The organism is Variovorax sp. NFACC27, assembly GCF_048301545.1.
Taxonomy (GTDB): Bacteria; Pseudomonadota; Gammaproteobacteria; order Burkholderiales; family Burkholderiaceae_C; genus Variovorax; species Variovorax gossypii.
Genome location: NZ_CP157613.1, coordinates 1685007 through 1741673, shown reverse-complemented (window position 1 = coordinate 1741673; position 56667 = coordinate 1685007). Strand labels below are relative to the sequence as shown.

At 66.8% G+C, this 56667-nt stretch carries 53 protein-coding genes (2 of these 53 running past the window's edge); 8 read left to right on the top strand and 45 right to left on the bottom strand.

Going from position 1 to position 56667, the window contains the following annotated elements:
- Positions 1-1278, top strand: the 3' portion of a protein-coding gene (locus ABL840_RS08120; protein WP_093196350.1) for a dicarboxylate/amino acid:cation symporter. It extends 27 nt beyond the left edge of the window; the window shows 1278 of its 1305 coding nt (coding positions 28-1305); its start codon lies beyond the left edge, outside the window; it ends in the stop codon at positions 1276-1278.
- A gap of 17 nt (positions 1279-1295) precedes the next feature.
- Positions 1296-2213 (top strand): amino acid ABC transporter substrate-binding protein, encoded by a 918-nt coding sequence (locus ABL840_RS08115; RefSeq protein ID WP_093299823.1) that lies wholly within the window; start codon positions 1296-1298, stop codon positions 2211-2213.
- Positions 2214-2235: 22 nt separating this feature from the next.
- Here ABL840_RS08115 and ABL840_RS08110 read toward each other — a convergent pair whose 3' ends face one another.
- The 33 genes from ABL840_RS08110 to ABL840_RS07950 form a co-directional block, all read right to left on the bottom strand.
- Entirely contained in the window at positions 2236-3408 is a 1173-nt protein-coding gene (locus ABL840_RS08110; protein ID WP_093299820.1) for an AAA family ATPase, read from the bottom strand.
- Between the two features lie 19 nt (positions 3409-3427).
- Positions 3428-4168 (bottom strand): 1-(5-phosphoribosyl)-5-[(5-phosphoribosylamino)methylideneamino]imidazole-4-carboxamide isomerase, encoded by a 741-nt coding sequence (gene hisA / locus ABL840_RS08105; protein ID WP_093299818.1) that lies wholly within the window; start codon positions 4166-4168, stop codon positions 3428-3430.
- Positions 4169-4232: 64 nt separating this feature from the next.
- Entirely contained in the window at positions 4233-4892 is a 660-nt protein-coding gene (gene hisH / locus ABL840_RS08100; protein ID WP_093196355.1) for an imidazole glycerol phosphate synthase subunit HisH, read from the bottom strand.
- A gap of 19 nt (positions 4893-4911) precedes the next feature.
- Positions 4912-5529, bottom strand: coding sequence for an imidazoleglycerol-phosphate dehydratase HisB (hisB, locus tag ABL840_RS08095; RefSeq protein ID WP_093196357.1), 618 nt, complete (start codon positions 5527-5529; stop codon positions 4912-4914).
- On the bottom strand, positions 5526-6623 hold the full coding sequence (hisC, locus tag ABL840_RS08090; RefSeq protein WP_093299815.1) for a histidinol-phosphate transaminase: 1098 nt from the start codon (positions 6621-6623) through the stop codon (positions 5526-5528). The genes hisB and hisC overlap by 4 nt, the downstream gene beginning before the upstream one ends.
- The gene (locus ABL840_RS08085; RefSeq protein WP_240652113.1) at positions 6620-6970 is read right to left on the bottom strand and encodes a hypothetical protein; all 351 of its coding nucleotides are present in this window, start codon (positions 6968-6970) and stop codon (positions 6620-6622) included. The genes hisC and ABL840_RS08085 overlap by 4 nt, the downstream gene beginning before the upstream one ends.
- Before the next feature lie 5 nt (positions 6971-6975).
- Entirely contained in the window at positions 6976-7821 is an 846-nt protein-coding gene (locus ABL840_RS08080) for a hypothetical protein (RefSeq protein WP_093299813.1), read from the bottom strand.
- 38 nt (positions 7822-7859) lie between these two features.
- Positions 7860-9182, bottom strand: a complete 1323-nt coding sequence (gene hisD / locus ABL840_RS08075; RefSeq protein ID WP_093196364.1) for a histidinol dehydrogenase — start codon at positions 9180-9182, stop codon at positions 7860-7862.
- Positions 9183-9200: 18 nt separating this feature from the next.
- On the bottom strand, positions 9201-9842 hold the full coding sequence (gene hisG, locus ABL840_RS08070; RefSeq protein ID WP_093196366.1) for an ATP phosphoribosyltransferase: 642 nt from the start codon (positions 9840-9842) through the stop codon (positions 9201-9203).
- Between the two features lie 28 nt (positions 9843-9870).
- Positions 9871-11163 (bottom strand): UDP-N-acetylglucosamine 1-carboxyvinyltransferase, encoded by a 1293-nt coding sequence (gene murA, locus ABL840_RS08065; RefSeq protein WP_093196368.1) that lies wholly within the window; start codon positions 11161-11163, stop codon positions 9871-9873.
- 42 nt (positions 11164-11205) lie between these two features.
- The gene (locus ABL840_RS08060; RefSeq protein WP_019654412.1) at positions 11206-11448 is read right to left on the bottom strand and encodes a BolA family protein; all 243 of its coding nucleotides are present in this window, start codon (positions 11446-11448) and stop codon (positions 11206-11208) included.
- Between the two features lie 119 nt (positions 11449-11567).
- Positions 11568-12332, bottom strand: a complete 765-nt coding sequence (locus ABL840_RS08055) for an ABC transporter permease (RefSeq protein ID WP_093196370.1) — start codon at positions 12330-12332, stop codon at positions 11568-11570.
- Positions 12329-13276, bottom strand: coding sequence for an ABC transporter ATP-binding protein (locus tag ABL840_RS08050; protein ID WP_093196372.1), 948 nt, complete (start codon positions 13274-13276; stop codon positions 12329-12331). The genes ABL840_RS08055 and ABL840_RS08050 overlap by 4 nt, the downstream gene beginning before the upstream one ends.
- A 33-nt stretch (positions 13277-13309) precedes the next feature.
- Positions 13310-13585 (bottom strand): STAS domain-containing protein, encoded by a 276-nt coding sequence (locus ABL840_RS08045; RefSeq protein ID WP_093196373.1) that lies wholly within the window; start codon positions 13583-13585, stop codon positions 13310-13312.
- A 16-nt stretch (positions 13586-13601) separates the two neighbouring features.
- The gene (locus ABL840_RS08040) at positions 13602-14258 is read right to left on the bottom strand and encodes an MlaC/ttg2D family ABC transporter substrate-binding protein (RefSeq protein ID WP_093196375.1); all 657 of its coding nucleotides are present in this window, start codon (positions 14256-14258) and stop codon (positions 13602-13604) included.
- Between the two features lie 161 nt (positions 14259-14419).
- Complete coding sequence (locus tag ABL840_RS08035; protein ID WP_176947390.1) at positions 14420-15154, bottom strand: VacJ family lipoprotein; 735 nt, start codon at positions 15152-15154, stop codon at positions 14420-14422.
- A 26-nt stretch (positions 15155-15180) separates the two neighbouring features.
- Positions 15181-15669 (bottom strand): outer membrane lipid asymmetry maintenance protein MlaD, encoded by a 489-nt coding sequence (mlaD, locus tag ABL840_RS08030; protein WP_093196378.1) that lies wholly within the window; start codon positions 15667-15669, stop codon positions 15181-15183.
- A 44-nt stretch (positions 15670-15713) separates the two neighbouring features.
- Positions 15714-16496 carry a lipid asymmetry maintenance ABC transporter permease subunit MlaE gene (gene mlaE, locus ABL840_RS08025; RefSeq protein WP_093196380.1) on the bottom strand — a complete coding sequence of 261 codons (783 nt, stop codon included), beginning with the start codon at positions 16494-16496 and terminating at the stop codon, positions 15714-15716.
- Entirely contained in the window at positions 16493-17323 is an 831-nt protein-coding gene (locus tag ABL840_RS08020) for an ABC transporter ATP-binding protein (protein ID WP_093196382.1), read from the bottom strand. Before ABL840_RS08020 ends, mlaE begins: the two co-directional genes overlap by 4 nt.
- A 159-nt stretch (positions 17324-17482) precedes the next feature.
- Positions 17483-18961 carry a glutamate synthase subunit beta gene (locus tag ABL840_RS08015; protein WP_093196384.1) on the bottom strand — a complete coding sequence of 493 codons (1479 nt, stop codon included), beginning with the start codon at positions 18959-18961 and terminating at the stop codon, positions 17483-17485.
- Between the two features lie 170 nt (positions 18962-19131).
- Positions 19132-23898: a glutamate synthase-related protein gene (locus ABL840_RS08010; RefSeq protein WP_093196386.1), complete on the bottom strand. Its 4767-nt coding sequence runs from the start codon at positions 23896-23898 to the stop codon at positions 19132-19134.
- 186 nt (positions 23899-24084) lie between these two features.
- Complete coding sequence (locus ABL840_RS08005; protein WP_093196388.1) at positions 24085-24780, bottom strand: transposase; 696 nt, start codon at positions 24778-24780, stop codon at positions 24085-24087.
- Between the two features lie 41 nt (positions 24781-24821).
- Positions 24822-25700, bottom strand: a complete 879-nt coding sequence (locus ABL840_RS08000; protein WP_093196390.1) for a class I SAM-dependent methyltransferase — start codon at positions 25698-25700, stop codon at positions 24822-24824.
- Complete coding sequence (locus ABL840_RS07995) at positions 25697-26272, bottom strand: DUF1415 domain-containing protein (protein WP_093196391.1); 576 nt, start codon at positions 26270-26272, stop codon at positions 25697-25699. The genes ABL840_RS08000 and ABL840_RS07995 overlap by 4 nt, the downstream gene beginning before the upstream one ends.
- The gene (locus tag ABL840_RS07990; RefSeq protein ID WP_093196393.1) at positions 26269-27525 is read right to left on the bottom strand and encodes a CynX/NimT family MFS transporter; all 1257 of its coding nucleotides are present in this window, start codon (positions 27523-27525) and stop codon (positions 26269-26271) included. The genes ABL840_RS07995 and ABL840_RS07990 overlap by 4 nt, the downstream gene beginning before the upstream one ends.
- Complete coding sequence (locus tag ABL840_RS07985) at positions 27522-28652, bottom strand: deoxyguanosinetriphosphate triphosphohydrolase (protein WP_093196395.1); 1131 nt, start codon at positions 28650-28652, stop codon at positions 27522-27524. Before ABL840_RS07985 ends, ABL840_RS07990 begins: the two co-directional genes overlap by 4 nt.
- A complete protein-coding gene (gene aroB, locus ABL840_RS07980) occupies positions 28652-29764 on the bottom strand; it encodes a 3-dehydroquinate synthase (RefSeq protein ID WP_176947388.1) in 1113 nt (370 codons plus the stop codon). The genes ABL840_RS07985 and aroB overlap by 1 nt, the downstream gene beginning before the upstream one ends.
- A 35-nt stretch (positions 29765-29799) precedes the next feature.
- A complete protein-coding gene (locus ABL840_RS07975) occupies positions 29800-30348 on the bottom strand; it encodes a shikimate kinase (RefSeq protein ID WP_093196399.1) in 549 nt (182 codons plus the stop codon).
- Between the two features lie 23 nt (positions 30349-30371).
- Positions 30372-32522 (bottom strand): type IV pilus secretin PilQ, encoded by a 2151-nt coding sequence (pilQ, locus tag ABL840_RS07970; protein WP_093196400.1) that lies wholly within the window; start codon positions 32520-32522, stop codon positions 30372-30374.
- Positions 32519-33058 carry a pilus assembly protein PilP gene (locus ABL840_RS07965; RefSeq protein ID WP_093196402.1) on the bottom strand — a complete coding sequence of 180 codons (540 nt, stop codon included), beginning with the start codon at positions 33056-33058 and terminating at the stop codon, positions 32519-32521. Before ABL840_RS07965 ends, pilQ begins: the two co-directional genes overlap by 4 nt.
- The gene (locus ABL840_RS07960) at positions 33055-33732 is read right to left on the bottom strand and encodes a type 4a pilus biogenesis protein PilO (protein WP_093196404.1); all 678 of its coding nucleotides are present in this window, start codon (positions 33730-33732) and stop codon (positions 33055-33057) included. The genes ABL840_RS07965 and ABL840_RS07960 overlap by 4 nt, the downstream gene beginning before the upstream one ends.
- A gap of 6 nt (positions 33733-33738) precedes the next feature.
- On the bottom strand, positions 33739-34359 hold the full coding sequence (locus ABL840_RS07955) for a PilN domain-containing protein (protein ID WP_093196406.1): 621 nt from the start codon (positions 34357-34359) through the stop codon (positions 33739-33741).
- Positions 34356-35435, bottom strand: coding sequence for a pilus assembly protein PilM (locus ABL840_RS07950; RefSeq protein ID WP_093196407.1), 1080 nt, complete (start codon positions 35433-35435; stop codon positions 34356-34358). The genes ABL840_RS07955 and ABL840_RS07950 overlap by 4 nt, the downstream gene beginning before the upstream one ends.
- Positions 35436-35676: 241 nt before the next feature.
- Between ABL840_RS07950 and ABL840_RS07945 the strand changes: the two genes are divergently transcribed.
- Positions 35677-38085: a penicillin-binding protein 1A gene (locus tag ABL840_RS07945; protein WP_093196409.1), complete on the top strand. Its 2409-nt coding sequence runs from the start codon at positions 35677-35679 to the stop codon at positions 38083-38085.
- Between the two features lie 30 nt (positions 38086-38115).
- Here the strand turns inward: ABL840_RS07945 and cyaY are convergent, their stop codons facing one another.
- Entirely contained in the window at positions 38116-38448 is a 333-nt protein-coding gene (gene cyaY, locus ABL840_RS07940) for an iron donor protein CyaY (RefSeq protein ID WP_093196411.1), read from the bottom strand.
- A gap of 12 nt (positions 38449-38460) precedes the next feature.
- Between cyaY and lptM the strand changes: the two genes are divergently transcribed.
- The gene (lptM, locus tag ABL840_RS07935) at positions 38461-38763 is read left to right on the top strand and encodes an LPS translocon maturation chaperone LptM (protein WP_093196413.1); all 303 of its coding nucleotides are present in this window, start codon (positions 38461-38463) and stop codon (positions 38761-38763) included.
- Positions 38760-40040: a diaminopimelate decarboxylase gene (gene lysA / locus ABL840_RS07930; protein ID WP_093299805.1), complete on the top strand. Its 1281-nt coding sequence runs from the start codon at positions 38760-38762 to the stop codon at positions 40038-40040. The genes lptM and lysA overlap by 4 nt, the downstream gene beginning before the upstream one ends.
- Positions 40041-40050: 10 nt before the next feature.
- Here the strand turns inward: lysA and ABL840_RS07925 are convergent, their stop codons facing one another.
- From ABL840_RS07925 to ABL840_RS07905, 5 genes are all read right to left on the bottom strand, one after another.
- Positions 40051-40710, bottom strand: coding sequence for a sulfite oxidase heme-binding subunit YedZ (locus ABL840_RS07925; RefSeq protein WP_093196416.1), 660 nt, complete (start codon positions 40708-40710; stop codon positions 40051-40053).
- 28 nt (positions 40711-40738) lie between these two features.
- Entirely contained in the window at positions 40739-41764 is a 1026-nt protein-coding gene (gene msrP, locus ABL840_RS07920; protein ID WP_093196418.1) for a protein-methionine-sulfoxide reductase catalytic subunit MsrP, read from the bottom strand.
- 118 nt (positions 41765-41882) lie between these two features.
- Positions 41883-43199, bottom strand: a complete 1317-nt coding sequence (gene ccsB, locus ABL840_RS07915) for a c-type cytochrome biogenesis protein CcsB (RefSeq protein ID WP_093196420.1) — start codon at positions 43197-43199, stop codon at positions 41883-41885.
- Positions 43196-45376, bottom strand: coding sequence for a cytochrome c biogenesis protein ResB (locus tag ABL840_RS07910; protein ID WP_093299803.1), 2181 nt, complete (start codon positions 45374-45376; stop codon positions 43196-43198). The genes ccsB and ABL840_RS07910 overlap by 4 nt, the downstream gene beginning before the upstream one ends.
- Before the next feature lie 123 nt (positions 45377-45499).
- Positions 45500-46180 carry a c-type cytochrome gene (locus tag ABL840_RS07905; protein ID WP_093196424.1) on the bottom strand — a complete coding sequence of 227 codons (681 nt, stop codon included), beginning with the start codon at positions 46178-46180 and terminating at the stop codon, positions 45500-45502.
- 72 nt (positions 46181-46252) lie between these two features.
- On the opposite strand from ABL840_RS07905, the gene yihA reads away from it, so the two are divergent.
- Together yihA and ABL840_RS07895 are read left to right on the top strand one after the other, a co-directional pair.
- On the top strand, positions 46253-46999 hold the full coding sequence (gene yihA, locus ABL840_RS07900; protein ID WP_093196426.1) for a ribosome biogenesis GTP-binding protein YihA/YsxC: 747 nt from the start codon (positions 46253-46255) through the stop codon (positions 46997-46999).
- 88 nt (positions 47000-47087) lie between these two features.
- Positions 47088-48002, top strand: a complete 915-nt coding sequence (locus ABL840_RS07895; protein ID WP_093196428.1) for an alpha/beta fold hydrolase — start codon at positions 47088-47090, stop codon at positions 48000-48002.
- A gap of 21 nt (positions 48003-48023) precedes the next feature.
- Here the strand turns inward: ABL840_RS07895 and ABL840_RS07890 are convergent, their stop codons facing one another.
- Together ABL840_RS07890 and ABL840_RS07885 are read right to left on the bottom strand one after the other, a co-directional pair.
- Entirely contained in the window at positions 48024-48908 is an 885-nt protein-coding gene (locus ABL840_RS07890) for a lipid A biosynthesis acyltransferase (RefSeq protein WP_093196430.1), read from the bottom strand.
- Entirely contained in the window at positions 48905-49795 is an 891-nt protein-coding gene (locus ABL840_RS07885) for a lysophospholipid acyltransferase family protein (protein ID WP_093196432.1), read from the bottom strand. The genes ABL840_RS07890 and ABL840_RS07885 overlap by 4 nt, the downstream gene beginning before the upstream one ends.
- A 220-nt stretch (positions 49796-50015) precedes the next feature.
- On the opposite strand from ABL840_RS07885, the gene metK reads away from it, so the two are divergent.
- On the top strand, positions 50016-51200 hold the full coding sequence (gene metK / locus ABL840_RS07880) for a methionine adenosyltransferase (protein ID WP_093196434.1): 1185 nt from the start codon (positions 50016-50018) through the stop codon (positions 51198-51200).
- A 25-nt stretch (positions 51201-51225) separates the two neighbouring features.
- Here metK and ABL840_RS07875 read toward each other — a convergent pair whose 3' ends face one another.
- From ABL840_RS07875 to ABL840_RS07860, 4 genes are all read right to left on the bottom strand, one after another.
- A complete protein-coding gene (locus ABL840_RS07875) occupies positions 51226-53352 on the bottom strand; it encodes a TonB-dependent receptor (protein ID WP_093196436.1) in 2127 nt (708 codons plus the stop codon).
- Positions 53353-53435: 83 nt separating this feature from the next.
- Entirely contained in the window at positions 53436-53645 is a 210-nt protein-coding gene (locus tag ABL840_RS07870) for a hypothetical protein (RefSeq protein ID WP_093196438.1), read from the bottom strand.
- Positions 53642-54844, bottom strand: coding sequence for a PepSY-associated TM helix domain-containing protein (locus tag ABL840_RS07865; RefSeq protein ID WP_093196440.1), 1203 nt, complete (start codon positions 54842-54844; stop codon positions 53642-53644). Before ABL840_RS07865 ends, ABL840_RS07870 begins: the two co-directional genes overlap by 4 nt.
- Positions 54845-54874: 30 nt before the next feature.
- Positions 54875-56667, bottom strand: the 3' portion of a protein-coding gene (locus tag ABL840_RS07860; protein WP_093196441.1) for a TonB-dependent siderophore receptor. Its footprint extends 307 nt past the window's final position; the window shows 1793 of its 2100 coding nt (coding positions 308-2100); its start codon lies beyond the right edge, outside the window; it ends in the stop codon at positions 54875-54877.

Sequence of the window (56667 nt, the reverse complement as noted above, 5' to 3'; positions counted from 1 at the left end):
ATCCTGATCGCGATGGTGCTGGGCATCATCGTCGGCTACATGATCTTCTCGAGCTTTCCGGACAAGAAAGCCGCCAAGGAAATCGCGGACTACGTCTCCATCGTCTCGGACGTCTTCCTGCGCCTCATCAAGATGCTGATCGGCCCGCTGGTGTTCTCCACGCTGGTGGTGGGCATCGCGCACATGGGCGACGCCAAGTCGGTCGGCCGCGTGTTCGGCAAGGCCATCGGCTGGTTCCTCACCGCCTCGCTGATCTCGCTGGTCATCGGCCTGGTCATGGCCAACCTGCTCAAGCCCGGCGAGAACCTCGGTCTGCCGCTGCCCGACATCGGCGCCTCGGCCAATCTCGCGACCTCGAAATTCACGCTGAAGGACTTCGTGAGCCACACGGTGCCGAAGTCCTTCGTGGAAGCCATGGCCAACAACGAGATCCTGCAGATCGTGGTGTTCTCGATGTTCTTCGGCGTGGCGCTGGCCTCGCTGGGCGACAAGGCCAAGACGCTGGTCGCCGCCATCGAGGAACTCTCGCACGCGATGCTCAAGATCACGGGCTACGTGATGAAGCTCGCACCGCTCGCCGTGCTGGCCGCCATGGCCGCCACGGTGGCCGTCAACGGCCTGGGCATCCTGCTGAAGTTCGCGGTGTTCATGGGCGACTTCTACCTGGGCCTGTTCGTGCTGTGGGGCGTGCTGATCCTGGCTGGCTTCCTGTTCCTCGGCCCGCGCGTGCTCAAGCTGCTGGTGCTCATCAAGGAAGCCTTCCTGCTGTCGTTCGCAACCGCCAGCTCCGAGGCGGCCTATCCGAAGATCCTGCAGGCGCTCGACCGTTTCGGCGTGAAGCGCAAGATCTCCAGCTTCGTGATGCCGATGGGCTACTCGTTCAACCTCGACGGCTCGATGATGTATTGCACCTTCGCCGTGCTCTTCATCGCGCAGGCCTACAACATCCACATGCCGATCAGCACGCAGATCACGATGCTGCTGATCCTGATGCTCACCTCCAAGGGCATGGCCGGCGTGCCGCGCGCCTCGCTGGTGGTGATCGCCGCCACGCTGAACCACTTCGACATTCCCGAGGCCGGCCTGCTGCTGATCCTGGGCGTGGACACCTTCCTCGACATGGGCCGCTCGGCCACCAACGCGGTCGGCAACTCCATCGCCACTGCGGTGGTCGCCAAGTGGGAGGGCGAACTGCTTTCCGAGAGCGACGCCGAGATCAACGCCAAGGCGCTCGACGAGGAGGCCAACGCCACCCTCGCCCACCCGGCGCACGCCTGAGCCGAAGAAGAAACACCATGAAGCGCATCGGCAAGCTGCCATCCGCTTTCTTCGCCGCGCTGCTGGCGGCCGTGGTTCTCGCGGCGCTGCCCTCGGGGCCCGCACGGGCGCAGGAGCAACTCACGGGCACGCTGGCCAAGGCCCGCGAAACCGGCACCATCGCCATCGGCTACCGCGAGTCGTCGGTGCCGTTCTCGTACCTCAATGCGCGCAACGAGCCCATCGGCTATTCCATCGAGCTGTGCCGCGCGCTGGTGACGGCCATCGAGGACGCGGTGAACAAGAGCCTCACGATCAAGTGGGTGCCCGTGACCTCCGACTCGCGCATCGACGCGGTCGTGAGCGGCAAGGTCGACCTGGAGTGCGGCTCCACCACCAACAACCTCGAGCGCCAGAAGCGCGTGAGCTTCTCGCCCACGATGTTCGTCTCGGGCACCAAGGTGCTGGTGAAGAAGGGCTCGCCGATCAAGTCGTTCCGCGACCTCGCGGGCAGGAAGGTGGCCGTCACGGCCGGGACCACCAACGAGAAGACGCTGCGCGACCTGTCGGACAAGTTCAAGCTGAACATCAACCTGCAGGTGACGCGCGACCATGCGGAGTCGTTCGGGTTGGTGAAGAGCGGCCAGGCAGACGCCTTCGCCACCGACGACGTGCTGCTCTACGGCCTGATCGCGAAGGACGCCGCCAAGTCCGACTACGAGGTGGTCGGCGACTTCCTCTCCTACGACCCCTACGGGATCATGTACCGCAAGGGCGACCCGCAGCTCAACAAGGTGGTGATCGACACCTTCCAGGTGCTCGCGGAAGATGGCGAGATCGAGCGCCAGTACAAGCGCTGGTTCCTGCGCAAGCTGCCGTCGGGGGAAAGCATCAACCTGCCGATGAGCGCGCAGCTGGAGACGATCATCCAGACCATGTCGGTCAAGGCGGAATAAGCCCTCGACCGACCGGCCACTGCTACCGGGCCGGCCACTCCCATCGCGGAATCTCGCTCATGTCGAGGTTCGCGATGCGCGTCTCGCCGAAACGCTTCTCCAGCACCACCGGCTGCATGCCGTCGCTGTCGTCCAGCGCGGAAATGAGCCGCGCCGCGTGCGACACCACGATCACCTGCGACTGCCGCGCGGCCTGCGCGATGAGGCGGCCCAGCGCCGGCAGCAGGTCGGGGTGCAGGCTGGTTTCGGGTTCATTGAGCACCAGCAGCGCGGGCGGCCGCGGCGTGAGCAGCGCCGCGATCCACAACAGGTAGCGCAACGTGCCGTCCGAGAGCTCGGCGGCTGTCAGGGGCCTCAGCAGGCCGTGCTGGTGCATCAGCGTCTCGAAGCGGTCGCCGGTCACGCGGATCTCGATGCCGGCGCCCGGGAAGGCGTCGTCCACGGCGCGGTCGAGCGCCTCGTTGTCGCCGATCTCGCGGATGGTCTGCAGCGCGGCCGCCAGGTCGGCGCCGTCGTTGGCGAGCACCGGCGTGTAGGTGCCCAGCTGCGGCTGGCGAGCGGGCGCATCGGCGTCGGAGCGGAAATGGTCGTAGAAGCGCCAGGAGCGCATCTGCTCGCGCAGCGTGAGCATCTCGGGCGCGTCGCGCGGGTCGGCGTGCTCGGTCATCATGCTGGCGAAGGCCGGAATCGGCCGCACGACGGCCTGCCAGCCTTTGCCCTCGCGCAGGCGCAGGGCGGCGCCCTTGCGGTCGACCAGCTGCGTGGAGGGCCGCAGCAGCGGGCCGCACCAGATGGCCTCGTGCTTGATCTGCGGATCGTGCGAGAACGCGGTCGAGGGAATCGGCGGCGGCAGGCCGATGTCGATGGCGTAGCCGAAATCCTCGGCCTCGACGCCGGCAAAGCCCAGTTTCAGCGCCACCGGTTCGCTGCGGCCCGTGCCCTGCACCGGCACGTCGCCGCGCAGCATGGCGGCCGAGAAGCGCTCGGGCCCGGCCCACAGGGTGGATGAAAGCCCACCTTCGCGCACCAGCGAGCGGATCACGCCACCGTTGGCGATGTCGGCCAGCAGGCGCATCGCGCGGTACACGCTCGACTTGCCGCTGCCGTTGGGCCCGGTCACGACCGTGAGCCGGCCCAGCGGCACGGTCAGCTGCCGCAGCGATCGGTAATTGGCGATGGCGAGCGCGGAGAGCACGCGCTGCGCAGCGAGAGCGTCAGGCGGTCAGCTCGTCCGCGCGGGCCTGCGCGGCGGCGAAGTCGAGATCGCCCGAATAGATGGCGCGGCCGCAGATCACGCCCTCGACGCCGTCGGACTCGACCGCGCAGAGCTGGTCGATGTCGGCCATGTTCGACAGGCCGCCCGAGGCGATCACCGGGATGGTCAGCGCCTGCGCGAGCTTGACTGTGGCCTCGATGTTGATGCCCGAGAGCATGCCGTCGCGGCCGATGTCGGTGTAGATGATCGACTCGACGCCGTAGTCCTCGAACTTCTTGCCCAGGTCGGCCACCTCGTGGCCCGTGAGCTTGCTCCAGCCGTCGGTGGCGACCTTGCCGTCCTTGGCGTCCAGGCCCACGATGATGTGGCCGCCGAAGGCGCTGCAGGCGTCCTTCAGGAAGCCGGGGTTCTTGACCGCGGCGGTGCCGATGATCACGTAGCGCAGGCCGTCGTCGATGTAGCGCTCGATGGTGTCGAGGTCGCGGATGCCGCCGCCGAGCTGCACCGGGATGTCGTCGCCCACCTCTTTCAGGATCGCCTTGATCGCCGCGTGGTTCTGCGGCTTGCCGGCGAAGGCGCCGTTCAGGTCGACCAGGTGCAGCCGCCGCGCGCCGGCGTCGACCCACTTGCGGGCCATGGCTGCGGGGTCTTCGCTGAAGATGGTGGACTGATCCATGTCGCCCTGCTTGAGTCGAACGCAGTGGCCGTCTTTGAGATCAATGGCGGGAATGAGGAGCATGGAAGTGACGCGAGTATGCGAAATCCGGGCTGTCGGAGCTTCAGCCCGGCTGGAAAAAACAGGTTCAGGGATTCCAGTGGAGGAAATTGCGATATAGCTGCAGCCCGTGGTCCGCACTCTTCTCCGGGTGGAACTGGGTTGCAAAAATGTTATCGCGTGCGATGGCCGCGGTAAAGCTCGCGCCATATTCCGCTTCACCCACACTGTGTTTGGGGTCGGCCGGGCGGGCATAGAAGCTGTGCACGAAATAGAAGTAGCTGAGGTCGGGAACCCCCGCCCACACCGCGTGCGGCTGGGCCTGCCGCACCTGGTTCCAGCCCATCTGCGGCACCTTGAAGCGGCTGCCGTCGGGCTGCAGGCGGCCGGCCAGGTCGAACTTGACCACCTCGCCCGGAATGAGGCCCAGGCCGTCGGTCGGGCCCTCGTCGCTGCGCGACAGCATCATCTGCATGCCCACGCACACGCCGAAGAGCGGCTTGCTCGCCGCCGCCTCGAGCACCGATTCCTGCAGGCCGGAGTCGCGCAGTTCGCGCATGCAGTCGGGCATTGCGCCCTGCCCCGGCAGAACCACGCGGGTGGCCTTGCGGACCACGTCGGGATCGGAGGTGACGAACACCTCCACGCCGACCTGGTCGGCCGCATGGCGCACGGCCTGCGACACGGAATGCAGGTTGCCCATGCCGTAGTCGACGACCGCGACGGTGTTTGCTGCTACAGATTTCATAGCTTGACGATCGCCGGCCTCAGAGCGAGCCCTTGGTCGACGGGATCACCCCCGCCGAGCGGGGATCGAGCTCCAGCGCGCCGCGCATGGCGCGCGCGAAGGCCTTGAAGACGGTCTCGCACTGGTGGTGCGCATTGACGCCCTTGAGGTTGTCGATGTGCAGCGTGACGAAGGCGTGGTTCACGAAGCCCTGGAAGAACTCGTAGGTGAGCTGGCTGTCGAAGGTGCCGATCATCCCGCTGGTGAAGGGCACGTGCATCACCAGGCCCGGACGGCCCGAGAAGTCGATCACGACGCGGCTCAGGGCCTCGTCGAGCGGCACATAGGCATGGCCGTAGCGGCGAATGCCCTTCTTGTCGCCCACGGCCTTGGCCACGGCCTGGCCCAGCGTGATGCCGACGTCTTCCACCGTGTGGTGGCCGTCGATGTGCAGGTCGCCCTGGCAGTCGATGTCGAGGTCGATCAGCCCGTGGCGGGCGATCTGGTCGAGCATGTGGTCGAAGAAGCCGATGCCGGTGGAGAGCTTGGCTTTTCCGGTGCCGTCGAGGTTGACGCTGACGGTGATCTTCGTCTCGGCGGTGTTGCGGGTGACCGTCGCGATGCGATCGGTGCTGCCCGTGGTGGTGGGGGTGGTCATAGTGAGGCTTCGAGTGCCGCGAGCATCCGCGCATTCTCGTCGGCCGTTCCGACGGTGAGGCGCAGGCAGTTTGCGAGCAGTTCGTGCATTTTAGAAACGTTCTTCACCAGAACCCCGTGCACCTTCATGCCCTCGAAGGTCTTGGCGGCATCGGGCACGCGCAGCAGGATCATGTTGGCGTCGCTCGGCCAGGTCTTCACGCCGGGCAGGCGGCCGAGCCCCATCATCAGGCGCTCGCGCTCCTCGCGGATCTGCCGGGCCTGAGCCTCGAACACGTCGGCGTGCTCCAGCGCGAACAGCGCGCACTCGCAGTTAAGCACGCTCACGTTGTAGGGCGGGCGCACCTTGTCGATCTCGGCGACCAGTGCGGCCGGGCCCATCAGGTAGCCCAGGCGGATGCCGGCCAGGCCGAACTTGCTGAGCGTGCGCATCAGCAGCACGTGGCCGTGCTTCGCGAGCCGGTCGATGTAGCTGCGGGCGGCGAAGGGCTGGTAGGCCTCGTCGATCACCACCAGGCCGCCCTGCACGCCCTGGGCCTCGACGATGCGTTCGATGACCGCGTCGTCCCACAGGTTGGCGGTCGGGTTGTTCGGGTAGGCGAGGTAGACGACGGCGGGCTTCTCCCGCGCGATGGCGGCCAGCATGGCGGCCTCGTCGAGCTCGAAATCGGCCGTGAGCGGCACGCCGACGAACTTCAGGCCCTGCAGCTTCGCGCTCATGGCGTACATGACGAAGCCGGGCACGGGTGCCAGCACCGTGGCGCCGGGCAGGTCGCAGGCGATGGCCAGCAGCGAGATCAGCTCGTCCGAGCCGTTGCCCAGCACCAGCTCGAAGCCCTCGGGCATCCGCGCATGCGCGGCCAGCGCGCGCCGCAGGTCGGCGCCGCGCTCGCCCGGGTAGCGGTTGAGCGCCAGCGCGCCGAGACGCGCGCCGAGCTCGGCCTGCAGCGCGGGCGGCAGGCCGTAGGGGTTCTCCATCGCGTCGAGCTTGACGAAGCCGCGCGCGTCCTGCACCGCGTAGCCATGCATGGATCGCACATCGTCGCGGATGCGTTCGAGCGAAGGGCGGGCGGATTCGGGGGCAGGTGCGGTCATCGGGTGCAGCGGTAGCTGTTGCGGAGGGCGCCGATCATGACCAGTTGCACGGGCATGTCGGCTTCGTAACTGTCGGAATTGCGGCTCAGCTCGGTCTGGTAGAGCGAGCGCGCCATGGAGGGCTCGAGGCGGCGGCCCTCGACGCAGAACACGGGCTTCTGCCCGTTGCGCTGCGAGGCTTCCACGCCTTCGCGCAGGCCTTCGAGCACGCCGACGAGGTAGTAGCTGGCGTAGGCCTTGCCGTCCTTCTCGCCGGCCTCGAGCGTGCGCAGCTCGCGGATGCTCATGGCCCGCGCGCCGCCGGCGGCCGCCGCCAGCACGAGCAGCAGGAAGACGGCACGCTTCATGGGCATCACTTGCGGTAGCGCGGCGGCGGCGCGTAGGCGCCGTCGGCGGGGAATGCGCTGGGCTGCTGCGGCGCGGCGTCGCGGCGCGGGCGGCGGGGCACGTCGCGCTGCTCGAGCTCGAACAGCGCGGCGCCGATCACGCCGATGTTGCGCACGTCGCCGGCCTCGGTGTTCGCCGCGTAGGCGCGGCCGGGCGCGGAAAAGCGGAAGGCGGCCACCTCGTTCTGGCTCTTGCGGAAGCCTTCGATGGTCAGCGACTGCAGCGGCTGCAGCACGTAGCCGCCGTTGCGCAGGCTGCCGGGCTTGCCGCTGAGCACGTCGAGGCCGTCGACCGTGGCGATCACCTCGTAGCTGCGCTCGCTGAGGTTGCGAAAGCGCAGCGTGTAGCGCGAGCCCTCGACACCTGCGAGGCGGAACATGTCGTCGCCGCCGCTGCCACGGCGGGCGCGCTGCAGCGGCAGCGGGCGGCCGTCCTCGTCGAGCACCGACCACTCGACATCGCCGTCGGCCAGCAGCAGGTTCAGGCGTCTTTCGGCGTTGGCGCCCACCGCGCGGCGCACGGCGGAGGCTTCGTTGTAGCCCAGCGAGGCCAGGTCGTCCGGCCGGTCGGAAAGGCGCTTGGTGACGACCGTGCGGGTCTTCGATTCGATGCCCTCGCCCCACTGCGTGCCGAGCTGCGGCGCCGGAGCTGCGGGCGCGGCGCTGGGCGTGGCAGTGGCGGCCACCGATTCGCGCGGCGCCTGCGGCATCTGGCTACAGGCCGCCAGCAGCGCGGCGCCCGCGACGGCCGTGGCGGCGAATCTGAACAGGCGCGAACCGAAGAAACGCAAACCGAAAAGACGATCGATCATCAGGCGTGCTCCTCCCGCATGCGGGTTGTTATTGGAATTCAGATCTTACGCAGCCGCATGCGGGCGGCCTCGGCGTGCGCCTGCAGGCCCTCGCCCTCGGCCAGCGTCACGGCGACCGGACCCAGCACCTGCGCGCCGGCCTCGCTGACCTCGATCAGGCTGGAGCGCTTCTGGAAGTCGTACACGCCCAGCGGGCTCGAAAAGCGCGCCGTGCCGCTGGTGGGCAGCACGTGGTTCGGCCCGGCGCAGTAGTCGCCCAGGCTCTCGCTGGTGAAGGCGCCGAGGAAGATCGCGCCGGCGTGGCGCAGCAGCGGCTCCCAGCGGTTCGGCTCGCTGCTACTTACTTCCAGGTGCTCGGGAGCGATGCGGTTGCTGATCTCGCAGGCCTCTTCCATGCTCTTCGTGTGGATCAGCGCGCCGCGTCCGTTGAGCGAGGCGGCGATGATTTCCGCGCGCGGCATGGCGGGCAGCAGGCGGTCGATCTCGGCCTGCACGCGGTCGATGTAGGCCGCGTCGGGGCACAGCAGGATGCTCTGGGCCAGCTCGTCGTGCTCGGCCTGGCTGAACAGGTCCATCGCCACCCACTCGGGCGGCGTGGTGCCGTCGGCCAGCACCAGGATCTCGCTGGGGCCCGCGATCATGTCGATGCCCACGGTGCCGAACACGCGGCGCTTGGCGGCCGCGACGTAGGCGTTGCCCGGGCCGGTGATCTTGTCGACGGCGGGAACGGTGGCGGTGCCGTAGGCCAGCGCGGCCACGGCCTGGGCGCCGCCGATGGTGAAGCCGCGCGTCACGCCGGCCACGTAGGCCGCTGCCAGCACCAGCTGGTTCTTCTCGCCCTTCGGCGTCGGCACGACCATGATGATCTCGCCCACGCCGGCAACGTGCGCCGGAATGGCGTTCATCAGCACGCTCGACGGATAGGCGGCCTTACCGCCCGGCACGTAGATGCCGACGCGGTCGAGCGGCGTGACCTTCTGGCCGAGCAGCGTGCCGTCGGTGTCGCGGTAGCTCCAGCTCTCGCCGCTGGCCTTCTTCTGGGCCTCGTGATAGCTGCGCACGCGGCGCGCGGCAGCTTCGAGCGCGTCGCGCTGCGCGGCGGGCAGAGCCTCGAAAGCGGCCTTCAGCTCAGCTTGCGTCAACTCCAGCTCGGGCAGCGTCTTCGCGTCGAGCTTGTCGAAACGGTTCGTGTACTCGAGCACCGCCTCGTCGCCTCGCTTCTGCACGTCGGCGAGGATGTCAGCCACGACTTTCTCGATGGCCGCGTCGGCGTCCGCGGACCAATGCAGCCGCGCCTTGAATTCAGCGTCGAAGCTGGCTGAAGTCGTGGACAGGCGGAGGGGGGCTGCTTTCAGGGTCATGGGACTGGACGGAAGGGTTCAGGCGGAAGGAATGGCGGATGCGAACGCGTCGATGATGTGGCGGATCGGCTCGCGCTTGAGCTTGAGCGCGGCCTGGTTCACCACCAGGCGGGCGCTGATGTCCATGATGCGCTCCACCTCGACGAGGTGGTTGGCCTTGAGCGTGTTGCCGGTGGAGACCAGGTCGACGATGGCGTCGGCCAGGCCGGTGAGCGGCGCCAGCTCCATGCTGCCGTAGAGCTTGATCAGGTCGACGTGCACGCCCTTGCTGGCGAAGAAGTCGCGCGCGAGGCCCACGTACTTGGTGGCCACGCGCAGGCGCGAGCCCTGCTTCACGGCCGAGGCGTAGTCGTAGTCGGCGCGCACGGCGACGCTCAGGCGGCAGGCGGCGATGCGCAGGTCCAGCGGCTGGTAGAGGCCCTGGTTGCCGTGCTCCAGCAGCACGTCGAGGCCGGTCACGCCGAGGTCGGCGCCGCCGTACTGCACGTAGGTGGGCACGTCGGAGGCGCGCACCAGCACCACGCGCACGTCGGGGCGGGTGGTGCCGAGGATGAGCTTGCGCGACTTCTCGGGGTCTTCGGTGACCTCGATGCCGGCGGCGGCCAGCAGGGGCATCGTCTCTTCGAAGATGCGGCCTTTGGACAGAGCAAGCGTGATCACGATTGCGACTCCTGTGATGCAAGGGTAATCATGCGGCGGCCGCTCCCGTCAGTCGTTCGATGTCGGCGCCCAGGCCGCGCAGCTTGGCTTCCATGCGGTCGTAGCCCCGATCGAGGTGGTAGATGCGGTCGACCAGCGTCTCGCCCTCGGCCACGAGGCCGGCGATGACGAGGCTGGCCGACGCGCGCAGGTCGGTGGCCATCACGGTGGCGCCAGAGAGCTGCTGCACGCCCTCGACCATCGCCACCTTGCCTTCGACATGGATGTGGGCGCCCAGGCGCACCATCTCGTTCACGTGCATGAAGCGGTTCTCGAAGATGGTCTCGGTGACCATCGAGGCGCCGCGCGCGATCACGTTCAGGGCCATGAACTGGGCCTGCATGTCGGTCGGGAAGCCCGGGTACTCGGTGGTGCTGAAGCTCTGCGCCTTCAGGTGCTCGTAGGCCGGGCCCTTGGAGGCGATGCGCACGCCGTCCTTCTCGGGGGTGACCTTGCAACCGGCGTCGCGCAGCTTGTCGATCACCGCGTCGAGGTGATCGCCGCGCGCATTGCGCAGGAAGGCCTCGCCGCCGGTGGCCGCCACGGCGCACATGAAGGTGCCGGCCTCGATGCGGTCTGCCACCACGGCGTGCTCGCAACCGTGCAGCTTCTCGACGCCCTGGATGCGGATGTGGCTGGTGCCGTGGCCTTCGATCTTCGCGCCCATGCGGATCAGCATTTCGGCCAGGTCGACGATCTCCGGCTCCTGCGCGGCGTTCTCGAGCAGCGTCTCGCCCTCGGCCAGCGCGGCGGCCATGAGGAAGTTCTCGGTGCCGGTGACGGTGACCATGTCGGTCAGGATGCGCGCGCCCTTCAGCCGCGTGCGACCGGCCGGCAGGCGCGCGACCATGTAGCCGTGGTCGACCACGATCTCGGCGCCCATGGCCTGCAGGCCCTTGATGTGCTGGTCGACCGGCCGCGAGCCAATGGCGCAGCCGCCCGGCAGCGACACCTTGGCATGGCCGAAGCGCGCCAGCAGCGGGCCCAGGGCCAGCACGGAGGCGCGCATGGTCTTGACCAGCTCGTAGGGCGCTTCCGGCCTGGTGAGTTCGGCCGCGTTGAGCTGCACGGTGCCGTTGTCGTCGCGCTCGGCCGAAACGCCCATGTTGCGCACCAGCTTGAGCATGGTCGACACGTCCTGCAGGCGCGGCACGTTGTGCAGCGTCACGGGCTGGTCGGTCAGCAGGGCCGCGCACAGTTCGGGCAGCGCTGCGTTCTTGGCGCCGGAAATGAGTACTTCGCCGCGGAGCTCTCGCCCGCCGCGAATCAGAAGTTTGTCCATCGAAGTTCCAGCGAAATCAGGGGGCCACGAGGGGCCGGGGAGTTATTTTTCCACCGCCGCCCATTCGGCCGGCGTGTATGTCTTCATCGAAAGCGCATGCACCTCGTCGGTATGCATTTTCGCACCCAGGGTGGCGTAGACCCGCTGGTGGCGCTGGATCGAGCGCTTGCCCTCGAACTCGGCCGAGACGATGGTCGCGTACCAATGTCGGCCATCGCCCTCCAGCGAGATGTGCTCGCACGGCAGGTGGGCGGTGATGATGGCTTGGAGCTGGTCAGCGGTCATGGGATGAGCATTTATTGGAAAACACCGCGGAACCGGCTTTGCCGGGCCGCAGGTGTTGCCCCCGGAAGGGGGTTGGCGAAGCGACACGAAGTGCGCGAAGACTGGGGGAGAGCCATGTTCTAGCCCCGGATTTTGTAGCCTGTGCGCAGGAGATGGACGGCGATGGCGCTCACCACCAGCCACGCGGTGCCGACGATGCCCAGGCTGAGCCAGGGCGAGGCGTCGCTCACGCCGAAGAAGCCGTAACGGAAGCCGTCGATCATGTAGAAGAACGGGTTCAGGTGGCTGACCTTCTGCCAGAACGGCGGCAGCGAGCCGATCGAATAGAAAACGCCCGACAGGAAGGTCATGGGCATGATCAGGAAGTTCTGGAACACCGCCATCTGGTCGAACTTCTCGGCCCAGAGACCGGCGATGAGGCCCAGCGTGCCCAGCATGGCCGAGCCCAGCAGCGCGAACACCAGGATCCACCCCGGTGCCTCGAAGCCCGGCACCGCGAAGAAGATAGTGACCGCGAACACGCCCACGCCCACGGCCAGCCCGCGGATGATCGACGAGCCCACGTAGGCGAAGAACCAGCCCCAGTGCGACAGCGGCGTGAGCAGCACGAAGACCAGGTTGCCCATGATCTTGCTCTGGATGATCGACGACGAGCTGTTGGCGAAGGCGTTCTGCAGCACGCTCATCATCACCAGGCCGGGAATGAGGAAGGCGGTGTAGCCGACCGTGCCGTAGACCTTCACGTGGTCTTCGAGCACGTGGCCGAACACCATCAGGTACAGCAGCGCGGTGAGCACCGGCGCGCCCACAGTCTGGAAGCCGACCTTCCAGAAGCGCAGCGTTTCCTTGTAGAGCAGCGCGCGCCAGCCCGTGACGGCCATCATCGCGCCACCTCCAGCGGGGTCTGCTCGCCGGCCATCAGGTCGATGAACACGTCTTCCAGGTCGGCCTTGCGCATTTCCACGTCTTCCACCGCGACGCCGGCTTCGCGGATCGCGGCCAGCAGTTGTTCGACTTCATGCGCGTTCTGCGCGGGCAGCTGCACGATGCGCCCGGTGATGCGCGCATGCTGGGCGATGGCCCAGGGCAGCATGGCATCGGTCTTGAAGCGCAGCACGTTGCTCGCGGCCGACTTCAGCAGTTCGCTGGTGCGGTCGAGTGCGATCACCTTGCCCAGCTTGAGCATAGCGATGCGGCTGCACAGCGCCTCGGCTTCTTCGAGGTAATGGGTGGTGAGCAGCACGGTACTGCCCTGCTTGTTGAGCCTGGCGACGAACTGCCACAGCGTCTGGCGCAGTTCGACGTCGACACCGGCGGTGGGTTCGTCGAGCACGATCACCGGCGGCTTGTGCACCAGCGCCTGCGCCACCAGCACGCGGCGCTTCATGCCGCCGGAGAGCTGACGCATGTTGGCCGTGGCCTTGTCGGCGAGACCCAGGCTCTGCAGCAGCTCGTCGATCCAGGCTTCGTTGTTGGTGATGCCGAAGTAGCCCGACTGGATGCGCAGCGACTCGCGCACGTTGAAGAAGGGGTCGAACACCAGCTCCTGCGGCACGATGCCGAGCTGGCGGCGCGCCTGCGCGTAGTCGCGCTGCACGTCGAAGCCATGGACGCTGATGGCGCCCGCCGTGGGCCGGGAAAGGCCCGCGAGCATGCTGATCAGGGTGGTCTTGCCCGCGCCGTTCGGGCCGAGCAGGCCGAAGAACTCGCCCTCTTCGATCTGGAAGCTGACCTCGTCGACCGCCTTCAGCCCCGGCTTGCCCTGGGCTTTCTGCTGTCTGGAGGGGGGATAGGTCTTGGAGACCGACTGGAATGAGATCGCGGGCATGGGAGCCCGCGATTTTAAGGTGCCGTTACTTTTTCAGGGCGCGGCGGGCAAAAGGCCCGCAATGCCGTACAGCGCAGCCAACTCGCGCAGCCGGGGCGACAGGCCCTTGACGGAGAACCCCCGGCCCAGCGCGCTCGATTCACGCCGGCATTCCAGCAGCACGGCCAGTGCCGAGGAATCGAACTGGGTCAGCGCCGTCGCGTCGACCACGGTGGACGACGAGTCGGCCTGGCCCTTCAACCCCTGCTGCAGCATGCGCATGCAGGCGGGAGCCTCGTCATGGGTGAGTCGGGCGGGCAGGACCAGCATCGCGCGCAGCTCCCGCTCAGCTCTTGCCGTTGCCCTTGTTGCGCGCGGCCAGCGCGGCGATCAGTCCGTCGATGCCGCTCTTGTTGATTTCCTGCGCGAACTGGGTGCGGTAGGTATCGACCAGCCAGACGCCCAGCACGTTGAGGTTGTAGACCTTCCAGCCGGCGCCCTGGCCGGGGGTCTTCTCGAGGCGGTAGTCGAGCTGGACCGGGTCGCCGCGGCCCTTGACCTCGGTGCGCACCAGCACGTCCTTGTCGTCGGGCGAGCCGCGGAACGGACGGATGGTCACGGTCTGGTCGGTCACCTGGTCGAGCGCGCCGGCGTAGGTGCGAACCAGCAGGGCCTTGAACTCGTCCTGCAGGCGCTTCTGCTGCTCGGGGGTGGCAGTACGCCAGGCCGGGCCGACGGCCGAGGCGGTCATGCGCTGGAAGTTGACGTTCGGCATGATCTTGCTGTCGACCAGCACCATGATCTTGTTGACGTCGCCCGACTTGATGGACGAGTCGGCCTTGATCGTCTCGAGCACGTCGGTCGACAGGCGCTTGACCAGTGCGTCGGGCGCTTCATCGGCGGCACGGGCGGGCTGGACGAAAGCGACGGCGGCACCGAACAGCAGGGCGCCAGCCAGCACCAGGCGGCCGAGATCGCGACGTTGCAGGGTCTTGTTGTTCATGGAGATTCCCTCATTCAAGTTTGAAAATCCGCAGGCACCCGGAAAAACCGGCTGCTGAGACAGGAACGGATTCGAGCCCACCAGGGTGGACCGGGTTCCTGTCCGGGAGGTGAAGCCTTGCAACCGGATGCAAGCAGCCCCCCTCCACCGCGTCACTTTGTTTATTTGTCGGCGCCCTTGTCCATGCCGCCGCCGTCGTCCGGCGGGTTGCCGTCGTAGACCTGGCTGCGACGGCGCTGCAGGAACGCATCGCGCGTGAACGAATACTTGTCGAGCGCCGCGTCGCCGAGCAGACGGCTCGCGCGCAGGTACTGCGAGCGCGTGTCGACGACGCGCAGCACCGTCAGCGAATTGCGCCAGGGAATGTCCTCCACATGGCCCAGCGGGTCGCCCCACATGTCGAGCGGCTTGGCGGCTGTGTCGCGCAGCGTGGAGGAACCCAGCAGCGGCAGCACCACGTAAGGGCCGGCGCCCACGCCCCAGCGGCCCAGGGTCTGGCCGAAGTCTTCCTCGTGGCGCGGAATGCCCGCCTCGGTCGCCACGTCCAGCACGCCGCCGAGACCGAAGAAGGTGTTGACGTTCAGGCGCATGAAGGTCTCGGCACTGTTCTGCAGCTTCAGCTGGGCCACGTTGTTGGCCAGGTTCCAGACGTCGCCGATGTTGCCGAAGAAGTTGTTCACGCCTGTGCGCACCATCGAGGGCAGCACGTTCTGGTAGGCCGTGGCCGCGGGCACCAGCACGGCGTCGTCGACGGCGTCGTTGAAGCGCGAGACGCCCCGGTTGAACGGCTCGAAGGGATCGGCGGGGTTGGCATTGGGGCCGGTCGCGCAACCGGCGGCCAAGGCGAGTACTGCGCCGGCGCCAATCCAGCGGGCCCGGCTTGCTACGTTATTCATAGCAAAAAACAAAGAAGATCGTGTTTTCATTTCTTATTGGCTGTTCCAGACGTCGAATTTCCCTCCGCCGCCTTGCTGTACAGGAACTGGCTGATCAGGTTCTCCAGCACCACGGCCGACTGGGTCGCGGTGATGGTGTCGCCGGCTTGCAAGTTCTTGTCCTCGGCGCCCGCCTCGATCCCGATGTACTGCTCGCCGAGCAGGCCACTGGTCAGGATCTTGAGCGAGCTGTCCTTGGGAAAACTGTAGCGGTTTTGCAAAGCCAGCGTGACGTCTGCCTGAAAGGTCTTGTCGTTGAAGGAGATGGATTCCACACGGCCGACCACCACGCCCGCGCTCTTCACCGCGGTCTGCGGCTTCAGGCCGCCGATGTTGTCGAAGCGCGCCGTGACCGAATAGGTCTTCTGGAAGTTCAGGCTCAGCAGGTTGGCCGACTGCAGCGCGAGAAACAGCAGCGCAGCAGCGCCGATCAGGACGAACAGGCCGACCCAGATGTCGTTGTTGGAACGTTGCATGGTTTGACTCTCTGTCTATCTAGAACGAAGGAGGCCGGGCCTCTTCAGATGCTGAACATCATGGCGGTGAGCAGGAAGTCCAGCCCCAGCACGGCCAGCGACGCGGACACCACGGTCCGCGTGGTCGCGCGCGACACACCCTCGGGCGTGGGCTGGGCCTCGTAGCCCTGCAGCAGTGCGATGAAGGTCACGGTGAAGCCGAAGACGATGCTCTTGATGACGCCGTTGCCGACGTCGCGCCACACGTCGACGCCGCCCTGCATCTGCCCCCAGAACGCGCCGGGGTCCACGCCCAGCATCATCACGCCCACCACGTAGCCGCCCAGGATGCCGACCGCGCTGAACACCGCCGCCAGCAGCGGCATCGTGATGACGCCGGCCCAGAAGCGCGGCGCGAGCACGCGCTGCACCGGGTCGATCGCCATCATCTCCATGGCGCTCAGTTGCTCGTCGGCCTTCATGAGGCCGATCTCGGCCGTCAGCGAGGTGCCGGCGCGCCCGGTGAAAAGCAATGCCGCCACCACCGGACCGAGCTCGCGCACGAGGCTCAGCGCGACCAGCAGGCCCAGCGCCTCGGAAGATCCGTAGCGCTGCAGCGCGTAGTACATCTGCAGCCCGAGCACGAAGCCCACGAACAGGCCCGACACGCCGATGATCGCGAGCGAGTAGTTGCCCAGGAAATGGATCTGGTCGCGCACCAGCCCGAAGCGGCGCATGATCCGCGCGCCCGGGCCGACGAGCCGCATGAAGAGCTTCGCGCCATAGCCCAGGTTGGCCAGGTGGCGGCGCGTGGCAAAGCCGGCGTCGGATGGCTTCCACCAGGTCATGAGCGCCCTCCTTCGACGTTGCCGAAGTCGTCCTCGATGCTGACGCCCGGGTAATGGAAATGCACCGGCCCGTCGGGCAGCGCATTGACGAACTGATGAACCAGCGGATCGGCGCTCTCGCGCACCTCGGCGGGCGTGCCCTGCGCGGCGATGCCGCCGTTGGCCAGGATGATCACGTGATCGGCGATGCGGAAGGTTTCCTCGAGATCGTGCGACACGATGATGCTGGTGAGCCCCAGCGCGTCGTTCAGCTGGCGAATCAGCCGCGCGGCGGTGCCCAGCGAGATCGGGTCGAGTCCGGCGAAGGGCTCGTCGTACATCACGAGATCGGGGTCGAGCGCAATGGCACGCGCCAGCGCCACGCGCCGCGCCATGCCGCCCGACACCTCGCTGGGCATCAGGTCGCGCGCGCCGCGCAGGCCGACGGCATCGAGCTTCATGAGCACCACGTCGCGCACCAGCGCCTCGGGGAGCTGCGTGTGCTCGCGCAGCGGGAACGCGACGTTGTCGAACACGCTCATGTCGGTGAACAGCGCACCGAACTGGAACAGCATGCCCATGCGCCGACGCGCCGCGTAGAGGGCGCTCACATCCATCTTGCCGACATCGCTGCCGTCGAAGAGCACCTCGCCGCGCTGCGCCTTCTGCTGTCCGCCGATCAGGCGCAACACCGTTGTCTTGCCGCCGCCGGAGGCTCCCATCAGCGCCGTCACCTTGCCGCGCGGCACGACGAACGAAACGCCATCGAGGATGGCGCGTGCGCCATAGCCGAATCTGACGTCGCGAAACTCTACGAAGGGATGTGGCAGTGGTGTGGCTGGGTCCATCTCAATAAAAATGCCGGGGCGCTCTTTCAAGCATCCCGGCATGCGGTTTGACGCGGATGATAACGGGGCCGTGGGCGGCCACGCCGAATTGAAACAAAATTCAGCGCGGCGGCCGTCAGACCCTCGTCAGGAACTCGCTACCAACGCGATCCGCGGGGATCAGCGAGGCAGGTCGCTGAAGCCCATCAGGAATTCGTCCACCGAGCGCGCGGCCTGGCGGCCTTCGCGAATCGCCCACACCACCAGCGACTGTCCGCGGCGGATATCGCCCGCGGCAAAGACCTTCGGAACGTTGGTGGCATAGCCGCCGATGAAGTCGACCGTTGCTTTCGCATTGCCGCGCGCGTCCTTCTCCACGCCGAAGGCGTCGAGCACGTTGGCCACGGGGCTCACGAAGCCCATGGCGAGCAGCACGAGGTCGGCCTTGAGCACCTGCTCGCTGCCGGCCACTTCCTGCATCTTGCCGTCCTTCCATTCGACGCGAACCGTCTTCAGGCCGGTGACCTTGCCTTTCTCGCCGATGAACTCCTTGGTCGAGATCGCGAACTCGCGCTCGCAGCCTTCCTCATGGCTGGAGCTGGTGCGCAGCTTGATCGGCCAGTACGGCCAAGTCAGCGGGCGGTTCTCTTCCTCGGGCGGCTGCGGCATCAGTTCGAACTGCGTGACGCTGACGGCGCCGTGGCGGTTGCTCGTGCCCACGCAGTCGGAGCCGGTGTCGCCACCGCCGATGACGATCACGTGCTTGCCGTCGGCGCGCAGCTGGCCCTTGACCTTGTCGCCCGCGTTGACGCGGTTCTGCTGCGGCAGGAACTCCATCGCGAAGTGGATGCCGTCGAGATCGCGGCCGGGCACCGGCAGGTCGCGCGACTGCTCGGCGCCGCCGGTCAGCAGCACAGCGTCGAACTCTTTCTGCAGCTGCTCGGGCGTGACGGTTTCCTTGGCCAGGTTCGTGACCTTGGAGCCCTTGCCCAGCGGGTCTTTCGTAGCGCCGACGATCACGCCGGAGCGGAACACCACGCCTTCGGCCTTCATCTGCTCGACGCGGCGATCGATGTGCGACTTCTCCATCTTGAAGTCGGGAATGCCGTAGCGCAGCAGGCCGCCGACGCGGTCGTTCTTCTCGAACAGCGTCACGTCGTGGCCGGCGCGCGCGAGCTGCTGCGCGGCCGCCATGCCGGCCGGGCCCGAGCCCACCACCGCGACCTTCTTGCCGGTCTTGTGCTTGGCGACGCGCGGCGCCACCCAGCCTTCGTCCCAGGCGCGGTCGATGATCGCGTGCTCCAGCGACTTGATGCCGACCGCGTCGTCGTTCACGTTGAGCACGCAAGCCGCCTCGCAGGGCGCGGGGCAGATGCGGCCCGTGAACTCGGGGAAGTTGTTGGTCGAGTCCAGCACCGCGAAGGCGTTCTGCCAATCGTTGCGGTACACGAGGTCGTTGAAGTCCGGAATGATGTTGTTGACCGGGCAGCCGCTGTTGCAGAACGGCGTGCCGCAATCCATGCAGCGCGCGCCCTGCACCTTGGCCTGTTCGGTGTCCAGGCCGACGACGAATTCCTTGTAGTGCTTGAGGCGCTCGTCGACGGGCTTGTAGCCCTCTTCGATACGCTCATGCTCCATGAAGCCGGTGATCTTTCCCATCGTGATTCCTTTACACCCCCGTTGCTTGCTCACTGCGTGTAGCCGCCTCCCCCCTCAAGGGGGCAACACCAGCGGCCCGGCAAAGCCGGTTCCGCGGTGTTCCCCGAAGGGGCTGTGACAGTTTCACGCGCTGCATGCCTTACAGAGGTTCATTCTGTTTTGGTTGATCTTCAAGCCGCGGCGGGGACCGTCTGCGGTGCGGGGGCGGCAAGCGCGTGCGGCTCCAGGCCGATGTGCGCGTTGTTGCCGCTGCTCGTGAGCTCGACCTTGCGGTCGTGCAGCTCGGCCAGCGCGCGCTTGTATTCGTTCGGGAACACCTTCACGAACTTGGTGCGCGACACGGACCAGTTGTCGAGCAGTTCGCGCGCACGCTTGCTGCCGGTCCAGCGGTGGTGCTCCTCGAGCAGCTTCTTCAGCTGGGCCTCGTCGGTCTCGCCGCCGTGCCAGATCTTGCGGTGCACGCTGGCGGTCTGCTCGGCCGAGGTCAGCACCTTGTCGAGCGAGACCATCGAGAGGTTGCAGCGCGAAGCGAACTGGCCGTCCTCGTCGTAGACGAAGGCGACGCCGCCGCTCATGCCGGCCGCGAAGTTGCGGCCGGTCTTGCCGAGCACGGCCACCGTGCCGCCGGTCATGTATTCGCAGCCGTGGTCGCCGGTGCCTTCGATGACCGCCGTGGCGCCCGACAGGCGCACCGCGAAGCGCTCGCCGGCCACGCCGCACAGGTAGGCCTCGCCGGTGGTCGCGCCGTACAGCGCGGTGTTGCCGACGATGGTGTTGCGTGCCGCTTCACCGCGGAAGTCGAGGCTGGGACGCACCACCACGCGGCCGCCCGAGAGGCCCTTGCCGGTGTAGTCGTTGGCGTCGCCGATCAGGTACAGCGTGATGCCGCGCGCCAGGAAGGCGCCGAACGACTGGCCGCCCGTGCCTTCGAGCTGGATGCGGATCGAGTCGTCGGGCAGGCCCTGCGGATGCACCTTGGTCAGCGCGCCCGAGAGCATCGCGCCCACCGAGCGGTTGACGTTGCGCGCCACCTCGATGAACTGCACCTTCTCGCCCTTGTCGATGGCGGGACGCGACTTCTCGATGAGCTTGACGTCGAGCGCCTTGTCGAGGCCGTGGTCCTGGTTCTCGACATGGAAGCGCGGCACTTCGGCCGGCACGTTCGGCAGCGCGAACAGGCGGCTGAAGTCCAGGCCCGCGGCCTTCCAGTGCTCGATGCCCTTGCGCATGTCGAGCAGGTCGGCACGGCCGATCAGGTCGTCGAACTTGCGGATGCCGAGCTGGGCCATGATCTGGCGCACTTCTTCCGCAACGAAGAAGAAGTAGTTGACGACGTGCTCGGGCTTGCCCGAGAACTTCTTGCGCAGCACCGGGTCTTGCGTGGCCACGCCCACCGGGCAGGTGTTCAGGTGGCACTTGCGCATCATGATGCAGCCCTCGACCACCAGCGGCGCGGTGGCGAAGCCGAACTCGTCGGCACCCAGCAGCGCGCCGATGGCGACGTCGCGGCCGGTCTTCATCTGGCCGTCGGCCTGCACGCGGATGCGGCTGCGCAGGCGGTTGAGCACCAGCGTCTGCTGCGTCTCGGCCAGGCCGATTTCCCACGGGCTGCCCGCGTGCTTGATCGACGACCAGGGCGAGGCGCCCGTGCCGCCGTCATGGCCGGCGATCACGACGTGGTCGCTCTTGCACTTGGCAACGCCGGCCGCGATGGTGCCCACGCCGATCTCGCTCACCAGCTTCACGCTGATGCTGGCGTGCGGCGCGGTGTTCTTCAGGTCGTGGATCAGCTGCGCCAGGTCTTCGATCGAGTAGATGTCGTGGTGCGGCGGCGGCGAAATGAGGCCCACGCCCGGCACGGCATAGCGCTGCTTGCCGATGTACTGCGTGACCTTGCCGCCCGGCAGCTGGCCGCCCTCGCCCGGCTTGGCGCCCTGGGCCATCTTGATCTGGATCTGGTCGGCCGAGTGCAGGTACTCGGCAGTGACGCCGAAGCGGCCCGACGCGACCTGCTTGATGCGCGAGCGCAGCGAGTCGCCGTCCTTCAGCGGCAGGTCGACCTCGACGTTCTCGGCACCGACGATGCTGCGCAGCGTGTCGCCCTGCTTGATCGGGATGCCCTTGAGCTCGTTGCGGTAGCGCGCGGGGTCTTCGCCGCCTTCGCCGGTGTTGCTCTTGCCGCCGATGCGGTTCATGGCCACGGCCAGCACCGAGTGCGCCTCGGTGCTGATGGAGCCCAGCGACATCGCGCCGGTGGCGAAGCGCTTGACGATTTCCGCCGCCGCCTCGACCTCGTCGACCGGAATGGCCTTGGCCGGGTCGATCTTGAATTCGAACAGGCCGCGCAGCGTGAGGTGGCGACGGTTCTGGTCGTTGATGAGCTGCGCGTATTCCTTGTACGTGTTCCAGTTGTTGGAGCGCGTGCTGTGCTGCAGCTTGGCGATGGCGTCGGGCGTCCACATGTGCTCCTCGCCGCGCGTGCGCCAGGCGTATTCGCCGCCGGCGTCGAGCATGTTGGCGAGCACCGGGTCGTCGCCGAAGGCGGCCTTGTGCATGCGGATGGCTTCCTCGGCGATCTCGAAGACGCCGATGCCTTCCACGCGGCTGGCGGTGCCGGTGAAGTACTTGCTCACCGTCTCGCTGTTCAGGCCGATGGCTTCGAACAGCTGCGCGCCGCAGTAGCTCATGTAGGTGCTGACACCCATCTTCGACATGATCTTCGACAGACCCTTGCCGATCGCCTTGACGTAGTTGTAGACCGCCTTGTCGGCGCTCAGCTCGCCCGGCAGGTCGGCGTGCATCGCGACCAGCGTTTCCATGGCGAGGTAGGGGTGCACGGCTTCCGCACCGTAGCCGGCCAGCACACCGAAGTGATGCACTTCGCGCGCCGAACCGGTCTCGACCACCAGGCCGGCCGTGGTGCGCAGGCCCTCGCGCACCAGGTACTGGTGCACGGCCGACAGCGCCAGCACGGCGGGAATGGCCACCTGCGTGGGGCTCACGCCGCGGTCGCTGACGATCAGGATGTTGTGGCCGCCCTTGATGGCGTCCACGGCTTCGGCGCACAGCGAGGCCAGCTTGGCTTCGACGCCCTCGTCGCCCCACGCGAGCGGGTAGGTGATGTCGAGCACGTAGCTCTTGAACTTGCCCTGCGTGTACTTGCCGATGTCGCGCAGCTTCGCCATGTCGGCGAAGTCGAGGATCGGCTGGCTCACTTCGAGCCGCATCGGCGGGTTGACCTGGTTGATGTCCAGCAGGTTCGGCTTGGGGCCGATGAAGGACACCAGCGACATCACGATGGCTTCGCGGATCGGGTCGATCGGCGGGTTCGTGACCTGCGCGAACAACTGCTTGAAGTAGTTGTACAGCGGCTTGTTTTTGCTCGAGAGCACGGCCAGCGGGCTGTCGTTGCCCATGGAGCCGATGCCCTCTTCGCCGGCCTGTGCCATCGGGCTCATCAGGAACTTGATGTCTTCCTGGGTGTAGCCGAAGGCCTGCTGGCGGTCGAGCAGCGGCACCTGCGACAGCGGCGCCTTGACCGCTTCGGCGGCCTCGGCCTTCACGCTGTCGAGCTTGATGCGCAGGTTCTCGATCCACTGCTTGTAGGGCTTGCTGTTGGCGAGGTTGGCCTTGACCTCCTCGTCGTCGATCAGGCGGCCCTGTTCCAGGTCGATCAGGAACATCTTGCCGGGCTGCAGGCGCCACTTGCGCACGATCTTCTGCTCGGGCACGGGCAGCACGCCCGACTCCGAAGCCATGATGACCAGGTCGTCGTCGGTCACGCAGTAGCGCGAGGGGCGCAGGCCGTTGCGGTCGAGCGTGGCGCCGATCTGGCGGCCGTCGGTGAACACGATGGAGGCCGGGCCGTCCCACGGCTCGAGCATGGCGGCGTGGTACTCATAGAACGCGCGACGGCGCGGGTCCATGGTGGCGTGCTGTTCCCAGGGCTCGGGAATCATCATCATCACGGCCTGGCTGATGGGGTAGCCGGCCATCGTCAGCAGCTCGAGGCAGTTGTCGAAGGTGGCGGTGTCGGACTGGCCGGCGAAGCTGATCGGGTAGAGCTTCTGCAGGTCGGCACCCAGCACCGGCGAGGACATCACGCCCTCGCGCGCCTTCATCCAGTTGTAGTTGCCCTTGACCGTGTTGATTTCGCCGTTGTGGGCAACGTAGCGGTACGGGTGGGCCAGCGGCCACTCGGGGAAGGTGTTGGTCGAGAAGCGCTGGTGCACCAGGCCCAGGGCCGAGACGCAGCGCTTGTCCTGCAGGTCGAGGTAGTAGGTACCGACCTGGTCGGCCAGCAGCAGGCCCTTGTAGACCACGGTGCGGCTCGACATGCTGGGAACGTAGTATTCCTTGCTGTGCTTGAGCTTCAGGCGCTGGATGTTGGCGCTGGCGGTCTTGCGGATCACGTAGAGCTTGCGCTCCAGCGCGTCCTGCACGATCACGTCGTTGCCGCGGCCGATGAAGACCTGGCGCAGCAGCGGTTCCTTTTCGCGCACGGTGGGCGACATGGGCATGTCGCGGTTGACCGGCACGTCGCGCCAGCCGAGCAGCACCTGGCCTTCGGCCTTGATGGCGCGTTCCATCTCCTGCTCGCAGGCTTCGCGGGAGGCGTGTTCCTTCGGCAGGAAGATCATGCCGACGCCGTATTCGCCCGGCGGGGGCAGCGTGACGCCCTGCTTCGCCATTTCCTCGCGGTAGAGGTGGTCGGGCAGCTGGATCAGGATGCCGGCGCCGTCGCCCATCAGCTTGTCGGCGCCCACTGCGCCGCGATGGTCGAGGTTTTCGAGGATCTTCAGGCCCTGCAGCACGATGGCGTGGCTTTTCTCGCCCTTGATGTGTGCAACGAAGCCGACGCCGCAGGCATCGTGCTCGTCGGCAGCGGAATACAGACCGTGTTCTTGGAGATGCTTGATCTCGGCAGCCGTCGTCATGGCGCGCTCCTTCAGTTTTCGCAGGGAATCGGAGCATATTGCGTTGCACAAAGAATGCCAAACACTTTAATAGGGGTCAGATTCCATTTAAATGTTGAGTTTTTCGATAGGAATTAAATTGGGGACATATCAAAATCAGGAGCAAAAAAGCCAATCCATGCAACGCATGGAGGCATGCTTTCCGGATCAGGATTGGGAGTTGGATGGCGGCCGTCCGGCCTTTGCCTTGACCACGCGGCGCTCGGTGGACTTCTGCAGGCTCTCGAGAAAGTCGTCGTCGCCGGCAGCCCAGCCCCGCAGGGTGGCCTCGGTCAGGGCTTTCTGATCGGCTGCGCGCACCCCGGCGCGCACCAGTTCGACATACGCCGCCTCCCGCGCGAACGGCGTGTTGCCGAGCTCCCAGTACAGCGGGTGCGGCGTCAGCAGCCGGTCGTGCCGCAGGCCGGCGTAGTGGCCGTGGCTGGACCACGGGAAGTCGCGCGCATCGGCCACCATGCCCGCCCGCACCGGGTTGAGGTCGATGTAGGCCATGCAGGTCATCAAGTAGCGATCGGTCTGGATCAGCGTCGACCTGTAGCGTCCTTCCCACAGCGTGCCGCTGCGGCCGTGGCGGTCGTTGAAGTAGCGCACGTAGCTGCGCCCCACCGATTGCATGAACTGCGGCAGGCCGGTGATGCTGTCTGGCGTAGCCAGCAGGTGGAAGTGGTTGTCCATCAGCACGTAGGCATGCACCGCGACGCCGAAGCGCGCGGCGTTCTCGGCCAGCAGCGCGAGCAGCTTCTCGTGATCGGCGCGGTCCGTGAAGATCGGCTGGCGGTTGTTGCCGCGCTGGATCACGTGGTGCGGCATGTCGGCCAGCGTGAGGCGCGGAAGGCGGGCCATGGATGAATCCGATCCGGCAGACGCGGGTTGCGCGCCCGCGCTCAGGCGAGCCGGAAGCGCGTGTCGCCGAGCTTGTCGAGCCCGAACTGCGCCAGCAGTTCGCGCAGCCGCGCAGCTGCGCTCGCTTTGCGCTGGCCGGTGTAGCGCGCCAGGATCAGCTCGTTCTTCATGCTGTGCTCCCAGCCGACCAGTTCGGTCACCGTGACGCTGTAGCCGTTGGCCTCGAGATACAGGCAGCGCAGCACGTTGGTGAGCTGGCTGCCGATCTCGCGCGTGTGAAGCGGATGGCGCCACAGCTCGGCCAGCGGCGTGCGCGACAACGCGAGCGCCTTGGTCTCGCGCAGGCAGGCGGCCACCTCGGCCTGGCAGCAGGGCACGAGCACCATGCAGCGAGCCTTCTTGGCCAGGCCGAAGGCGATGGCATCGTCGGTGGCGGTGTCGCAGGCGTGCAGCGCGGTGACCACGTCGATCTGCGTCGGCAGTTCGCCCGCCTGGGCCGATTCGGCCACCGTGAGGTTCAGGAACGACATGCGCTCGAAGCCCAGGCGTTTCGCCAACTCGCGCGACCGCTCGACCAGCTCGCCGCGCGTCTCGATGCCATAGACGTGGCCGCCGCCCGACCGGGCCCGGAAGAACAGGTCGTAGATGATGAAGCCCAGGTACGACTTGCCCGCCCCATGGTCGGCCAGCGTGGCGCCCGCGCCCTCTTCCGGCAGTTCGCGCAGCAGTTGCTCGATGAACTGGAACAGGTGATAGACCTGCTTGAGCTTGCGCCGCGAGTCCTGGTTGAGTCGGCCCTCTCGGGTCAGGATGTGCAGTTCCTTGAGCAGCTCGACCGACTGGCCGGGGCGCAGAGCCTCGGCCAGCTCGGCGTCGGCCTTGGCGGCCTTGTTCGTTTTCGGTGCAGTCTTCGTGTTCATGGCCTTGCGCTCCCCGGCCCGACGTCGAGCTCAGCCCAGCCCTCGGCCCCCAGCGCCTCGAGCCTGTCGATGTTGCGCTCGAAGATCTCCTCGGCCTCGGGGAACGCCTCGACCGCACGGCTCACGCTGTCTTCGCGAAGCAGATGCAGTGTGGGATACGGCGCGCGGTTGGTGGCATTGCCGATGTCGTCGGCTTCGGTGCCGGCGAACTGGAACCGCGGATGAAAGCTCGCCAGCTGCAGCACGCCGTCGAATCCGGCGCGCGCCAGCCGGCGCTCGGCTCGCGCCGTGAAGTCGTTGAAGTCCAGAAAGTCGGCCAAGGCGTTCGGTGCAATCAGAAGGGTTGTGTCGCGCACGGCGGCGTCCAGCGCCACGAGTTCTTCGGCCTGGGCAAGCAGCGCGTCGATCAGGTCGGGCTCTTCGGCGGGCTCGTACACGGCGTAGTGGATCTGCCCCTTCACGTGCACGGCTTTCGCGAAGGGACACAGGTTGAGGCCGATCACCGCGCGTTCGAGCCAGCGCCGCGTGTCGGCCTCGGCCTGGGCGGCCCCGATTGTCGCCGGGTGCGTCATGCCATCTCCGCGGCGGGGCGAATGCGCCCGAGGCGCCGGGCGATCGCCATGCCGATCAGCGAGCAGGCCAGCGTGGCCGTCCAGGTCCAGTGCCAGCCGCCGACGCGGTTCGCCAGCCAGGCCACCGCTGGCGGCGCCAGGAACTGGCCGAGCGAGGAGGCCTGCTGCATGAGGCCGACGGTCGTCGACACGGTGGAAGGCCCGGGAGCCAGCCGCACGCCCAGCAGGAACAGCGTGGCGGGCACCATGCCGCCCCCCAGCGAGAAGGCGCAGACGGCGATGTAGCGCAGCACCGGCGGCAGGCCCAGGGCGTCGGCACCCTGCCCTGCCTGCGCGAACGCGGCCACGCCGCCCAGCGCCATCGTCAGAAAACCAAGCTGCAGCAGCCGCTCGGGAGCCACGCCGCGCTGCAGCCAGCGCCCGCCGGCGACGTTGCCGACGATGTTCATGGCGGCGGCGAGCGCGGTGAGCACCGCGTTCCAGGCAGCCGGCACGCCGGCACCCGCGTAGATGGCGGGCAGGAAGCCGATCACCGCCATCCACTGCGACGAGTACACGGCGAAGGTCAGCGCGACCAGCCACGGCGCACGCGCCCCCACGGTGGCGCGCAGCCGGGACGACCAGCCGCCGGAAGCCGGCCCCGCCGACGCGGGACGGAGCCGGTCGGCCGGCACCGCCATCCAGAGCCAGACGGCCGACACGGCGGACACGGCCGAGAGCGCCCACCACCAGTCCGCCCACCCGCCCCGGGCGATCAGGGCCGGCCCCAGCAGCAGCGCGAGGGCCACGCCCAGCGGCATGTAGGCACCCCAGAGGCCCAGCGCCGCCTTGTCGGCACCGGGCGGCGTGAGGGCACGGATCAGGCCAGGCCCTGGCATCACGGCCAGCAGGAAACCGACGCCTTCCACGGCACGCAGCACCAGCAGCCATTGCACGGCATGCGCCCCGCCCAGCTCGGTGCCCGCCAGGCCGCCCAGCAGGCTGGCAACCGTGAGCACCACGAGCCCGGTCAGCATGCTGCGGCGCAGGCCGATGGTGTCGGCGGCCAGCCCGACCAGCAGCCCGAGCGTCATGCTCGCGACCTGCACCAGCGACAGCAGGAACCCCGCCTCGACCAGCCCGATGCCCAGCGATGCCTGCAGCGCCGGCACGGCAGGCGGCAGCTTGCCCAGGTGCAAGGCCCCGCTGACACCGCCCAGCAGGACAGCGAATGCGGCAGCCGGAACGCGCGGTCGCACGACCTGCCCACTCATGCGATGCCCCGCCGGCCGGTCAGCCGTTCATGCTCGCGCACGGCGAAGCGGTCGGTCATGCCGGCGATGTAGTCGGCGACCGCGCGGGGCCTGTCCTGGCGTTCGTCGTAGGAAGCCGGCATCTCGGCTCCACGCTCCAGGTACGCCGCGAACAGCTCCCGCACCACCTGCCGCGCCTGGTCGGTGGTCTGGGTGACCTGGGGATGCCGGTAGAGGTTGTGGAAAAGAAAGCGCTTCAGGTCTTCCGACTGGGCCTGCATGGTGTCGCTGAATGCGACGACGGGCGGGGCCTTGCGCACCGCGTCGGCATCAGCCGGTGCCAGAGCCTCCAGCGCCGCGCGCGTCGCGTCGATCACGTCGTAGACCTGCGCGCTCAGCATGCGCCGGATGGTCTCGTAGAGCACGCGGCGCCCCTGCAGGTGCGGATGCTCGGCCAGCGCTTCGCGACGATGGCGCGCGAACAGCTCGACGTCGGACAGCTGTTCGACCGTGATGAGCCCCGAGCGCACGCCGTCGTCGATGTCGTGGGCGTTGTAGGCGATGGCGTCGGCCAGGTTGCACAGCTGAGCCTCCAGCCCCGGCTGCGTGCGGTCGAGAAAACGCCGCGCCACGCCGTTGGGCTCCGCGGCCTCCAGGCGCTCGGCATTCGCGCGCGAACAATGCTTGAGGATGCCCTCGCGGGTCTCGAAACTGAGATTCAGGCCGTCGTACTGCGGATAGCGATGCTCCAGCGCGTCGACCACGCGCAGGCTCTGCAGGTTGTGCTCGAAGCCGCCGTGCCCGGCCATGCAGTCGTTGAGCGCATCCTGGCCCGCATGGCCGAAGGGCGTGTGGCCCAGGTCGTGCGCGAGGGCGATAGCCTCGACCAGATCCTCGTTGATGCGCAGCGCCCGCGCGATCGATCGGCCGAGCTGGGCCACTTCGAGCGAATGCGTGAGCCGGGTGCGAAACAGGTCCCCCTCGTGGTTCAGGAAGACCTGCGTCTTGTAGACCAACCGGCGGAAGGCCGTGGAATGCACGATCCGGTCGCGGTCGCGCTGGAAGGCATCGCGCGTGGGCGCGGGCGGCTCCGCATGCCGACGGCCGCGCGAGCGCGCGGGCAGGCAGGCATAGGCCGCGAGGCTCATTACTGCTGCGCGCAGCTCTGAGCGAGCACTTCGCGCACGAGCGCGTCGGGCGCGCTGCGGACCACCGCCGAGCCGGGCCGGTCGATCACCACGAAACGGATCTCGCCGGCCTCCGATTTCTTGTCGACGCGCATCAGCTCCAGGTAGCGGTCCGCGCCCAGCGCCGGGCCGACGATCGGCAGGCCGGCCCGTTCGATCAGCCGCGTGAGCCGTTCGACGAAGGCGGCGTCGACGCCGCCGAGCCGCTGCGACAGCCGTGCCGCCATCACCATGCCGCAACCGACGGCCTCGCCATGCAGCCACTCGCCATAGCCGAGCCCCGATTCGATGGCGTGGCCGAAGGTGTGGCCGAAGTTGAGGATGGCCCGCAGGCCACTTTCGCGCTCGTCCTGCCCGACCACCAGCGCCTTGATCTCGCAACTGCGCTTGACCGCGTAGGCCAGCGCGGCCGGCTCCCTCGCGACGAGGGCGCCGATGTTCGCCTCGATCCAGTCGAGAAAAGCCATGTCGTGGATCGGGCCGTACTTGATGACTTCGGCCAGGCCAGCGCTGAGCTCCCGCGGCGGCAGGGTCTGCAGCGTGCCCAGGTCGCAGACCACGAGCTGGGGCTGGTAGAACGCGCCGATCATGTTCTTGCCGAGCGGGTGGTTGATGGCCGTCTTGCCGCCCACCGAGGAATCGACCTGCGCCAGCAGCGTGGTCGGCACCTGCACGAAGGGAACGCCACGCATGTAGCTGGCGGCCGCGAAGCCGGTCATGTCGCCAACCACGCCGCCGCCCAACGCGAAAAGCACGGTCTTGCGGTCGCTGCCGTGGCCGAGCAGCTCGTCGAAGATCAGGTTCAGCGTCTGGAGATTCTTGTGCACCTCGCCGTCGGGCAACTCGAGCAGGTGGACCGCCCGGAACCGGCCCGCCAGCGCCGCCTGCAGCGCCTTGGCATAGAGCGGTGCCACAGTGGTGTTGCTGACGATCAGGGCCGTCGCCGAAGCGGGCACGGCGGCGAAGCTCCGCGGGTCGTCCAGCAGGCCGGCGCCGATAAGGATCGGGTAGCTGCGGTCGCCGAGCTGGATGTCGACGCGTTCTGGCGGAGCGGAGAGTTCGGACAGGGACATGGGCAGCGAGTTTAGGCGCTGCGCGGCCGGCAGGCTCAGGCGGGGGGATCTTCCGGATGAGCACCCGGTTCGACGACGCCCGCCAGCTCGAGCTGCATCACGATGATGTTCACCAGCATGGCGATCGTCGGGCGGCCGGTATCGACCACGTCATGGGCGGTTTCCCGGTAGAACGGGTCGCGCGCATCGTGCAACTCCCGCAACCGCCCCAGTGGGTCGGCCACCTGCAGCAGGGGGCGCTTCACGTCGTGGCGCAGGCGCCGGAACAGGTCTTCAGGGGAGGAGCGCAGGTAGATCACGTGGAAGTGATCGCGCAACTGCTTGCGGTTGGCTTCCCGCAGAACAGCACCGCCTCCCGTGGCCAGCACGCCCTGGGCGTTGGCCGCCAGATCGGCAATCACGGTCTGTTCGAGATCCCGGAAGGCGATTTCGCCTTCGCGCTCGAAGTAATCACGGATCGAGCAGCCGATGCGCTGCTCGATCACGTGATCGGTGTCCACGAAAGGAAGGTCCAGCCGCATCCCCAGGCGCCGGCCCACTGCGGATTTTCCGGCGCCGGGCAAGCCGACGAGTGCGACCGCCACGCGGTGGCTGCTACGCCCGCGCGTCAGCGCGCGGCGTTGCGGTCGGTAATCATCTTCGGGGTGATAAAGACGAGCATTTCAGTCTTGTTGGCAACGCGTTCGCGCTTGCGGAACAGTGCCCCCAGATAGGGCACTTCACCCAGCACCGGCACGCGCGATTCGTCATTGGTTTCGGTGAGCTCGAAGATACCACCGATGACAACCGTGCCGCCGTTCTCGACCAGCACCTCGGTCTGCACGTGCTTGGTGTTGATGGCCGGGCCCGCCGACGTGTTCACGCCACGGGCGTCCTTGCTCACGTCCAGCGTCAGGATGATGTTGCCTTCAGGCGTGATCTGGGGCGTGACTTCGAGCTTCAGCACCGCCTTGCGGAACGAGATCGAAGTAGCGCCGCTGGACGTGGCCTGCTGGTACGGGATTTCCTCGCCCTGCTCGATCAGCGCCTTGGTCTGGTCGGCCGTGATGACGCGGGGGCTGGACACCAGCTTGCCCTTGCCGTCGGCCTCGAGCGCCGAGATTTCCAGGTTCAGCATGCGCGAGAAGCTCGAATTGAAGAGCGAGATCGCGAAGGTGCCTGCAGCGTTACCGGTGCCGCCGGCGTCGCCTGCAGGGAGGTTGATGAAGTTGGAGTTAGTCCAAGTGGTGGTGGCGGTGCTGGCACTACCGTTGGTGCCTGGCGTGACGACAGGCATCACGCCGATGTTGCCGTAGGCCCGATTACCAGCAGAGGAGGCGAAACGCTCGCCGGAGATACCGCCGCCCAGCCGCACACCGAGCGACTTACCGAAGGTGTCGGAAGCTTCGACGATCCGGGCCTCGATAAGCACCTGGCGAACCGGGACGTCCAGTTTCTGGATCAAGTCGGTCACCTGGGCCAAGCGCGACGGGATGTCGGAGACGAAGAGCTGATTCGTGCGCGACTCGGCGATGACGCTACCGCGCGGGCTCAGGATACGCGTCGTCGTACCACTACCCCCACCGCCACCAGACGATGCCCCCGTACCCGTCAGACCCTGCGCAATGGCAATCGCCTTGGTGTAATTGAGCTGGAACGACTGGGTCCGCAGCGGCTCCAGATTCTCGATCGCGGCCTTGGCCTCGAACTCGAGCTTTTCCTTGGCGTTGATCTCATCCTTCGGCGCGATCCACAGCACGCTGCCGTTCTTGCGCATGCCCAGGTTCTTCGCCTGCATGATGATGTCGAGGGCCTGGTCCCAGGGCACGTCCTTCAGCCGCAGCGTCAGGGCACCACTCACAGAGTCTGAGGTCACGATGTTGAAGTTCGTGAAGTCGGCGATCACCTGCAGCAGCGAGCGGATCTCGATGTTCTGGAAGTTCAGCGACAGCTTCTCGCCGTTGTAGCCCACGCCCTGGGTCAGCTTGGTCGGGTCGACCTTGCGGGCACGAACTTCGACAACGAACTGGTTCTCGCTCTGGTAGGCGCTGTGCTCCCAGTCACCCTTGGCGTCGATCGTCATGCGGACACGGTCGCCCGACTGCTGCGAAGTGATCAGTTGAACCGGAGTTCCGAAGTCGGCGACATCGAGACGACGGCGCAGGCCCTCGGGCAACGTGGACTTGGTGAACTCCACGACAAGGCTCTTGCCCTGCTGCTTGACGTCGACGCCCACCTGGTTGTTCGGAAGATCGACGATGACCCGGCCCGTGCTGTCGGAGCCGAGGCGGAAATCGACGTCCTTGAGAGGCAGCGTGTCCCGGTTGCGGTTTTCCGCGAAGGTCGTGCCCGCCGATGCGGCAAGCGCGGCGCCGGCGACCGGCTCCAGCACAACCAGCAGCGACTTGCCCTGGATCTCGGCCTTGTAGGCTGTCGCCTGCTTCAGGTTCAGCACCACGCGGCTGCGTTCACCGGCCTGCACCACGTTCACCGAGCGCAGGTTGCCCTGATTCACTTCGATGGCGGAACGGCCGATGGCATTGGTGACGCCCGGGAAGTCGAGCGCGATGCGCGCCGGCGTCTGCACGGTGAATCCGGCGGGCACCGCGGCGAGCGGTTGCGCAAGATCGATACGGATCACTTCCGAGCCGGACTGCGTGGAGCTGGTCACGGCTTCGATGGCATTTTGCGCATGGGCCACGGCCAATGCGCCGAAAGCCAGCAGACCCAGGCCGGCAGCGCGCAGCCACTGTGCCATCGTTGATTTCTTATGGTTCATTTCGCACTCTCTTGCAGCTGCAGCGTCGCGACGCGTTCGATCCATTCACCGGCGGCGTCCTGCACGATTTCACGCAGGGCGACTTCGGTTTCGTTGATTCGGGTGATACGCCCGTAGTTGAGTCCCAGGTATTCGCCGACGCGCACCTTGTAGAGCAGCTTGTCGACACGGACCAGCGCCACCGGCTGACCGTTGCGATTCATGCTTCCCACCATGGCCATCGAGTCGAGCGGGAAGGCCTCGAGCGCCTCCTTGCGGCGCGCCAGTTCGGGCGCGATCAGCTCGGAGGTGCTCGGCTGGTTCGATTCGCGGCGCAGCGCCTGGGTCAGCTTCAGGATGTTGAAAGGCTCGAACGCCGAGGCTTCGGTGTACGCCTGCGGGGTGAACTTCTTGGGCTCGGAGATAGGCGGCACCGAGGGCTTCACCTGGGCGCGTTGCTCGGCCATCCACCGCTGCAGGTCTTCCTGGTCCGAATCGCAGGCGCTCAGTGCCGACGCCGCCAGCGTCAGCCACAGTACTTTGGCGACGATCTTCATTTCTTCGCCTTCGGTGCGGAAGCGCGCTTCTGCGCGGCCCGCTCGTCGTCATCGAGGTAACGGTAGGTACGCGCGGTGGCATCCATCGTCAGCACGTCCTTGTCCTTCTGCGGGGTGACGGAGATGTTGTTCAGCGTCACGATGCGCGAGAGGCCCGCCACGTCGGCGGCGAAAGCTCCCATGTCGTGGTAGCGCCCGGTCACGCGAACGGCGATCGGAAGCTCGGCGTAGTAGTCCTTGACCGACACCTGCCCCGGACGGAACAGTTCGAACTGAAGGCTGCGACCAAGGCCCGCCTGGTTGATGTCCGACAGCAGGGCATCCATTTCGGCCTTGCTGGGCAGCTGCTTCTCGAGCAGGGTCACGTACTGCTGCACCTGCTCGCGCTGCTTCTTCAGCAACTCGAGATTGGCTGCCTGGGCCACCTTCTTCTGGTAATCGGCCTTGAGCGCGACTTCCTTGGAACGCTCGTTCTCGAGCTCGTCGTTCGAATTGGTCAGCCAGGCGAACCAGAGGGCGACGAGCACCAATGCGGTGACCGCCAGGCAGAGCGCATAACGGGGCACCGACGGCCATGCCGACGGATCGTTCGGATTGAGCCCGCGAAACTGGTCGCCGAAGCGCTGCAATGCAGCGGCGACGTCGATTTTCTGGGAGGGGCGATTGCTTGCCATGATCGGTTACCCCTTGGACTGCGCCGTTGCGGCCAGCGCCTTATCGGCGGCGGCCTTCTGAGCATCGGTGGGGCGTTTCAGGCCAATGCGCATCGTGAAGTTCGCCACGCGACGCTGGTCGCGTGGATTCAGGTTCACGTTCGCCGACGTGATTTCGACCAGCTCGGGCTTCACCAGCCACGGGCTGTTGTTACCAAGGTTGCGCAGCAGTTCCGAGACACGCTCGTTCGACTGCGCCATGCCTTGCAGCGTGACAGTCTGGTTGTCCTGCTTCATGTTGGTCAGGTAGACGCCATCGGGCAACTGCCGGACCAGCTCGTTGAGCAGGTGCACAGGAAGGTTGCGGTCGCCCTGGAGATCTTCGACCGCCTGCTGGCGCGCGCGCAGCGCGGCGATTTCTTCCTGCAGGGTCGAGATTTCCTTGATCTCGACTTCGAGCTTCTTGATCTCGGCCTGGAGGAAGCTGTTCTTCGATTGCTGTGCCGAAATCTGGGCCTCGAACCAGAGGTAACCCAGGCCTGCGATCAGGACGCCCAGAACCGCCGCGGCGCCCAGGGTGCCATAGAACGCCTCGCGCCTGCGCTTGCGCGCAGCTTCGCGGTGCGGAAGCAGATTGATGAGGATCACTGCAGGAACCTCCGCATGGCCAGCCCGCACGAGGTGAGATAGGACGGCGCCTCGCGACGTACCTTCTTCTCGCGAACGTTCGAGCTGATTTCCATCCCTTCGAAGGGATTGAGCAACGAGCAGGCGAACGACGTCTGCCGCGTGACGGCATTGGTCAGGCCCGGCAGCGAAGCCGATCCACCCGCCAGCAGGACGTAATCGACGCGGTTGTGCGGCGTGCTGGTGAAAAAGAACTGGAGCGCGCGCGCGATTTCCTGTGCGATGCTTTCCACGAAGGGCTTCAGGACACCCGAGCCGTAGTCGTCAGGCAAGTCGCCGCTACGCTTCTTCGCTTCGGCCTCTTCCGCGGAAAAACCGTACTGGCGCACGATAAGCTGCGTGAGTTGGGCACCACCGAACGCCTGGTCGCGGTCGTACAGCACTTCCTGGTTGCGCAGCACCTGCATGCTGGTGGTGAAGGCACCCACCTCGAAGAGAGCCACGATCGAATCAACGCCCTTGCCGGGCAGCTGCTCGATCAGGCGGGCTGTTGCCAGTCGCGAAGCATAGGACTCGACGTCGAGGATCATCGCCTTCAGACCGGCGGCTTCCGCCAGGCCTTCACGGTCCTGGACCTTCTCCTTGCGCGATGCGGCGATCAGCACTTCGACGTCGCCGGCGGAAGTTGTGCTCGGTCCCGTCACGCAGAAATCGAGGCTGACTTCGTCCAGCGAGAACGGGATGTATTGGTTGGCCTCGGATTCGACCTGGATCTCGAGCTCCTGCTCGCTCATGCCGCCGGGAAGAATGATCTTCTTGGTGATGACGGCCGAGGGCGGCAGCGCGAGCGCCACGTTGCGGGTACGCGTGCCGCTCTTGCGGATGACGCGGCGGACGGCTTCGGCCACCTCGTCGAACTTCTCGACGTTGCCGTCGGTGATCCAGCCGCGCTCGAGGGGCTCGATGGCGCAGCGCTCCAGGACCAGCTTGCCGCTGGCCTCGCGGCCGAGCTCGACCAGCTTGACGCTGGACGAACTTACGTCCAGCCCCAGCAGGGGAGCGTTCTGACGACGAAACAATGATCCAAGAGCAGCCAAGTTAGGTTCCTCTTCCCCTGTATTTGTAACCAATAGAAAAAATTGAATTCGGTTGCATGCTAGCAGCAGGCGTAGCGGCAACCAAGCAACGCCGCAGGGCAAAACCCTGAAGCGTTGTCAAAACCTGACGTCAAAACCGCATTTTGTAACTTTTGAATTAGGGCAATGCAAGCCCCTCAAAGATCGGATCGTGTGGAGGGGGCGGCTTTTTATAATGTCGGGTGACTCTGTGCGGCCCCTCATGCAAGAAACTTCCAGCCCCAAAGGGCCAGCCAAGACCCCTCCCACCAAGCGCCCGACCTGGCTGAAATGGCTGTTGCGCTTTTTCTTCTGGAGCTTCGGCATCGCGCTGGCCGGCGTGCTTGCCGTGCTGTGCGTAGTCGCCGTGGCCCTCGCGGTCGCCTACCCGAACCTGCCTGACATCAGCGAGCTCTCCGACTACAGGCCCAAGCTGCCGCTGCGGGTGTTCTCGGCCGAAGGCATCCTGATCGGCGAGTTCGGCGAGGAGCGCCGCAACCTCACCCCGATCTCGGCGATTCCGAAGGTCGTGAAAGATGCCGTCCTGGCCGCTGAAGACGCTCGCTTCTACGACCACGGCGGCGTCGACTACAAGGGCATGGTGCGCGCCGGCCTGGCCAACATGAACCGCGTGAAGAGCCAGGGCGCGTCGACCATCACCATGCAGGTGGCGCGCAACGTCTACCTGAGCTCCGAGAAAACGCTCACCCGCAAGATCTACGAGGTGCTGCTCACCTTCAAGCTGGAGCACCTGCTGACCAAGGACCAGATCTTCGAGATCTACCTGAACCAGATCTACCTCGGCAACCGCGCCTACGGCTTCGCCGCCGCCTCCGAAGCCTACTTCGGCAAGCCCCTGCAGGAGCTCACCATCGCGCAGGCCGCCATGCTGGCCGGCCTGCCGAAGGCACCCGGCGCCAACAACCCCGTCAACAACCCGCAGCGCGCGCGCGGCCGCCAGTTCTACGTGATCGACCGCATGCAGGAAGCCGGCTTCATCACCGCCGAGCAAGCCGCGGAAGCCAAGAAGGAAGAGCTGCATCTGCGCGATGCCGCCGACCCGAATCGCCTGCACGCCGAGTACGTCGCGGAAACGGTTCGCCAGCTGATGTACGCGCAGTACGGCGACAGCACCTACACGCGCGGCCTCAAGGTCTACACCTCGCTGGTCGCTGCCGACCAGGCCGCCGCCTACAAGGCGCTGCGCAAGGGCATCATGGACTACGAGCGCCGCCAGATCTATCGCGGCCCCGAGAAGTTCGTCGACCTGCCGAACGATCCCAAGGAACTCGACGAGGCCGTGGACGATGCGCTCACCGACCACCCCGACAACGGCGACGTGATGGCGGCGGTTGTGCTCAAGGCCACGCCCAAGCAGATCGATGCAGTCCGCGGCAACGGCGACCCCGTGCAGATCACTGGCGATGGCCTCAAGCCCGCGCAGTCCGGCCTCTCCGACAAGGCCCCGCCGAACATCAAGATCCGCCGCGGCGCGGTCATCCGCGTGGTGAAGACGCCGAAGAACACCTGGGAAATCACTCAGCTGCCCGAGGTCGAAGGCGCATTCGTCGCGATGGACCCTCGCGACGGCGCCATCAAGGCGCTGGTCGGCGGCTTCGACTTCGGCAAGAACAAATTCAACCACGTGACGCAGGCATGGCGCCAACCGGGTTCGAGCTTCAAGCCCTTTATCTACTCGGCCGCGCTCGAGAAAGGCTTCACCCCCGCCACGGTCATCAACGACGGCCCGCTCTTCTTCGACGCCGGCACCACCGGCGGCCAGCCCTGGGAGCCGAAGAACTACGGTGGCGGCTACGACGGCCCGATGTCGATGCGCACCGCGCTGATGAAATCGAAGAACCTCGTGTCGATCCGCATCCTGCAGTCCATCGGCACGCGCTATGCGCAGGAATGGATCACCAACTTCGGCTTCGACAAGGAAAAGCACCCGGCCTACCTGCCGATGGCGCTCGGCGCAGGCTCGGTCACGCCGATGCAGATGGCGGTGGGCTATTCGGTGTTCGCCAACGGCGGCTACCGCGTCAATCCCTACCTCGTGACCCGCATCACCGACCACAAGGACAAGGTACTGGTCGACAAGCAGCCGCCCTTGCTGAGCGAATCGCTGCGCGTCATCCCGCAACGCAATGCCTTCATCATGGACACGCTGCTGAATTCCGTGGCCCGCGGCGGCACCGCCGCGAAGGCGCAGGCGATGCTCAAGCGCCCCGACCTGTACGGCAAGACCGGCACCACCAACGACTCGCTCGACGCATGGTTCGCCGGCTTCCAGCCCACCATGACGGCCATCTCGTGGATCGGCTACGACACGCCGCGCAACCTGGGCGACCGCGAGACCGGCGGCGGCCTGAGCCTGCCGATCTGGATCACCTACATGGAAACCGCCATCAAGGGCGTGCCCGTGACCGAGCTGTCGGCCAATCCGCCCTCGGGCATCGTGAACGTCGGCGGCGAGTGGTATTACGACGACTATGCGCCAGGACGCGGCGTTGCAAGCCTGGGGGTGGAATCCGCACCCGCGGCGCCAGTGGAGGCTCTGACCGGTGCCCCGGTGAGCCCGCCGGCCCCGCCCGAAGAGCGCAACCGCATCCTCGACCTGTTCCGCAACTGAAGGCGGCGGACGCGAAAGGGCCGCGAAAGATCAGGCAGCCGCGAAGCTCAGCGGCTGCCCGGCCTGAAGAGTCGCTTCGCGCGACAGATTGCCGAAGAACTCCTCGCCGGTCTTGGTGTCGAGCCAGGCCTTGCCGTCGTGGCGGTAGTGATAGCCGCCGGAACGCGCGGCAAGCCAGATTTCCTGGAGGGGCTTCTGCAGGTTCACGATCAGCTGGCTGCCGTTGCGGAATGAAATCGTGATCATCCCGCCCACCCTCTGGTTGTCGATGTCCGCGTCGGTCGCTTCGTTGATGCGGTCGCAGCCCAGCTCGATGGCTGCAAGGGCAGCCTCGGCGCGATCCATGTACTCGGTGTCGGTCATTACAATTTCGCCATGTTGAACGTTCACCAAATTCTAGTGAGCACCCGCGTCCGCGCTGCGCTCATGGTCTGCCTCGCCGTGGGCGCCGCCGGGCTTGTCGCGGCCTGCGGGCAGCGCGGTCCGCTGTACCTGCCGACCGATCCGGCCGCCGCCGGGCGCGCCACGCTGCCGGAGCTCATGACGCCCGATAGCCTGAGGTCGTCGCCCTCCACTTCCTCTACGTCTTCCAGTCAGGCTGCCCCCGCGCCGGCCGCAGCCGCCAGCGCACCGGCGGGCAGCAACAGCAACAACACCGGCACGGAGCAACGCAAGTGAGCGCAACCGCCAACTCCCTGCCCGGCCAACCGCACATCGCGGAACGCGACGGCGCGCTGCACGTCGAAGGCGCCGCGCTCGATGCGCTGGCCCGCGAGCACGGCACTCCCCTCTTCGTCTACTCGCAGCAATGGATGCTGGACGCCCTGGCGGCGTACCAGCGCGGCTTCGAGGGACGCGACGCCCTCATCTGCTACGCGATGAAGGCGAATTCCTCGCTCGGCGTGCTGCGCGTGTTCGCGGAAGCCGGCTGCGGCTTCGACATCGTCTCGGGTGGCGAACTGGCGCGCGTGCTGGCCGTCGGCGCCGATCCGAAGAAGATCATCTTCTCGGGCGTGGGCAAGACCCGCGCCGAGATGCGCCAGGCCCTCGCGGCCGGCATCGCCTGCTTCAACGTCGAGAGCGAAGCCGAGCTCGACGTGCTCAACGAAGTGGCGGTTGCCGAAGGCAAGCGTGCGCCGATCAGCATCCGCATCAATCCGAACGTCGATCCGAAGACGCATCCGTACATTTCCACCGGCCTGAAGGGCAACAAGTTCGGCATCGCGCACGACCGCGCTGTCGAGGCCTACAAGCACGCCGCGCGACTGCCGGGCCTGGAGGTGGTGGGCATCGACTGCCACATCGGCTCCCAGATCACCGAAGCCTCGCCCTATCTCGACGCATGCGACCGCGTGCTCGACCTGGTGGAAGCCATCGAGGCTGCCGGCGTACCGATCCATCACCTGGACTTCGGCGGCGGCCTGGGCATCGACTACAACGGCGAAGTGCCGCCCAAGGCCGATGCGCTGTGGCAGCAGCTGCTCGCCAAGCTCGACGCGCGCGGCTTCGGCAAGCGCAAGCTGGTGATCGAACCCGGCCGTTCGCTGGTCGGCAACGCCGGCGTGTGCCTGACCGAAGTGCTCTACACCAAGCCCGGCGAAGACAAGAACTTCTGCATCGTCGACGCGGCCATGAACGACCTGCCGCGTCCCGCGATGTACCAGGCCTTCCAGCGCATCGTGCCGGTGCGCGCCCGCGCCGGCAATGCCACGACCTACGACGTGGTCGGCCCGGTCTGCGAAAGCGGCGACTGGCTCGGCCGCGACCGCGCACTCAACGTGCTGGCCGGAGATTTCCTGGCCGTGCTGTCGGCGGGTGCGTACTGCATGAGCATGTCCAGCAACTACAACACGCGCGGCCGCGCCGCCGAAGTGCTGGTGAGCGGCGCGAGCGCTAGGCTGATCCGCCGTCGCGAGACGATGGAAGACCAGCTGCGCAGCGAGATCGACGGCTGACTGCAGTCCTTCAGCCGGTACGCAGCGGCTTCTCGCCGTTGCGTACTGCGCCTGCCGCCGGCTTCGCCTTGCCGCGCTTGCTGGCGAAATTCCACACGCGCCACGCAAGCAGCACGCCGATGATCGCGGCGTAGACGAACACTTCCGCGAAGTTGTTCTTGCCCGCGCGCATCCAGAAGAAATGCAGCAGGCCCAGCCCCGCGATCAGGTAGACCAGCCGGTGCAGCAGCTGCCAGCGCTTCGCACCCATCGCCTTGATCGCACGGTTGAACGAGGTGGCCGCCAGCGGCGTCAGCAGCACGAAGGCCGAGAAGCCCACCAGGATGAACGGCCGCTTGGCGATGTCCTTCGCGATGTCGCTCCACTCGAAGCCCATGTCGAACCAGCTGTAGCACAGCAGGTGCAGCACCACGTAGAAGTACGCGAACAGGCCCAGCATGCGGCGGTAGCGTGCCAGCGCGTTCCACTTGCTCATCACGCGCAGCGGCGTCACCGCCAGCACGATGCAGATGAAGCGCAGCGTCCAGTCGCCGGTGGCGCGGATCAGGAACTCGGCGGGGTTGGCGCCCAGCCCGTCCGTGAACGCGCCATAGGCCAGCAGCGCGAACGGCAGCAGGCACAGCAGGAAGACGACCGGCTTGGTCGCCGGATGCATGAGCAGCTTGTTCATGGGGCGATGACCGCGCGCAGAAGCCGGCTCAGTAATTCTTCTTGAGGTCCATGCCCGCGTAAAGCTGGCCGACCTGCGCTTCGTAGCCGTTGAACAGCTCGGTCTTGCGCCGCTTGGCGAACAGGCCACCACCGTCGCCGATGCGGCGCTCGGTGGCCTGGCTCCAGCGCGGATGGTCGACGTTGGGGTTCACGTTCGAATAGAAGCCGTACTCGTTGGCCGCAGCCTTGTTCCAGGCGGTGCTCGGCTCCTTCTCGACGAAGCGGATCTTCACGATCGACTTGGCCGACTTGAAGCCGTACTTCCATGGCACCACCAGCCGCACCGGTGCGCCGTTCTGGTTGGGCAGCACCTCGCCGTACATGCCGAAGGCAAGCAGCGTGAGCGGATGCATCGCCTCGTCCATGCGCAGGCCCTCGGTGTAGGGCCAGTCGAGCACGCGCGAGCCCACGAAGGGCATGGTCTTGGGATCGGCCAGCGTCACGAACTCGACGAACTTGGCGTTGCCCTGCGGCTCGACCTTCTTGATGAGCTCGGCCAGCGAATAGCCCACCCACGGAATCACCATCGACCAGCCCTCGACGCAGCGCAGGCGGTAGATGCGCTCTTCCTGCGCGCTGAGCTTCAGCAGGTCTTCGATGCCGTACTTGCCCGGCTTCTTGACCAGTCCTTCCACCTCCACGGTCCAGGGCCGCGTCTTCAGCGTGCCGGCGTTCTTCGCCGGATCAGCCTTGTCGGTGCCGAACTCGTAGAAGTTGTTGTAGGTGGAAGCGTCCTTGTAGTCGGTGACCTTCTCCATCGAGATGGCGCCCGGAACCGCCGACTTCACGCCGGGCAGCGCCGCCAGCTTGTTGGGGCGCTCGGTCTGCGCCAGGGCTTCGCGCGAGGCGAATGCCGCCAGCGCGGCTCCCGCGGCACCGCCGGCCATGAGCTTCAGCATGTCCCGGCGGCCTTCGTAGACCTCCCGGGACGTGATCTCGCTCGACAGCGGATGGATGAAACCGTTGCCGCCGCTGTTGTTGCTGCGGCGGATCGGACGGGAATGGAACGACATGACGGACCTTTCGCGGAATCGTTGTGCTCAGGGTAGTTCGTGGCCGACCCTGATCTGGTTACGCGCCGCCGAAGCGCGCGGTTTCAATAATTCTTCGCGAAAGCCCGCAGGCTTGCAGTTACAGGGTGCCGTAGCTGTGCAACCCGCTCAGGAACATGTTCACGCCGAGGAAGGCGAAAGTGGTGACAGCCAGCCCGCCCAGCGCCCACCAGGCCGCCACGGTGCCGCGCAGCCCCTTCACCAGCCGCATGTGCAGCCAGGCCGCGTAGTTGAGCCAGACGATCAGCGCCCAGGTTTCCTTCGGGTCCCAGCTCCAGTAGCCGCCCCAGGCGTCGGCCGCCCACAGGGCGCCCAGCACGGTGGCGATGGTGAAGAAGGCGAAGCCGACGGTGATCGACTTGTACATGACGTCGTCGAGCACTTCGTTGGCCGGCAGGCGCGCCGCGATGCGCTTGCGCCCGAGCAGGATGCCCGCGGCGATCAGCGCGGAAATGCCCGCGTAGATCACCCAGTAGCTGCCGCCGGCTTCCTGCACGCGCTGGCGGAACGCCACCGGCACGAAGCACAGCGCCACGCCCAGCAGCCAGATCGGGGTGAGCTTGTACCAGCGCGTCTCGTTGGCCTGCTCCTTGATGAGGTAGGCGAAGGCGACCATGGCCGCCAGCGCGAAGGTGCCGTAGCCGATGAAGTTGGCGGGCACGTGCAGCTTCATCCACCAGCTCTGCAGCGCAGGAACCAGCGGCTGGATCTCGTGCGCCTCGCGCACGATCGTGTACCAGAGCAAAAAGCCCACCGCCGCGCTGACCACCAGCATCACGAAGGCGCCGAGCGCGCGCGTGTTGTAGCGCTCCTCGAAGTACAGATAGAAGGCCGCCGTCAGCCAGCAGAACAGCACGAACACTTCGTACAGGTTGCTCACCGGGATGTGGCCGATGTCCGGGCCGAGCTGGTGGCTTTCGTACCAGCGCACCATGGTGCCGATCAGCGCCATCGTCACCGCCGCCCACGCGAGGCGGGAACCGATGGTGTCGAAAGTGTCCGACTGCCTGCCGCCGAAGAAGCCGAGCCAGTAGAACAGCGTGCTCATGAAGAACAGCACGCTCATCCAGAGGATGGCCGACTGGCTCGAGAGGAAGTACTTGAGCCAGAACACGCTGTCGGCGCGAGCCAGGTCGCCCTGGTACGACGCGATGGCCAGCAGCGAGGCGGCAGCAACCACGATGGCCAGCACGCGCAGCGGCCGCCAGAACCAGCAGATGCCGATCAGCGAGACCATCGCGGCCACGAGGATCGGCTTCTCGTAATAGTCCATCGACCCCGCGTGGCGCGCGAAGGCGAACAGGCCGCCGGCCACCACCAGCGCCGCAAACACCCAGTCGAACAGGTTGCGGCGCGAGAGCCAGCTTTCATTGAGCGTGAGGGTCGTGGTGTTCATGTTGTCCCGTGGTCTTCTTTGTTCAGGGCGAGCAGCTTGCGTTTGAGATGCTCGAATTCGCGGTCGCTGTCGATGGTCTTGCGATTGACCGAGAACGCCATCGTGGCGGCCGTACCGGCTGCATCGCCTTCAGAAGCAGCCGTGCCGCCGGGCGTCAGCCACACCCACAGGCGGCGCTCGCGCACGTACAGCATGGCAAAAATGCCGACGATCAGCAACAGGCAGCCCAGGTAGACGATGTTCTTGCCAGGGGCACGCGCCACCTGGAACACGCTGGCCTGCACCTGGGTGAAGTCGGTCATCATCATCGCGACCGGGGCCGGGTAGAAATGGGCGTCGCTGATGGCCAGCACGGCCTGCGTCAGATAGGCCTGCGATTTCTCGTCGTTGGCCAGCGCGGCAAGGCCGGCGCCCTCGCGGCTCAGGTTGAACACCTCGAACAGCACGTCGTTGAGGATGCGCACCAGCACCCCGCCGGCGCGCTCGCGCTCCGCCTCGGGCACGTTGACTTCCATGAACTCGGCAATGGCCTGCCAGCCGCCCACGGTGGTGGCATCGGCCTTGGCGCGCTCGGTGCCGGCGAACAGGGCCAGCGCGCGCGTGGCGGACACGCGCAGCTGCTCCGCCATCTCGGGGCGCTTGGGATCGGTGGCCTTGGCGATGTAGCGCTCGATGGCGCGCTCGCGCGTGGCCGGGTCGGCAAGCGCCGCGCGCATGCGCACGAAGCCGTCCATGGAGCCCTGCTCGTCGGCCGGCACGCGCAGGTAGCGGAACGGCTCGTCGGGCTTCTCGCGCATGCCCAGCAGGAACACCGGCTGGCCGTCGCCGGTGTCGACCGGCACCATGTAGTTCTGGTATTCGCGCGCCTGGCCAGCGGCGTCGCGCAGCTTGTAGCCGATGCTCGGGCCGATGTTGCGCAGCACCTTCGGCTTGTTGGTCTTGTTGGCGGCACCCAGGCGCGATTCGATACCGTGGCGCAGGTCGACCTTGCGCACGTCGGCACCGCTGCCCATGGCGTTCGCGTCGGCGAAGTTCTCGACGTTGATCACGCGCAGCGCGGCGTACTCGAGCGTGAGCTTGTCCTTGCCGTTGGTGATCTCGGTGCTCGGGCCGCCGATGACGCCTTCCACCTCGAAAGACTTGGCCGCGGCAGTCATCGGCACCGCCTTGAGCTTCACCCTGGAGCCGCCGTCGTCGAAGCTCGACTGGTAGATTTCCACGCCCTTGTAGCTGGCCGGGTGGTTGACCTCAATGCGCGCGGGCACCTGCTCGCCGGTCTCGCGGTCGTGCAGCACCACCTCGCTCGCGAACAGCTTGGGCATGCCGGTCGAGTAGTAGTCGACGATGAACTTCTTCAGCTCGATGGAGAACGGCAGTTCCTGCAGCAGCACGCCGTCGGACTGGTTGAGGATGGCCACGCTGCCCTGCCCGCCCTCGGGCACGAGGATGTTGCCGCGGAAGGTCGGGTTGCTGGCCGACAGGCGGTGCTGCGGCGGCACGTCGGCGATCATGCCGCCGCCGGTGAATACGCTCTTGCCGTTGAACCAGGTCTGGGCGCGCACCACGAGGTCGCCGTCGAGCAGGCCGCCGAGGCACACCAGCACGATGGCGCCGTGAGCCGCGATGTAGCCCAGCTTGTGGGCGCCGCCGGCGCGCGCCGCGACCATCCAGCCCTCGGCACTCTTGCCGTCGGCGCCGGCCTCGCGCCGCTGCAGCTTGACCTTCCACCCGCCGCTCACGAGCAGCTGCCCGATGCGGTTTGCCGCGGCCTCGGGCGCTTCGCCGAGCGTGTTTTCCGCACGCTGGCCGAAGGCCTTCAGGCTCTGGACGCGGATGTTTTCCTTGAAGGTCTTGAGGTCGACCACGATGCGCGGCGTGTTGCGCACGATGCACAGCGTGGTGCTGACCACCAGGAACAGCAGGATCAGCAGGAACCACCAGGCGCTGTAGATCGAGTCGAGCCGCGCCGCGCGGAACAGTTCGGCCCAGAACGGCCCGAACTGGTTGATGTAGTTGTTGATCGGCTCGTGCTGCTTGAGCACCGTGCCGATGATCGACGCGATGCAGATGATGGTGAGCAGCGCGATCGCGAAACGCATCGACGACAGCAGCTCCACCGCGGCGCGAAGCACCTGCGGGCCGCGATGAACGCGAAGGCCATGGGTGGAGACGGACATCGGGCGAAAGTAGAAAAGGAAGAGAAGGAGAAAAACAAAAAAGGGCGGGCCATCCTGCTGGATCGGCCCGCCCTTTGTCTGGGTTGTTATCGGCGGCTGGTCACGCTCCAGGGAGCGCCATCATCAACGCAAACCGGCAATGTAGTCGGCGACCGCCTTGATTTCCCTGTCGTTGAGCTTGGCGGCGACGCCGGTCATGGGCAGGCTGTTCAGGCGGACGTTGTCGCGGAAGGCGGTGAGCTGGGCCACCGTGTAGTCGGCGTTCTGGCCGCCCAGGCGCGGGTACTGGGCCGGGATGCCGGCACCGTTGGGGCTGTGGCAGCCGGCGCAGGCCGGGATCTGGCGATCGCCGATGCCGCCGCGGTAGATCTTCTCGCCCAGCGCGATGGTGTCCTTGTCCTTCGAGAAGCCCGGCTTGACCTTCTTCGAACCCACGAACCAGGCGATGTTGCGCATGTCTTCTTCCGACAGCGCCGAGGCCAGCGGCTTCATGATCGCGCTCTTGCGCGCGCCGGACTTGAAGTCCTGCAGCTGCTTGAGGATGTATTCGGGATGTTGCTGCGCCAGCTTCGGGTTGGCGGCGATGGCGGAGTTGCCGTCGGCGTTGTGGCAGGAAGCGCAGCTCTGGCTGTTTGCCGGCGTTGCGTTGAACAGCGTGTCCCCCTTGGCGGGGTCCGGCTTGGCCGGTTTTGCCGCTGCGGCGGCCGCCGCACTCGGATTGGCCGCGTGTTCATCGGCTGCAAAACTCACGCTGGATGCGATGCCCACGAGGGCCGCAAGCACAATATTGGCAAACAACTTCATATCGGGGGCTTCGAATTTATGGCGCAAAACCTCACGATTCTACAATGTGGGCCCTGTTTCGAAAGTCCGTAGATGCCCTCCCCGCGCGCCAAGCCCGCAGCCTATCCTCCCCGCGCGGCTCCCGCCGCGGCCCCCCAGGTCGCCGAGCGCGAACGCGCGGCGCTGGGCTGGCTGCACACCGCCCACTTCCTCACCAGCGCCCCCCAGCTGGAGCACCTGCCTCCCCTGGGCCTGCCCGAGATCGCATTCGTCGGCCGCTCCAACGCGGGCAAGTCGACCGCCATCAACACCCTGACGCAACAGACGCGCCTGGCCTTCGCCTCCAAGACGCCGGGCCGCACGCAGCACATCAACCTGTTCGGCGTCGGCAAGCAGAAGGTCGATGACGCGGTGCTCGCCGACCTGCCCGGCTACGGCTATGCGGCCGTGCCGCGCGAGGCCAAGCTGCGCTGGCAGCGGGTGATGGGCAACTACCTGATGACGCGCGAAAACCTGCGCGGCGTGGTCCTCATGTGTGATCCGCGCCACGGAATGACCGAGCTCGACGAGATCCTGCTCGACGTGATCCGTCCGCGCGTGCAACAGGGCCTGAAATTCCTCGTGCTGCTGACCAAGGCCGACAAGCTCACCCGCAGCGAGGGCGCCAAGGTGCTGTCCATTACGCGACTGCAGGCCGGCGGCGGCGAGGTGAAACTGTTCTCGGCCCTCAAGAAGCAGGGCGTGGGAGAGGCCGCGGAGCTGCTGTGGCGCTGGGTGCACCCCGAAGGCGCCGACGCGCCAGCCGCCGAACCCGAGCCACCGCCACAGGAAGACGCCTGACACAGGAGCAGGCTGTACCGACCGTCCCATCTGCGAAGTTCACTATCAAAACAATAGCGACACAGTCAACCCGAAGGAGACAAGAAGCATGATCGAGACATTCCAACGCAGCCTGCCCAACGGCACCACCCTGAGTTGCCGCGCCGCCGGCCAGCCGGGCCGGCCGCTGATGGTGTTCCTCCACGGGTTCCCCGAGGCCGCGTTCATCTGGGACGAACTGCTCGAGTACTTCTCCGACCCGGCCCACGGCGGCTACCGCTGCGTGGCGCCCAACCTGCGCGGCTTCGAGAAATCCAGCTCGCCGACCGACGTGGCGGCCTACAAGGCGCACCTGCTGATCCAGGACATCCAGCAGCTCGCCGCCACCGAGAGCGCCGACGGCACCATGGCCGCGCTGGTCGCCCACGACTGGGGCGGCGCCTTCGGCTGGGGCTATGCGAATGCCTTCCCGCAGCAGGTCGGCAGGCTGGTCATCATCAATTCGCCGCACCCGGGCACCTTCACCCGGGAACTGCGCAACAGTCCGGCGCAGCAGCAGGCCAGCGCCTACATGAACTTCCTCGCGCGCCCCGACGCGGAAGCGCTGCTCGCGGCCGACGACTTCAAGCGCATGTGGCCCTTCTTCCTGCTGATGAAGGCCGGCCCCGACGGCTTCGGCTGGCTCACCGAGGAAGTGAAGCAGAAGTACCGCGAGGTCTGGAGCGCGGGCCTCACCGGCGCCTGCAATCTCTACCGCGTGACGCCGATGAAGCCGCCGCTGCCGGGCCAGACCATCGACGGCATTCCCGTGCTGCCGCGCGAACGGCTGGTGGTGGAAGTGCCGACCTTCGTTTTCTGGGCGCTCGACGACGCGGCCCTGCTGCCGGGCCTGCTCGAGGGACTGGAAGACTATGTGCCGAAGCTCGAGCTGAAGAAGGTCCCGAACGCGACCCACTGGATCGTGCACGAGCAGCCGCAGCTGGTCGCGCGCGAGATCGAGGGTTTCCTGCAGCGCAACCCCTGAGGGCACGCTGCCGAAATCGAATCAGTAGATGGGCGGCTCGCCCTCGGGGCGAGTCTTGAAGCGGCGATGCACCCAGTAGTACTGGGACGGCATCGTGTCGATGTAGCCCTGCAGCCGCTCGTTCATGAGCGCCGTGTCGGCCTCGACGTCGTCGGTCGGAAAGTTCTGCCAGGTCGGCAGGATTTCGATCTCGTAGCCTTCGCTCGTGAGCTTCGCCACCACCGGCACCACCTTGGCCTTGCCCAGCCGTGCGAAGCGCGACAGCGATGGCACCGTGGCCGCCTGCACGCCGTAGAACGGCACGAAGATGGTCTGGTCGCGGCCGAAGTCCATGTCGGGCAGCAGGTACAGCAGGCCGCCCTTGCGCAGGCCCTGCAGCACCGGCTTGATGCCGTCCACCCGGTTGAGCGCCGCCACGTCGCCGAAGCGGGTGCGGCCCTCGCGGATCCAGGCGTCGATCATCGGGTCGCGCTGGGTCGTGTAGATGGTGGCCGAGGGGCGCGCGGTGTGCATCGTGAGCGCAGTCGCAGCCGCATCGAGGCCGTAGAAATGCGGCGCGAAAAGAATCATGGGCTCGTCGCCGTGGGCGATCTCGTCGATCTCCGCAGCCGCGCCGACGATCTTGAGCCGGCTAGCCACCGTCTTCTCGGGCGCGTGCCAGAGCCAGCCACGGTCCAGCCACGATTGCGCCACGTAGACGAAGCTCTCGCGCGCGATCGCACGGCGCTCGGCTTCCGATTTCTCCGGAAAGCAGACTGCCAGATTGGTGTCGACCACGCGCCGCCGCGGCACTGCGATGGTGTGCAGGATGCGGCCGAGGAACGCACCGAAACCGCGCACCACTGGCAGCGGCAGCGGCGCGATCACTCGCATGAAGCCGATGCCGAGTCGGGATCCGAGGCTCATGCGGCTTCCCCTGCCGCGGCGACCACGCGCTCGGCGCGCGGCTCCTTGTAGCGGGCGTAGTCCCACACGTACTGGCCCGGCAGGCTGTGGATCAGCCGGCCGATGCCGTCGTTCATGGCGGCGGCGGCGTCCTCGATGGACGCGGAAGGGTCGGTCAGCGCCGTACCGACGATGGGCTCGAAGCGGATCACGTAGCCGGCCGCATTCGGCAAGCGTTCGCACACGCTGAGAAAGCAGGCCGCGCCGGTCTGTTGCGCAAGGCGGGGAAGCAGGGTCATGGTGTAGGCCGGGCGGCCCAGGAAAGGCGCCCAAACGCCCTGCCCCAGCGGCGGCACCTGGTCGGGCAGGATGCCGGTGTAGCCGCCGTTGCGCAGCGTGCGGATCAGGCCGCGCACGCCGGTGTTGTTGGTAGGCAGCGTCTGCAGGCCGGGCCGGTCGCGCGAACCGGCGGCGATCAGGTCGGCCATCCATTTCTTGCGCGCCGGACGGAACAGCGCGGTGATGGGCCCGTAGGTGGACAGAAAGCGCTCGCCGATGGCCTGGCCGCACATCTCCCAGCTGCCGAGGTGCGGCGCGACCAGGATCACGCCCTTCTTCGCCTGCATGGCCGCCTCGAAGGCCTCGACGCCCTCCCAGCGCACCACGCGGTTCAGCACGGTCTGGCCCTGCGGGCGCAGCCAGAGCCAGGGGAGCTCGGAAGCCATCTTGCCGGCGGCGGCGATGGCGGGACGGTATTGGTCGGGGCCGAAGCCCGCGCTCTCGGCGTTGGCCTTGAAGCGGCGGCGATAGCCGGGCGCGCTCCACCAGACCAGCCAGCCCAGCAATGCACCGAGCCGATGCATCAGCGGCATCGGCACGCGGGCGAGCAGGCGGAACAGGGTGATCATCGAATACGGGAGGGGGTCAAAAAACGGACGCGCGCGCATGGTATTGCGCGGCTCGAATAGAATGCAAATTGTCGCCGAGTTACGGAACAACTTGCAGGGCGACAAACACAAGCGCAGCAGTGCGATTGTGCCGGGTCGAGAAATCGACATCTGCTAAAGCGTTCGCCAGAGCTCCGCAGAGTTGGCAACGCGCCAAGTCAAATCAAGGAGTTTTGAACAAATGGCGAACGACTTCCTCTTCACGTCCGAATCCGTCTCCGAAGGCCATCCCGACAAGGTCGCAGACCAGATCTCGGACGCCATCCTGGACGCGATCTTCGAGCAGGACCCCCGTAGCCGCGTGGCCGCCGAGACGCTGACCAACACCGGCCTCGTGGTGCTGGCCGGCGAAATCACCACCAACGCGCACGTCGACTACATCCAGGTCGCGCGCGACACCATCAAGCGCATCGGCTACGACAACACCGAGTACGGCATCGACTACAAGGGTTGCGCCGTGATGGTCTGCTACGACAAGCAGTCCAACGACATCGCCCAGGGCGTCGACCACGCATCGGACGACCACCTGAACACCGGCGCCGGCGACCAGGGCCTGATGTTCGGCTACGCCTGCGACGAAACGCCCGAGCTGATGCCCGCGCCGATCTACTACGCGCACCGCCTCGTCGAGCGCCAGGCGCAGCTGCGCAAGGACGGCCGCCTGCCCTTCCTGCGCCCCGACGCCAAGAGCCAGGTCACGATGCGCTACGTGGACGGCAAGCCCCACAGCATCGACACCGTGGTGCTCTCCACCCAGCACAGCCCCGACCAGAGCGAGACGCCCACCAAGATGAAGGCTTCGTTCAACGAAGCCATCATCGAGGAGATCATCAAGCCGGTGCTGCCCAAGGAGTGGCTCAAGGAAACGCGCTACCTGATCAACCCGACCGGCCGCTTCGTCATCGGCGGCCCGCAGGGCGACTGCGGCCTCACCGGCCGCAAGATCATCGTCGACACCTACGGCGGCGCCTGCCCGCACGGCGGCGGCGCGTTCTCGGGCAAGGACCCGTCGAAGGTCGACCGCTCGGCAGCCTACGCCGCGCGCTACGTGGCCAAGAACATCGTGGCCGCCGGCCTGGCGCGCCAGTGCCAGATCCAAGTGGCGTACGCCATCGGCGTGGCCCAGCCGATGAACATCACGGTGTACACGGAAGGCACCGGCGTGATCCCCGACGAGAAGATCGCCGAACTGGTGCGCGAGCACTTCGACCTGCGTCCGAAGGGCATCATCCAGATGCTCGACCTGCTGCGCCCGATCTACCAGAAGACCGCCGCCTACGGCCACTTCGGCCGCGAGGAGCCCGAGTTCACCTGGGAAGCGACCACGCAGGCTCCCGCACTGCGCGCAGCAGCCGGCCTCAAGTAAGCAAGCAGGAAAAGATGGTGGGGCTTCAGAAGCGGTAAGTGCCGCTCAGCCCCACCGTCCAGTTGCGGCCCGGCGCGGGCTCGTAATAGCGCGCATTGCCTTCGTTGACGATCACCGAGCCCACGTAGCGCCGGTCGAACAGGTTGTCGACACGCGCGAAGGCATTGAACTCCCAGCGCTCCCATTTCTTCAGGTAGCCCGCATACACCGCCGCGACGGCATAGCCCGGCGCGCTCGCGGTGTTGACGTCGTTGGCCTGGATGCGGCCCAGCGCGCGCATCTCGATGCCGGCACGCCAGCCCTCGGGCGGCACCCACCCCAACGACGCGAACAGCGATTGCCGCGCGATGCCCGGAATGCGGTTGCCCGCGGCCACCCTGTTCGCCGCCGCGCACGGGGACGGCGAGCAGAAGGCATCGCGGTAGGTCGCGTCCAGCCAGGTGTAGGCCAGCTGGGTGCGCCAGTGGTTCGCGGTTTCGTGCTGCCAGCCCAGCTCGAAGCCGTTGCGCTTCGTGCGGCCGGCGTTCTGGAACGTGGCGCGGCCGCCCACGTTGGTGTCGGTGACGATCTCGTCGCGCGTGCGGGTCTGGAACAGCGCCGCCGTGAGCAGGCCGCCGGCGAGCCGCGCCTTGGCACCGACCTCGACACTGTCGTTCACCGAAGGCCGCAGCGCGAAGTTGAGTCCGCTCGCGCCATTGGCCCGGTAGGAGAGCTCGTTCAGCGTCGGCGTCTCGAAACCGCGCCCGATGGAGCCGTACAGCGCCAGGTCCGGCGTGGCCTGGTAGCGCAGCGAGGCTACCGGCAGGGTCTTGCTGTAACGCGCGCTGCCGCTGTCGTCGCGGTTGGTCCCGACGATGTAGCGGTCCTGCGAATTGAAGTGCACGCTGCTGCGGCGCACGCCGGCCTCCAGCGTCCAGCGCTCGGCAAGGCGCCAGGTGGCCTGCGCGTAGGGGTCGAGGTTCCAGGCCTCGTTGAGCTCGTTGCGCCGCAGCCGCCCCTGCACGCCGAGCACCGGGGCGGAGACCGGGCCCAGGTAGTTCTCGTAGCCGCGGCGTTTTTCTCGCAGGCTGTCGTAGCCCAGGCCCGCCACCACCTCGAGGGGCCTGCCGGCCAGCGTGAACGCGCCGTTCCAGCGCAGGTCCACGCCGCCGTACTGCCTCGACAGGTCGATCACCCCACCCGCGTGCAGCGGGTTCTGCTGCGCCGAGGGCGGAATCGACTGGAACTGCGTGGTCTTGCGCTGGCCGCCGTAGACCATGAGGCGCAGCCCCTGCGTGGCATCGATGCGGTGTTCATAGAGCAGGCCGACCTGCGTCTGCTCGACCGTCTTGCGGGTGTCGTACTGCGTGGCCAGCGGCGCATTGCGCGGCGCCAGCGCGTACTGGTCGGCGGTGAGGCCCAGCGGGTCCTGCGCGTCGATGCGCACGCTGTTGAAGACCAGCGTGAGCCTGTCGCCGTTGTCCAGCGCGATGCCGAGCTTGCCGTTGGCGATGTCGCGCTTCGCGGCGCTGTGCTCGCGCCAGCCGTCGGTATGGAAACGGCTCGCGTCGAGCAGGTAGTCGACAGCCCCCTGCGATCCGCTGACCTGCAGCGACTGCCGCCAGGTTCCGAAGCTGCCGCCCGCGAGCGAATACGACAGCCGGGGCGGGCCTTCGCCCGAGGCGGTGAAGGCCTGCACCACGCCGCCGGATGAATTGCCGTAGAGCGCGGAGAACGGTCCGCGCAGCACCTCGATGCGGTCGAGCGAGCCGATGTCGATGTTGGAGGTCTGGCCCTGCCCGTCGGGCAATGTCGCGGGAATGCCGTCGACGTAGAGCCGCACGCCGCGCACGCCGAAGGTGGAGCGCGCACCGAAGCCGCGAATGGACAGCTGCAGGTCCTGCGCGTAGTTCAGCCGGTTCTGCACCTGCAGCCCCGGCACCGCGCCGAGGCCTTCCGAGAGATTGACCTGCAGGCGGCTGTCGCGCATTTCGTTGCCGTCCACACGATCCACCGAGCCGGGTACGTTGAAAGGCGTCACCTCTCCTCGCGGCGTGGAAACGGTGATCTCGCGCAGGCTGCCGGCCGGCTCCTGCTGGGCTCGTGCAGCCATCGGAGCGACGAACAGCGACAGGAAGCCGACGGCGGCGGAAGCAGCAGGCGCGAGGTTCATCGCGCAGATTCTGCTTCGGCACTCCGGCCGGGCGTGTCGCGGTGGCGCGACTCTCAGGGAAAACTACGATTCGCCGGAGCTCGCTAGGCCTTGCTGTCGGCCGGCTTCCTCCACCAGCCGTACCAGACGCACACCACGCACGGAATGCCGAGCGCGATCCAGGCCAGGATGTCGCCCAGCCCGCCGTCGCTGAAGAGCGCGGAGATCAGGCCGAAGGTCGTGAGCACGCCCAGCACGATCGGCCAGCCCCACATGCGCCAGAAGCCTTGATGGTGATGCTGGTGCTGCTTCATGCCTGCACCTTCATGGCCGGTGCCGGCTCAGGTTGGGCGGTGCCGCCGACGGGGGCGTGCTTCGGCACCTCATGCTCCTCTGTCTTCTTCGAGGCAGCCGGCACGGTGTTGCCCCGCTTGAGCCAGAGATACAGGCCGCTGCCCAGCACGATGATGGTCGCAATGTCGAGCAGCGCCCAGATGATCTGCATCGGCATGCCGCCGTAGTCGCCGAAGTGCAGCGGCTGCGACACCAGCAGCGCCCAGAGGTACCAGGGCAGCTTGGGCGAAGCGGTCACCTCGGCCGTCTTGGCGTCGACCAGCACCGGCTGCAGGAGCTTCGACGTGAAGGGCTCGTTGCCGCGCAGGAAGAAGGTGGTGTGGTGCGGACTCGAGAACGAGGTGCCCGGGAACGCGATGAAAGACAGCTTCATGCCGGGCGCGGCCTGCAGCGCAACATCCATCGAACGCTGCACGGAGGCGCGCTCGTTCACCGCGACGACGGGCTCGTTCTTGTACGGCGTCAGCAGCGCACTGAGCTGATCGTATTGCCAGTACTTGATGACCAGGTCGGCCCACGTGTTGATCATGCCGGTGGCCCCCACCACGAACACCCACACCAGCGTGACGATGCCCAGCAGGTTGTGCAGGTCGAGCCACTTCAGGCGTGGCCGCTTCTCGCGCCGCACCGTGCCGAAGTCGAGCTTGCGCATGAAGGGCGAATACAGCACCACGCCCGAAACGACGGCCACCAGCAGCAGCAGGCCCATGAAGCCGAGGAAGAGCTTGCCCGGCAGCCCCGCGAAGAGATCGACGTGGAGCTTGAACATCACGTACATGAAGCCCTCGTCGAACTTCGGCTGCGCGAGCACCGCGCCCGTGCGCGCGTCGACCGCGACCGACTTGAAGTCGTCCGTGGGCTCCGGCGTGGGCGTGAGCGTGACGAACCAGAGGCCGTCGTCGTCCTCGGGCTGCGAGGCGAACTGCACAACCCGGTCGGGATGCTTGGCCTTCGCCACTTCCAGCACGCGGTCGAGGCTGACGCGCGGCGTGTCCGCCGGCATCTTCGGCGCCTCGACCTCGGTGCCCAGCAGATGGCCGATCTCGTGATGGAAGATCAGCGGCAGGCCGGTGATGCACAGCAGCAGCATGAACACCGTGCACACTAGGCTGCTCCACTTGTGCACCCAGGCCCAGGTCTTGATCTTTCGGCTGTTCATGTCGTGGCTGCTCTATCGAAGGAAAAGATTCTAGAAACGGTAGGTCGCGCTGGCGACGATGTTGCGGCGCGCGCCGTACCAGCAGTCGCCGCGCGACAGGCAGGTGCTGAAGTAGACCTTGTCCGTCACGTTGTTGATGTTGAGCGCATAGCGCCAGGCGGCGGTCTCGTAGGCGAACACGAGGTCGGCCAGCGCGACGCCCGGAATGCGCGGGCCCACGCCCGACTGCATGTCGCGGAACGAACTCATCATGCGCACGCCGGCCCCGGCCGAGAAGCCGTTCACGCCGCCGATCGAGAACTTGTACTTGGCCCAGACGCTCGCCTGATGCTTGGGCAGCCCCTCGATCAGCGCGTCGGCGTCGGTGTAGTTGTAGTGGGCGACGAGGTCGAGGTTCGGGCCGATCGAGCCCTTGGCCTCCAGCTCGACGCCGCGGGTCTTGGTCTGGCCGAGCTGCGTGAACACCTTGGGCTGCGGTTCGGCGATCTGGTTCTTCTCGCGCAGGTCGTACACGGCGGCGCTGAATGCCACGGCACGGTCCTTGGGCTCGTACTTCACGCCCACTTCCCATTGCTCGCCGCGCAGCGGCTTGAAGATGCGGCCTTCACGCGCGGACTGCGGCGTGAACGACTCGCTGTAGCTCACGTACGGCGACCAGCCCGAAGGCGAGGCGTACATCACGCCGAACCGCTTGGTGGTGGCGCTGCTCGTGTCCGACTCGCTGCCCGCGGCGCTGGAGACGGCCCTGTCGTGCCGCAGGCCCGCCACGAAGATCCAGTTGTAGAGCTTGATCTGGTCCTGCAGATACACGCCCGTCTGGCGTTGGCGAGTGCGCGGCCGCGCGTCGCGCACCGGCTCGTCGAGATGGCCGTAGACCGGCGCGTAGACGTCGATGGTGTCGTAGGTGGTGCCGACCCAGACGTTCTCGCGCTGGCGCGCGAAATCCGCCCCCACGAGCAGCGTGTGCTTGAGGGCTCCGGTCTGGAAGTGACCCTCGACGTGGTTGTCGAGCGTCTGCGTGCGGTTGCGCGTGAGCGAGCTGTCGTAGTAGCGGCCCAGCACGCGCTTGAAGATCGGGTCGGTGGCGTCCCAGCTCTCGGCCCCCGAGAACGCGGCGCCATAGTGATAGCGGTTGTCGTTTTCGTTGCGCGCGTAGCGGAAGTTCTGGCGGAAGGTCCAGCTGTCGTTGAACTTGTGCTCGAACTGCCAGCCGAAGGTCTTGCGCTCGCTGTCGTAGTAGTCACCCGGCTCGCCGATGAAGCGGCTGCTCGGCAGGCGCCCGTTCGGGTTCGGCAGCAGGGTGCCCTGCCACGGCAGGAACTGCGAGCTGCTGCCGCTCTTGTCCTTCTGCCACAGACCCTGAAGCGTCAGCGAGGTCATGGCGTTGGGTCGCCAGGTCAGCGAAGGCGCGATCACGCTGCGGTCGTCGGGGACGTAGTCGACCTGCGTGTCGGACTTGCGCTGCAAGGCGATCAGTCGGTACGACAGGGAACCATCGGCATTGAGCGGGCCGGTGAGGTCGGCCTGGATCTGCTTGCGGCCGAAGCTGCCGAACTGCACGCCCACCTCGCGCTGGGCCTCCTGCAGCGGCCGCTTGCTGACCATGTTGACCACGCCGGCGGCAGTGCCGGCACCGAACAGCATGCCCGAGGGGCCGCGCAGCACCTCGAGGCGCTCGAGCGTGTAGGGCTCGGTGCGGGTGGTGCTGGTGTAGTAGCCATAGGCCTGGCGCAGGCCGTCGAGGTAGACGTCGGGGGTGGCGCCTCGTATCCGCACGGAGTCGGTGCGGGAGTCGAGCCCGTAAGCATCGGAGCGCACGCCGG

Coding starts and splice junctions, on each gene's coding strand:
- ABL840_RS08010 (WP_093196386.1), bottom strand. CDS start 23,898: ATGACGACGGCTGCCGAGATCAAGCATCTCCAAGAACACGGTCTGTAT.
- ABL840_RS08115 (WP_093299823.1), top strand. CDS start 1,296: ATGAAGCGCATCGGCAAGCTGCCATCCGCTTTCTTCGCCGCGCTGCTG.
- hisA (WP_093299818.1), bottom strand. CDS start 4,168: ATGCTCCTCATTCCCGCCATTGATCTCAAAGACGGCCACTGCGTTCGA.
- msrP (WP_093196418.1), bottom strand. CDS start 41,764: ATGTCGTTCCATTCCCGTCCGATCCGCCGCAGCAACAACAGCGGCGGC.
- ABL840_RS08040 (WP_093196375.1), bottom strand. CDS start 14,258: ATGAACAACAAGACCCTGCAACGTCGCGATCTCGGCCGCCTGGTGCTG.
- ABL840_RS08020 (WP_093196382.1), bottom strand. CDS start 17,323: ATGGACCCAGCCACACCACTGCCACATCCCTTCGTAGAGTTTCGCGAC.
- ABL840_RS07995 (WP_093196391.1), bottom strand. CDS start 26,272: ATGACGCACCCGGCGACAATCGGGGCCGCCCAGGCCGAGGCCGACACG.
- cyaY (WP_093196411.1), bottom strand. CDS start 38,448: ATGACCGACACCGAGTACATGGATCGCGCCGAGGCTGCCCTTGCAGCC.
- ABL840_RS08060 (WP_019654412.1), bottom strand. CDS start 11,448: ATGACCGCTGACCAGCTCCAAGCCATCATCACCGCCCACCTGCCGTGC.
- ABL840_RS07945 (WP_093196409.1), top strand. CDS start 35,677: ATGCAAGAAACTTCCAGCCCCAAAGGGCCAGCCAAGACCCCTCCCACC.
- ABL840_RS07905 (WP_093196424.1), bottom strand. CDS start 46,180: ATGAAGTTGTTTGCCAATATTGTGCTTGCGGCCCTCGTGGGCATCGCA.
- ABL840_RS07885 (WP_093196432.1), bottom strand. CDS start 49,795: ATGATCACCCTGTTCCGCCTGCTCGCCCGCGTGCCGATGCCGCTGATG.
- ABL840_RS08035 (WP_176947390.1), bottom strand. CDS start 15,154: ATGAATAACGTAGCAAGCCGGGCCCGCTGGATTGGCGCCGGCGCAGTA.
- mlaD (WP_093196378.1), bottom strand. CDS start 15,669: ATGCAACGTTCCAACAACGACATCTGGGTCGGCCTGTTCGTCCTGATC.
- ABL840_RS08015 (WP_093196384.1), bottom strand. CDS start 18,961: ATGGGAAAGATCACCGGCTTCATGGAGCATGAGCGTATCGAAGAGGGC.
- ABL840_RS08080 (WP_093299813.1), bottom strand. CDS start 7,821: ATGATCGATCGTCTTTTCGGTTTGCGTTTCTTCGGTTCGCGCCTGTTC.
- lptM (WP_093196413.1), top strand. CDS start 38,461: ATGTTGAACGTTCACCAAATTCTAGTGAGCACCCGCGTCCGCGCTGCG.
- ABL840_RS07895 (WP_093196428.1), top strand. CDS start 47,088: ATGATCGAGACATTCCAACGCAGCCTGCCCAACGGCACCACCCTGAGT.
- ABL840_RS08055 (WP_093196370.1), bottom strand. CDS start 12,332: ATGATGGCCGTCACGGGCTGGCGCGCGCTGCTCTACAAGGAAACGCTG.
- metK (WP_093196434.1), top strand. CDS start 50,016: ATGGCGAACGACTTCCTCTTCACGTCCGAATCCGTCTCCGAAGGCCAT.
- pilQ (WP_093196400.1), bottom strand. CDS start 32,522: ATGAACCATAAGAAATCAACGATGGCACAGTGGCTGCGCGCTGCCGGC.
- ABL840_RS07965 (WP_093196402.1), bottom strand. CDS start 33,058: ATGAAGATCGTCGCCAAAGTACTGTGGCTGACGCTGGCGGCGTCGGCA.
- ABL840_RS08045 (WP_093196373.1), bottom strand. CDS start 13,585: ATGCTGGTCCTGCCCGCCCGACTCACCCATGACGAGGCTCCCGCCTGC.
- hisB (WP_093196357.1), bottom strand. CDS start 5,529: ATGACCACCCCCACCACCACGGGCAGCACCGATCGCATCGCGACGGTC.
- ABL840_RS07865 (WP_093196440.1), bottom strand. CDS start 54,844: ATGAACAGCCGAAAGATCAAGACCTGGGCCTGGGTGCACAAGTGGAGC.
- ABL840_RS08050 (WP_093196372.1), bottom strand. CDS start 13,276: ATGCCCGCGATCTCATTCCAGTCGGTCTCCAAGACCTATCCCCCCTCC.
- ABL840_RS08005 (WP_093196388.1), bottom strand. CDS start 24,780: ATGGCCCGCCTTCCGCGCCTCACGCTGGCCGACATGCCGCACCACGTG.
- ABL840_RS07910 (WP_093299803.1), bottom strand. CDS start 45,376: ATGTCCGTCTCCACCCATGGCCTTCGCGTTCATCGCGGCCCGCAGGTG.
- ABL840_RS07985 (WP_093196395.1), bottom strand. CDS start 28,652: ATGAGCCTCGCGGCCTATGCCTGCCTGCCCGCGCGCTCGCGCGGCCGT.
- ABL840_RS07870 (WP_093196438.1), bottom strand. CDS start 53,645: ATGAAGCAGCACCAGCATCACCATCAAGGCTTCTGGCGCATGTGGGGC.
- ccsB (WP_093196420.1), bottom strand. CDS start 43,199: ATGAACACCACGACCCTCACGCTCAATGAAAGCTGGCTCTCGCGCCGC.
- ABL840_RS07990 (WP_093196393.1), bottom strand. CDS start 27,525: ATGAGTGGGCAGGTCGTGCGACCGCGCGTTCCGGCTGCCGCATTCGCT.
- ABL840_RS08085 (WP_240652113.1), bottom strand. CDS start 6,970: ATGAAGCGTGCCGTCTTCCTGCTGCTCGTGCTGGCGGCGGCCGCCGGC.
- mlaE (WP_093196380.1), bottom strand. CDS start 16,496: ATGACCTGGTGGAAGCCATCCGACGCCGGCTTTGCCACGCGCCGCCAC.
- ABL840_RS07960 (WP_093196404.1), bottom strand. CDS start 33,732: ATGGCAAGCAATCGCCCCTCCCAGAAAATCGACGTCGCCGCTGCATTG.
- yihA (WP_093196426.1), top strand. CDS start 46,253: ATGCCCTCCCCGCGCGCCAAGCCCGCAGCCTATCCTCCCCGCGCGGCT.
- ABL840_RS07890 (WP_093196430.1), bottom strand. CDS start 48,908: ATGAGCCTCGGATCCCGACTCGGCATCGGCTTCATGCGAGTGATCGCG.
- murA (WP_093196368.1), bottom strand. CDS start 11,163: ATGGACAAACTTCTGATTCGCGGCGGGCGAGAGCTCCGCGGCGAAGTA.
- hisC (WP_093299815.1), bottom strand. CDS start 6,623: ATGACCGCACCTGCCCCCGAATCCGCCCGCCCTTCGCTCGAACGCATC.
- ABL840_RS07875 (WP_093196436.1), bottom strand. CDS start 53,352: ATGAACCTCGCGCCTGCTGCTTCCGCCGCCGTCGGCTTCCTGTCGCTG.
- aroB (WP_176947388.1), bottom strand. CDS start 29,764: ATGTCCCTGTCCGAACTCTCCGCTCCGCCAGAACGCGTCGACATCCAG.
- hisD (WP_093196364.1), bottom strand. CDS start 9,182: ATGACCCTGAAAGCAGCCCCCCTCCGCCTGTCCACGACTTCAGCCAGC.
- hisH (WP_093196355.1), bottom strand. CDS start 4,892: ATGAAATCTGTAGCAGCAAACACCGTCGCGGTCGTCGACTACGGCATG.
- ABL840_RS08000 (WP_093196390.1), bottom strand. CDS start 25,700: ATGAACACGAAGACTGCACCGAAAACGAACAAGGCCGCCAAGGCCGAC.
- ABL840_RS07925 (WP_093196416.1), bottom strand. CDS start 40,710: ATGAACAAGCTGCTCATGCATCCGGCGACCAAGCCGGTCGTCTTCCTG.